Origin of the sequence: Nostoc sp. NZL (assembly GCF_015714705.1) — a bacterium.
GTDB lineage: Bacteria > Cyanobacteriota > Cyanobacteriia > Cyanobacteriales > Nostocaceae > Nostoc > Nostoc foliaceum_A.
On record NZ_WBKL01000083.1, the window covers coordinates 1 to 57,671 of the forward strand.

At 42.3% G+C, this 57,671-nt stretch carries 42 protein-coding genes, 2 pseudogenes and 1 CRISPR repeat array (1 of these 45 running past the window's edge); of the genes and pseudogenes, 22 read left to right on the top strand and 22 right to left on the bottom strand.

The window, feature by feature from the left end; all coding sequences use genetic code 11:
* Positions 1 to 975 (top strand): ATP-binding response regulator (locus tag F8R90_RS12260; protein ID WP_196510963.1); only part of this gene is annotated, 975 nt, incomplete at its 5' end.
* 184 nt (positions 976 to 1,159) lie between these two features.
* On the opposite strand, the gene F8R90_RS12265 is transcribed toward F8R90_RS12260, so the two are convergent.
* The 3 genes from F8R90_RS12265 to F8R90_RS12275 all read right to left on the bottom strand — a co-directional run bounded on the left by F8R90_RS12265 (position 1,160) and on the right by F8R90_RS12275 (position 2,961).
* The gene (locus F8R90_RS12265; RefSeq protein ID WP_196510964.1) at positions 1,160 to 1,642 is read right to left on the bottom strand and encodes a hypothetical protein; all 483 of its coding nucleotides are present in this window, start codon (positions 1,640 to 1,642) and stop codon (positions 1,160 to 1,162) included.
* 176 nt (positions 1,643 to 1,818) lie between these two features.
* Positions 1,819 to 2,346: a hypothetical protein gene (locus F8R90_RS12270; protein ID WP_230966276.1), complete on the bottom strand. Its 528-nt coding sequence runs from the start codon at positions 2,344 to 2,346 to the stop codon at positions 1,819 to 1,821.
* 162 nt (positions 2,347 to 2,508) lie between these two features.
* Positions 2,509 to 2,961 carry a cupin domain-containing protein gene (locus F8R90_RS12275; RefSeq protein WP_196510966.1) on the bottom strand — a complete coding sequence of 151 codons (453 nt, stop codon included), beginning with the start codon at positions 2,959 to 2,961 and terminating at the stop codon, positions 2,509 to 2,511.
* Between the two features lie 205 nt (positions 2,962 to 3,166).
* Here F8R90_RS12275 and F8R90_RS12280 point away from each other — a divergent pair, with 205 nt between their 5' ends.
* From F8R90_RS12280 to F8R90_RS12295, 4 genes and pseudogenes are all read left to right on the top strand, one after another.
* A complete protein-coding gene (locus tag F8R90_RS12280) occupies positions 3,167 to 4,720 on the top strand; it encodes an ATP-binding response regulator (protein WP_196510967.1) in 1,554 nt (517 codons plus the stop codon).
* 109 nt (positions 4,721 to 4,829) lie between these two features.
* Positions 4,830 to 5,201: a response regulator gene (locus tag F8R90_RS12285; RefSeq protein ID WP_196510968.1), complete on the top strand. Its 372-nt coding sequence runs from the start codon at positions 4,830 to 4,832 to the stop codon at positions 5,199 to 5,201.
* A gap of 316 nt (positions 5,202 to 5,517) precedes the next feature.
* A pseudogene (locus F8R90_RS12290) lies at positions 5,518 to 5,757 on the top strand (IS1 family transposase); the annotation flags it as partial.
* A gap of 430 nt (positions 5,758 to 6,187) precedes the next feature.
* Positions 6,188 to 7,807: an ArnT family glycosyltransferase gene (locus F8R90_RS12295; protein WP_196510969.1), complete on the top strand. Its 1,620-nt coding sequence runs from the start codon at positions 6,188 to 6,190 to the stop codon at positions 7,805 to 7,807.
* 1,231 nt (positions 7,808 to 9,038) lie between these two features.
* Here F8R90_RS12295 and F8R90_RS12300 read toward each other — a convergent pair.
* Positions 9,039 to 9,251: a hypothetical protein gene (locus tag F8R90_RS12300; protein ID WP_196510970.1), complete on the bottom strand. Its 213-nt coding sequence runs from the start codon at positions 9,249 to 9,251 to the stop codon at positions 9,039 to 9,041.
* A gap of 226 nt (positions 9,252 to 9,477) precedes the next feature.
* Between F8R90_RS12300 and nifH the strand changes: the two genes are divergently transcribed.
* A complete protein-coding gene (gene nifH / locus F8R90_RS12305; protein WP_069074423.1) occupies positions 9,478 to 10,368 on the top strand; it encodes a nitrogenase iron protein in 891 nt (296 codons plus the stop codon).
* 524 nt (positions 10,369 to 10,892) lie between these two features.
* Positions 10,893 to 12,145: a CRISPR direct-repeat array (repeat unit 37 nt; unit sequence GTTTCAATCCCTAATAGGGATTTTGATGAATTGCAAT).
* A 268-nt stretch (positions 12,146 to 12,413) separates the two neighbouring features.
* Here the strand turns inward: nifH and cas2 are convergent.
* The 9 genes from cas2 to F8R90_RS12350 form a co-directional block, all read right to left on the bottom strand.
* A complete protein-coding gene (gene cas2, locus F8R90_RS12310) occupies positions 12,414 to 12,701 on the bottom strand; it encodes a CRISPR-associated endonuclease Cas2 (RefSeq protein ID WP_196510971.1) in 288 nt (95 codons plus the stop codon).
* 31 nt (positions 12,702 to 12,732) lie between these two features.
* Positions 12,733 to 13,737 carry a type I-D CRISPR-associated endonuclease Cas1d gene (cas1d, locus tag F8R90_RS12315; RefSeq protein WP_196510972.1) on the bottom strand — a complete coding sequence of 335 codons (1,005 nt, stop codon included), beginning with the start codon at positions 13,735 to 13,737 and terminating at the stop codon, positions 12,733 to 12,735.
* A 169-nt stretch (positions 13,738 to 13,906) separates the two neighbouring features.
* Positions 13,907 to 14,500, bottom strand: a complete 594-nt coding sequence (gene cas4, locus F8R90_RS12320; protein WP_196510973.1) for a CRISPR-associated protein Cas4 — start codon at positions 14,498 to 14,500, stop codon at positions 13,907 to 13,909.
* A 31-nt stretch (positions 14,501 to 14,531) separates the two neighbouring features.
* Positions 14,532 to 15,368, bottom strand: coding sequence for a CRISPR-associated endoribonuclease Cas6 (gene cas6 / locus F8R90_RS12325; RefSeq protein ID WP_196510974.1), 837 nt, complete (start codon positions 15,366 to 15,368; stop codon positions 14,532 to 14,534).
* Positions 15,358 to 15,978 (bottom strand): 2OG-Fe(II) oxygenase, encoded by a 621-nt coding sequence (locus F8R90_RS12330; protein ID WP_196511006.1) that lies wholly within the window; start codon positions 15,976 to 15,978, stop codon positions 15,358 to 15,360. The genes cas6 and F8R90_RS12330 overlap by 11 nt, the downstream gene beginning before the upstream one ends.
* Positions 15,979 to 16,055: 77 nt before the next feature.
* Positions 16,056 to 18,338, bottom strand: coding sequence for a type I-D CRISPR-associated helicase Cas3' (gene cas3 / locus F8R90_RS12335; RefSeq protein WP_196510975.1), 2,283 nt, complete (start codon positions 18,336 to 18,338; stop codon positions 16,056 to 16,058).
* Positions 18,331 to 19,089, bottom strand: coding sequence for a type I-D CRISPR-associated protein Cas5/Csc1 (gene cas5d / locus F8R90_RS12340; RefSeq protein WP_196510976.1), 759 nt, complete (start codon positions 19,087 to 19,089; stop codon positions 18,331 to 18,333). The genes cas3 and cas5d overlap by 8 nt, the downstream gene beginning before the upstream one ends.
* A 3-nt stretch (positions 19,090 to 19,092) precedes the next feature.
* A complete protein-coding gene (gene cas7d / locus F8R90_RS12345) occupies positions 19,093 to 20,130 on the bottom strand; it encodes a type I-D CRISPR-associated protein Cas7/Csc2 (protein ID WP_196510977.1) in 1,038 nt (345 codons plus the stop codon).
* A 17-nt stretch (positions 20,131 to 20,147) separates the two neighbouring features.
* Positions 20,148 to 22,841 carry a CRISPR-associated protein Csc3 gene (locus F8R90_RS12350; RefSeq protein WP_196510978.1) on the bottom strand — a complete coding sequence of 898 codons (2,694 nt, stop codon included), beginning with the start codon at positions 22,839 to 22,841 and terminating at the stop codon, positions 20,148 to 20,150.
* A gap of 182 nt (positions 22,842 to 23,023) precedes the next feature.
* Between F8R90_RS12350 and F8R90_RS12355 the strand changes: the two genes are divergently transcribed.
* The 3 genes from F8R90_RS12355 (at position 23,024) to F8R90_RS12365 (ending at position 27,066) form a co-directional block, all read left to right on the top strand.
* On the top strand, positions 23,024 to 23,887 hold the full coding sequence (locus F8R90_RS12355) for a WYL domain-containing protein (protein WP_196510979.1): 864 nt from the start codon (positions 23,024 to 23,026) through the stop codon (positions 23,885 to 23,887).
* A 694-nt stretch (positions 23,888 to 24,581) separates the two neighbouring features.
* Entirely contained in the window at positions 24,582 to 25,823 is a 1,242-nt protein-coding gene (locus tag F8R90_RS12360; protein WP_196510980.1) for a phosphotransferase family protein, read from the top strand.
* Positions 25,824 to 25,977: 154 nt separating this feature from the next.
* Complete coding sequence (locus tag F8R90_RS12365; RefSeq protein WP_196510981.1) at positions 25,978 to 27,066, top strand: T3SS effector HopA1 family protein; 1,089 nt, start codon at positions 25,978 to 25,980, stop codon at positions 27,064 to 27,066.
* 40 nt (positions 27,067 to 27,106) lie between these two features.
* On the opposite strand, the gene xth is transcribed toward F8R90_RS12365, so the two are convergent.
* Positions 27,107 to 27,889 carry an exodeoxyribonuclease III gene (gene xth / locus F8R90_RS12370; RefSeq protein WP_196510982.1) on the bottom strand — a complete coding sequence of 261 codons (783 nt, stop codon included), beginning with the start codon at positions 27,887 to 27,889 and terminating at the stop codon, positions 27,107 to 27,109.
* A 455-nt stretch (positions 27,890 to 28,344) separates the two neighbouring features.
* Here xth and F8R90_RS12375 point away from each other — a divergent pair, with 455 nt between their 5' ends.
* From F8R90_RS12375 to F8R90_RS12385, 3 genes are all read left to right on the top strand, one after another.
* The gene (locus F8R90_RS12375) at positions 28,345 to 29,415 is read left to right on the top strand and encodes a glycosyltransferase family 4 protein (RefSeq protein WP_196510983.1); all 1,071 of its coding nucleotides are present in this window, start codon (positions 28,345 to 28,347) and stop codon (positions 29,413 to 29,415) included.
* Positions 29,416 to 29,470: 55 nt separating this feature from the next.
* Positions 29,471 to 29,656, top strand: coding sequence for a hypothetical protein (locus tag F8R90_RS12380; protein ID WP_196510984.1), 186 nt, complete (start codon positions 29,471 to 29,473; stop codon positions 29,654 to 29,656).
* A gap of 120 nt (positions 29,657 to 29,776) precedes the next feature.
* Positions 29,777 to 30,799 carry a zinc-dependent alcohol dehydrogenase gene (locus F8R90_RS12385; protein WP_196511007.1) on the top strand — a complete coding sequence of 341 codons (1,023 nt, stop codon included), beginning with the start codon at positions 29,777 to 29,779 and terminating at the stop codon, positions 30,797 to 30,799.
* A gap of 32 nt (positions 30,800 to 30,831) precedes the next feature.
* Here the strand turns inward: F8R90_RS12385 and F8R90_RS12390 are convergent, their stop codons facing one another.
* The 3 genes from F8R90_RS12390 to F8R90_RS12400 all read right to left on the bottom strand — a co-directional run bounded on the left by F8R90_RS12390 (position 30,832) and on the right by F8R90_RS12400 (position 33,546).
* Positions 30,832 to 31,218 (bottom strand): signal peptidase I, encoded by a 387-nt coding sequence (locus F8R90_RS12390; RefSeq protein ID WP_196510985.1) that lies wholly within the window; start codon positions 31,216 to 31,218, stop codon positions 30,832 to 30,834.
* Positions 31,208 to 32,290: a galactokinase gene (galK, locus tag F8R90_RS12395; RefSeq protein WP_196510986.1), complete on the bottom strand. Its 1,083-nt coding sequence runs from the start codon at positions 32,288 to 32,290 to the stop codon at positions 31,208 to 31,210. Before galK ends, F8R90_RS12390 begins: the two co-directional genes overlap by 11 nt.
* Before the next feature lie 167 nt (positions 32,291 to 32,457).
* Positions 32,458 to 33,546 (bottom strand): M24 family metallopeptidase, encoded by a 1,089-nt coding sequence (locus F8R90_RS12400; RefSeq protein ID WP_196510987.1) that lies wholly within the window; start codon positions 33,544 to 33,546, stop codon positions 32,458 to 32,460.
* A gap of 284 nt (positions 33,547 to 33,830) precedes the next feature.
* Between F8R90_RS12400 and F8R90_RS12405 the strand changes: the two genes are divergently transcribed.
* Both F8R90_RS12405 and psaB read left to right on the top strand, forming a co-directional pair.
* A complete protein-coding gene (locus F8R90_RS12405; protein WP_196510988.1) occupies positions 33,831 to 34,073 on the top strand; it encodes a hypothetical protein in 243 nt (80 codons plus the stop codon).
* A gap of 479 nt (positions 34,074 to 34,552) precedes the next feature.
* The gene (gene psaB / locus F8R90_RS12410; RefSeq protein ID WP_196510989.1) at positions 34,553 to 36,781 is read left to right on the top strand and encodes a photosystem I core protein PsaB; all 2,229 of its coding nucleotides are present in this window, start codon (positions 34,553 to 34,555) and stop codon (positions 36,779 to 36,781) included.
* Positions 36,782 to 37,077: 296 nt separating this feature from the next.
* On the opposite strand, the gene F8R90_RS12415 is transcribed toward psaB, so the two are convergent.
* The 3 genes from F8R90_RS12415 to F8R90_RS12425 form a co-directional block, all read right to left on the bottom strand.
* Complete coding sequence (locus F8R90_RS12415) at positions 37,078 to 37,290, bottom strand: hypothetical protein (protein ID WP_190894294.1); 213 nt, start codon at positions 37,288 to 37,290, stop codon at positions 37,078 to 37,080.
* Between the two features lie 288 nt (positions 37,291 to 37,578).
* Positions 37,579 to 38,679, bottom strand: coding sequence for a galactose-1-phosphate uridylyltransferase (gene galT, locus F8R90_RS12420; RefSeq protein ID WP_196510990.1), 1,101 nt, complete (start codon positions 38,677 to 38,679; stop codon positions 37,579 to 37,581).
* Complete coding sequence (locus tag F8R90_RS12425; protein ID WP_196510991.1) at positions 38,658 to 40,517, bottom strand: glycoside hydrolase family 2 protein; 1,860 nt, start codon at positions 40,515 to 40,517, stop codon at positions 38,658 to 38,660. Before F8R90_RS12425 ends, galT begins: the two co-directional genes overlap by 22 nt.
* A 969-nt stretch (positions 40,518 to 41,486) precedes the next feature.
* On the opposite strand from F8R90_RS12425, the gene F8R90_RS12430 reads away from it, so the two are divergent.
* The 5 genes from F8R90_RS12430 (at position 41,487) to galE (ending at position 50,620) form a co-directional block, all read left to right on the top strand.
* On the top strand, positions 41,487 to 42,296 hold the full coding sequence (locus F8R90_RS12430; RefSeq protein ID WP_196510992.1) for a phytanoyl-CoA dioxygenase family protein: 810 nt from the start codon (positions 41,487 to 41,489) through the stop codon (positions 42,294 to 42,296).
* A gap of 387 nt (positions 42,297 to 42,683) precedes the next feature.
* Positions 42,684 to 43,691: a glycoside hydrolase family 43 protein gene (locus tag F8R90_RS12435; protein ID WP_196510993.1), complete on the top strand. Its 1,008-nt coding sequence runs from the start codon at positions 42,684 to 42,686 to the stop codon at positions 43,689 to 43,691.
* Between the two features lie 690 nt (positions 43,692 to 44,381).
* The gene (glf, locus tag F8R90_RS12440) at positions 44,382 to 46,862 is read left to right on the top strand and encodes a UDP-galactopyranose mutase (RefSeq protein WP_196510994.1); all 2,481 of its coding nucleotides are present in this window, start codon (positions 44,382 to 44,384) and stop codon (positions 46,860 to 46,862) included.
* 424 nt (positions 46,863 to 47,286) lie between these two features.
* Positions 47,287 to 49,485 (top strand): family 1 glycosylhydrolase, encoded by a 2,199-nt coding sequence (locus F8R90_RS12445; protein WP_196510995.1) that lies wholly within the window; start codon positions 47,287 to 47,289, stop codon positions 49,483 to 49,485.
* A 148-nt stretch (positions 49,486 to 49,633) separates the two neighbouring features.
* Entirely contained in the window at positions 49,634 to 50,620 is a 987-nt protein-coding gene (gene galE / locus F8R90_RS12450) for a UDP-glucose 4-epimerase GalE (protein WP_196511008.1), read from the top strand.
* Positions 50,621 to 50,886: 266 nt separating this feature from the next.
* On the opposite strand, the pseudogene F8R90_RS12455 reads toward galE, so the two are convergent.
* Positions 50,887 to 52,198, bottom strand: a pseudogene (locus F8R90_RS12455) (chloride channel protein).
* 378 nt (positions 52,199 to 52,576) lie between these two features.
* Between F8R90_RS12455 and hflX the strand changes: the two are divergent.
* The 3 genes from hflX (at position 52,577) to F8R90_RS12470 (ending at position 56,608) form a co-directional block, all read left to right on the top strand.
* Complete coding sequence (gene hflX / locus F8R90_RS12460; RefSeq protein ID WP_196510996.1) at positions 52,577 to 54,265, top strand: GTPase HflX; 1,689 nt, start codon at positions 52,577 to 52,579, stop codon at positions 54,263 to 54,265.
* A 14-nt stretch (positions 54,266 to 54,279) separates the two neighbouring features.
* Positions 54,280 to 55,152, top strand: a complete 873-nt coding sequence (locus F8R90_RS12465; protein ID WP_196510997.1) for an isoaspartyl peptidase/L-asparaginase family protein — start codon at positions 54,280 to 54,282, stop codon at positions 55,150 to 55,152.
* 160 nt (positions 55,153 to 55,312) lie between these two features.
* Positions 55,313 to 56,608 (top strand): carbamoylphosphate synthase large subunit, encoded by a 1,296-nt coding sequence (locus tag F8R90_RS12470; protein WP_196510998.1) that lies wholly within the window; start codon positions 55,313 to 55,315, stop codon positions 56,606 to 56,608.
* A 342-nt stretch (positions 56,609 to 56,950) separates the two neighbouring features.
* On the opposite strand, the gene F8R90_RS12475 is transcribed toward F8R90_RS12470, so the two are convergent.
* Positions 56,951 to 57,671: the 3' portion of a glycosyltransferase family 4 protein gene (locus tag F8R90_RS12475; RefSeq protein ID WP_196510999.1), read on the bottom strand. Its footprint extends 365 nt past the window's final position; 721 of the gene's 1,086 nt are visible here — the last part of the coding sequence; its start codon lies off the right edge, out of view — the gene reads right to left on this strand; it ends in the stop codon at positions 56,951 to 56,953.

The following is a 57,671-nucleotide window of genomic DNA, read 5'->3' on the forward strand; positions in this document are numbered from 1 at the left end:
CCCTGCCCCTCTGCCTCTTCCCCATCCCTTCACTTTGAAGTCGAAGACACTGGACGGGGAATAGCACCAGAAGAAATGAATAACCTGTTTCAGCCTTTTGTCCAGACCACAAGCGGTATCCAAACCAAGGAGGGAACTGGACTAGGACTGACTATCAGCCGTCAATTTGTGCGGTTACTGGGGGGCGATATTCACTTGACGAGTAGCGTTAGGCAAGGATCTACTTTTAGTTTTGAAATCCAAGTGAATTTAGCCGCAGCTTTGAAAGCTGCACCAAAATTGAGTAAGGGACGTGTACTCAAGCTGGCAGCAGACCAACCATCTTACCGTGTTCTGGTAGTGGATGACCGCAAAGAAAACCGCGATTTAATTGTGCAACTTCTTGGTAGCATTGGCTTTGAGATTAAGGCTGCGAATAATGGACAAGAAGCGATCGCAATTTGGCAAAGCTGGCAACCTCACCTAATTTGGATGGATATGCGGATGCCTGTAATGAACGGTTACGATGCAACAAAAGAGATTAGAGCCACGGAAAGAAATACAAATGCAAATCACCGCACCGTAATTATTGCCCTAACCGCCAGTGCTTTTGAAGAACAACAGGCAAGCATCTTAGCCGCAGGTTGCAACGACTTGGTTCGTAAGCCATTCCGGGAGCAGGTGATTTTTGAAAAGATAGCTGAATATTTGCAGGTGCGTTATGTTTACGCAGAAGAAAGTCGTGAAGAAGCAACAGACAACAACCTAGAAAATATTCAATTTTCCATCTTGGATCTTCGCTCTGCAATTACCGTTATGCCTGCCCAATGGGTAACAGAACTTAATCAGGCAGCAGTTGAAGTCGATGCTGAAAGGATTTTCCAACTAATTGAGCAAATTCCACAAACACATTCTGCTTTGGCAGAAAAATTGGCAAATTTAGTCCGCAGCTTCTGCTTTGATGAAATTATCAGTCTAACGGAGGATAACTTGTAATTCGTAATTCGTAATGACGCTCGAATACTCGCTAACGCTACGCTAACGTAATTCGTAATTCATCAAGTGAGATTTAATTAGCGATCGCAATTTTTATGATAGAACTTTTTTAGCAAATATAGAGTAAAAATAAATATTTAATTTGTATGGACTGTAACCATGCAAGTTAAATGCTTAAAGTTTATTAATTTGTTGCTAAAGCTGGTTCTGCCAAAAAATATTTCAGATTTTCTTGCTGAGTGGCAAATTTCAAATACTGAGATGCCATTTCTGGTGTTAACAGTTCTATCATTAATCTATTTTCCACCCAGAACTCAATCACATCAAAGAAAGAGTCGCGGTTACAGCGCAATACACGCCAACCTTCACGGACACCGATGTTTTCAATTTCTTTCTGACTACTGGGTACAGAAATAGCTGCATGAATATCTGTATACATAGAGGTAATTGCAGTATGGACAAATACGCATTCTTCATCATTTTCACCAGGTTCAATTTGAGAGCCTAAAGGATAAAGTTCAATGGCTGTACCGTATTCATCAAAAGGTATAACCATATAGCTTCCTGGGTTAGGAGGAAATGGAACAGCTTGCGCTTTTAAGATTTCTGCCAGAACTTGGGCAACATGACTAGGGTTTCTAACAGCAATTGAAATATGGTGAATCATGGGATAACCTCAGTTCGATATTTTGTAGATTAAAAAACAATCGGGGAGAACTAGGGGAGGCAGGGGCAATACGGTTTGGGAAAAGGGGAAAGGATAAAGGTTTTGTATTTAACCCTTCCCCCTTTTCCCACTAGAGTGCAAAAAGCACTTTTGCAAGAGGTTTAATACTTATTAGCTTATTGAGGTCGCCCGTAATGACTTCGCCCCTTACCATCGGCAGTCTCAAGTACTAGAACTTGCTGCCCGTATTCATTTGTCTCTATCGACCACTGATAAGTCTCAGCCTTTGCTGTATTGCGGCTGGAGTAGGTGCGCCCGCTATTGCAGATTTGCCCTTTGGATATGCTGTCACTGGGTTGGAAAGTCAGGCGTTGAGCCTCAATCTTAACTTTGCCTTTTTCCTCTATGAAGAGGTTAGACGCACAGTTGTAGGTATTAATCTGAAGCAGCCTATTTCGCTTGTAGTTTCCGTTAGATGCGAGTTGAAATTGATCGCTAGAACCGTTCGGGGCTGCTGACTGCCCTGTGTAACTATCTTGATATTGGATGGACGAGATTCGACCATATCGCCACTCACCCTGGAGTTCAGCAGGGACTCCAGTGTCGTTTTTACCCGCCTGACTCGCGCTTGGGTAAAAAACAAGGCTAGCGGTGAGGCCCAAACTCAGGGAACTAGTAGCGAAAAGGCGGACAGCTTTTGGCATGGAATAGATTTGGTTGTTTGTTATTGAGTACATAGGACTTTTGTAGAAATTAATTAATTTATTTATCAACAAAGATGATTCAGAATGCGAAGTCTGCGTGTTTATATATAGCCAGTCTCAGTAGGGGCGTACAGATGTGCGCCCTGCATCCAAATGAAAAGCTCACGCAAGAAACTGCAATCCATATTTGTTCAAAACAGGCTGTACTTTTTCCATGTTTAGCGATGAGCTATCTGCTACTTGACCCATTTCTTCATAAAAGTTCTTCGCGCCCTTAGGTGAAATTAAAACCAGAAATTTAGCAGTAGCAGAACGAATTTTGAAGGCATGTGGTGCATTGTGGGGAATGTTAACGAAAAAGCCTGGTGATGCCAAAATTGTTTCTGTACCAACTTGGATTTCTAGTTCTCCTTCTAGAACATAAAATGCTTCTTCCCAAGGGTGAGTATGCAGTGGCGGCCCATTTTCCTCTGTATCTGTAATTTCGTAAACTGACCAAGCTTGATTTGTCTCTTCACCGATCGCTTTTGTTGTGAACCGTGAACCAAGGATTGAGAATTGATTACCTTTTCCTGGTGCAAGAATAGTTGGTTTACGTATAGTTGAACTTTGCATACAAGTTACTCCTTGTTCTGTAATTTGGTAAGTTTGATTTACAAACTTGATTTGATGTTTTTAAGATTAAAAATTAATCGGGGAGAACTAGGGGAGATCAATGGGTGATTGGTATTTTTTTTGTAACTGATTATTAAGACATTGAACTAAGGTTAAAATCTCTAAGAATAATTAGTAGCCTATTCTGGCTAAAGTCGATATTGCCATGCCTAAAGAGCCATTCAACTTGCCCAAAGCAGACATACTAGTGATTGATGACACGCCAGAAAACCTGAACCTCCTATCTGCCATGCTGACGGAACAGGGGTATAAAGTTCGCAGCGTAACTAAAGGTTCTACGGGGTTACGGGGAGCAAATGCAGTTCCTCCCGACCTGATTTTGTTGGATGTGAATATGCCTGAGATGAATGGCTATGAAGTCTGTCAACACCTGAAGGCAAACGATCGCACCCGCGAAATTCCAGTAATTTTTATCAGCGCTTTGGGTGATGTACTGGATAAAGTGAAAGCGTTTGCAGTTGGTGGGGTAGACTATATCACTAAGCCTTTTCAACTAGAAGAGGTTTTAGCACGAATTGAAAATCACTTGACGATTTGGAAACTGCAACAACAACTCCAAGCTCAAAATGAGCGGTTGCAGCAGGAAATTCATGATCGCGCCAAAGCAGAAGAGAAGTTCACTAAAGTTTTTCGCTCTAGTCCCAATCCGATCGCGATCGCCACCATTTCGGAAGCACGCTTTATTGATGTCAATCCTAGTTTCTTGAAGATGAGCGGCTATTGTCTAGAGGAAGTGATTGGTGATACGCTTGCTGAACTTAATTTAGGTAAGGATGCAGTAGCGATCGCTCAGACCATCCAACTTTTATCTGATACTGGGTCACTCTATAATCAGGAATTTGAATTTTCTACCAAGTCTGGAGAGGTCAAGACTATACTGCTATCTATCGAATTGATTGACTTGGGTGGGGTACAATGCGCTTTATTGATCGCCAACGATATCACCGAACGGAAACGCTTGGAAAACGAGTTTATCTCTCTAGTTAGTCACGAATTACGTACACCTTTAACCTCTACAATGGGAGCGTTAGATTTATTGGGTGCAGGACAATTAGGAACTCTAACTGAACAGGGACAAAAAGTTCTGAGCATTGCTACCACTAATACTGAACGGCTGATCCGATTGATAAATGATATTCTCGATTTAGAGCGGATGAAATCAGTCAAAATCTTCATGCAGAAGGTGAAGTGCAACGCTGCTGACCTGCTGATTATGGCAACAGAGACAATGCAGGCAATGGCAGATAAATTGCAAGTTAAACTGATTGTCCATCCTCTAGCAATTGATCTTTGGGCAGACCCCGATCGCCTACTGCAAACTCTGACCAACTTAATAAGTAACGCTATTAAGTTTTCTGAACCAGGTGATACCGTGTGGGTAAGTGCCACACTCGCAGAACACAAGGGTGTTGGGTTTGAAGAAAATGAGCATTCTTCAACACAAGGCACTCCATTACCAAGTTTCCTGCTAATTACCATTCGAGATGAAGGGCGAGGAATTCCTGAAGATAAATTACAACTAATTTTCGAGCGCTTTCAGCAGGTAGATGCATCCGACTCCCGCAAAAAAGGAGGAACAGGTTTAGGACTGGCTATTTGCCGAAATATTGTCCAGCAACATAACGGTAAAATCTGGGTTGAGAGCACTTTGGGCGAAGGTAGCACGTTTTATGTACTGTTACCTTTACCAGCTTTCTAATAATTGGCTTATAACTGCTTAATTATCCCCTGCTTTTCCCCGATTTAGCTTTAGAATATCTCAAGAGCGATCAAGCAAATCAGCACTTACATTGTGCAAGAGTGTCATTATGAACAGAAATATCTTGATTGTTGATGATGAAGAAGATGTGCGGGCGATCGCAAAGTTGGGATTAGAAATGGGTGCGGGCTGGAATGTTTTGACGGCTAGTTCTGGTCAAGAAGCCTTAAACGTCGCTGTTAACCATAAATTAGATGTCATCTTACTAGATATGATGATGCCTGATATGGATGGGCGTGCAACTCTACAACAACTGAAAGCTAACCCCGCAACTAAAAAAATTCCAGTAATTTTATTAACAGCCAAATTTCAGCAATCGGATCGAGAGAGATTTACTGATTTGGATGTTGCTGCTATTTTTGCCAAGCCTTTCCGTCCATTGAAACTGGCAGAGCAAATCAGTGAAATACTGGGCAGTTAGGCTGACTTTGATGAACGGCAAAGAAGGCGCTGCATAAATGCAGAATCATTTAATTCAATACGGATATTTCCCAATACTTCATGTAGAGCCACAGATTATTTGACCGTAACGACAAATTACGAGTCAAGTTCTTCTTGCTTGTAATTCGTCGCTCTACAATCAGTCACTTCGCAACAAGCGGGTGATGGGCTGCTGCAAACTCATCGGCAACAAGTGCCGATAACGTCGAGAGGTCTAGCGCGCGAACCCGCAGATGATTTCGGCAAGACGAGGGGACTTCCCAGTGCGGCGTTGCTTGTGGGAAATTGCTAAATAGTGGAAAAGCTATTTTTATGTGACAGACGGCTGGAAATTTTACCCAAGTTTTATTCCAGATGGAGACCAAATTGTTAGTAAAACATATATGACAAGAGTTGAAAATGAAAACACAAGGCTTAGACATTATCTGGCACGTCTTCACCGAAAAACTTTATGCTATTCCAAGACAGAAGAAATGCTGGGATTCTCAGTTAAATTGATACTTCATTGTTTGAAGTATCAAACTGTACCTACATAAATCGATTCATCCCTTCATTCAGCAACGCCATACTATTCAAAAGTGTTATAGGTAATTTATTTAAGTGTTCAGCACATCATTGAAGTAGTGTAGCAATTCCTCACTCAACTTCTGAATTTAACCAGATAAAAACTAAGTAGAAAAATTTAAACTAAGCGTCACATTCAAAATAAAATACAAGTTTATTTACGGACTATATAACAGGTAATAAATAATTTATTGGATGTATTATTTTTATCATTTATTAGCTGAAATGTTATTTAAATAACCAATATAAATTTTTCAAAAAATAGCGCTAATTATAGAAAGTTGAGTTAATCTTGGAAACTAGCAATTGTTAATAACATACGTTGTTACTGGGTGACAACATTGGAGATTCACTTTGGTCTCTATGTAATCAAACCAGCAAGTAAAATGATTACCATAGAATATGCAAGAAGGAAGCTTTATTTGGAGTCATCTAGAAAAACAGCACCGCACGGTTGGCAAATGGATTGATTGGGTATGGCTAATCGTGTTGCTGTTTGCAGCAGTGTTACTGTTTAGCATCAATCTGGGAGGATTGCCGCTGCGAGATTGGGATGAAGGGACTGTGGCACAGGTAGCTCGTGAAATTTGGCACGCTCCAGCAGGTTCTATGCGGTGGCTTTACCCAACGCTAGGAGGCGAACCATATCATAACAAGCCGCCTTTGATGCATTTGCTAATTGCTTGGGCTTATTCTCTTGGAGGCGAAAATGAGTTGACAACGCGCCTGCCTGGAGCAATTTTAACAGCAACATCTGTACCTTTACTGTATTGCATTGCTCGAGAGATATTTCGCCAACGTTGGGCTGCTATTTATAGCGCCTTGATTTATCTAACAATGCTACCTGTAGTGCGTCATGGGCGGCTGGCAATGTTGGATGGGGCGATGGTAAGTTTTTTGATGGTAATGATGTTGTGCGTGTTGCGATCGCGCCGGGATTTACGTTATTGCCTTGGTGTTGGTATTAGTTTTGGATTTATTTGCCTGACTCAAGGATTACTAGGTGTATTACTAGGTGCGATTGCGATCGCGTTTCTGTTTTGGGATACGCCACGACTGCTCACCTGTTACTATCTGTGGATAGCAATCTTAATTGGCATTTTGCCTGTAGCTGCTTGGTATGGTGCCCAACTAATTCACTATGGTTACATTTTCGCCCAAATTGGGATTGTAAACCCATCACTCGGCCAAATTGGCTCATTTGTGGAGGGAAATTCTGAACCACCTTGGTACTATGTTATTGAACTTTTCAAATACACATGGCCGTGGCTATTATTCTTACCACAAACTGTCCGCTTAACCTGGGAAAACCGCAACCTTAGCTGGGCAAAACTAGTAATGGCGTGGAGTGGTGTTTATCTGCTGGTAATTTCCTTCATGATTACCAAAGTTCCCTGGTATTTATTCCCTATTTACCCAAGTTTAGCTTTAGCTTTTGGTATCCAGTTATCAGATACAGAAAATTCGCCTTTACTCTCATCCTATCCCCGTGCTTGGGTCGCTGGTTTAGCGATACTTGCTGTAGCCGCTTCTGCTGGTAGTATTTATTTCAGTTGGGGTACAACACCAAAAACAGATTTACAACTGATTTTTGCAGCAGTAGCTTTAACTATGACCTTAGCAGCTATTTTGGCAGAACGAGGCGACGCGCAATTTCTGAAGATTTTGTTTTGGGGAAGTTATATTTCGCTGCTACTGTTAATGAAATCTAACTACTGGGTTTGGGAATTATCTGAAGCCTATCCAGTTAAACCAGTCGCCGCCATGATCGCGCGGGCAAATCCAGCTACGAGGAAGATTTACACATCTTTTCCCTACCATCGTCCCTCGTTGGATTATTATAGCGATCGCACCATCATTCCCGCTTCTGTTGGCGAACTGGAATATTATTGGCACTACAACGGGCAACCCTACTTTCTACTTCATGCATCTGCTTTTAACAATCTCCAACTAGAGTCGATGAAGCTAATTGACCAAGCTGAAGGCTGGAAGTTAGTTACAAAAGATACTAATCGTCTATAAATGTAAGGGATAAGGCACAAGAGGCAGAGAAGCAGGAGAGAGAATTAAAATTACCTCTTTCCCCTCTGCTTCCTAAATCTGTCTTATAGCAGTTCCCACTCAGATGCGGTACAACATTATATCGCCAAGTGTAGGGGCACGGCACTGCCGTGCTGTACCTCACGTAAACGAGAACCGCTGTAATAAGGAGAGAGATTGTCTGTCAGGACTCTTTGAGGTTTTAAAGACTTTTAGATAATTAGATGATTTGTGTACACCACCATAGCGACCTCCTTAAAAAGGGGGTCGCTATAGGGGGATCTTATCCGAACTATATTGATATCTGTCTTGCGAAAGATTTATCGTTAAAACCGTATAGGAGAGAGAGTTTTGAATTATGGGTAATTAAGCGAACTTGATATTCCCAGGTAAAATTTTGTGAGTTATTTAATAAATAAAATTTTGATTCCAAAAATAATTAACTATGTTTTCGTTAGAAAACATTAGTTTTAAATACCTTTATAAAATGCCCAAAAGTATCTAACTGCACAAATTGGTTATGATAAATAATTTCATTAGCTATTAATCTATAAGCGCGTAAGTTATGACTATTAAAGGTTCCAAGGATAATGTTCTATTAAATAGATAAATATTTTGAGATTCGCCAAATAAATTAGTGAGATGTATGTTATGGTTTTTATAGGAATCAAACAAGTTAAAAGCACAAAAAGACTTCAAGACAAGTTTGAGGCAAGCTCAAGAAAGTTTTTTTGCTCTGGTAAGTCCACTTCAATTAGCTACATCTTTTTTTGACGAAAATCTAAAACTAGATTGAGTAGGATAGTAGCCTTTGTAACAACTTGAAGTCAATCGAAATTTATCTGGGTATGAGCCAATAAGAGTTGGCTAACCTAGCTAGAGCATTACCCGCCAAAGGCAATTACTCTTGGAGTCTGGGAAGAAAGACTCTTAGTACAGCCTGACAATTCAATAGGAATACAGAATATTTACTAACTTCGTCTTGCGGAAGTAAACGTTTTCAACCGCAAACTAAGTTGAAGCAGTTGCTGACTTTTGGAACGAAAACTTCAAGCAGAATGGTGTAGTTCCACAATTTATAGGAATTTAACCATACTGTCAAAAGTCACAAAGATATTATCTCAGCAAGAGTCTCAGATGTTGCCTGTGCAAATATTATATTACTGCACTGGTAGCTATCACTTTTAGGCTGGAATTTATTTTGCTGCATCAATCACGAAACGAGAAGCGTTATGGATGTTCTTGGCGACTTGACATCAGCAAAATCAGAAAAGTTGTAGCGACCATTTAAGAGTGGATTGCAATTTGGTTGGTTGTGTGGTTCAGGGAACAAATCTGCGTTCATTTGAATTCCTGCTGCAACCACTCTTGAGGCTTGAGCAACCATTTGGGATTCTGTTACAACAACTAACAATGCTGAAGTCAAAGTTTTAAAGGCTTTGTTATTAGGAAATAGAGATTTCTCTATCCCTTAAGCCATCGCTTCGTGGGTAAATATGTTCTGATTTTAACTGTTTTTGCCAGGATGCGATGTCTAGCGACAAGTTGCTATGCATATACGCCAACAGGCTCTACTTCCCTACGACGCCAAGGGTGAAGATTTCACATCAAGCTTACGACCCATCAACTAAATCATTGTAGGAAACACAACCATGACTGAGCAAAAGATTAGACAAATAGCTTTCTATGGTAAAGGCGGTATTGGTAAATCTACCACTTCTCAAAACACCCTTGCAGCAATGGCTGAAATGGGTCAACGCATTCTGATTGTCGGTTGCGACCCTAAAGCTGACTCTACTCGTTTGATGCTACACAGTAAAGCTCAAACAAGTGTTCTTCAATTAGCTGCTGAACGTGGCGCTGTAGAAGATATTGAACTCGAAGAAGTAATGCTGACCGGTTTCCGCGATGTACGTTGTGTGGAGTCTGGTGGCCCTGAGCCTGGTGTGGGTTGCGCTGGTCGTGGTATTATCACCGCTATCAACTTCTTAGAAGAAAACGGTGCTTACAAAGATGTTGATTTTGTAAGTTACGACGTTTTGGGTGACGTTGTGTGCGGTGGTTTCGCTATGCCTATCCGTGAAGGTAAGGCACAAGAAATCTACATCGTTACCTCTGGTGAAATGATGGCGATGTATGCAGCTAACAACATTGCTCGTGGTGTTCTCAAATATGCTCACACTGGCGGTGTGCGTTTGGGTGGTCTGATTTGTAACAGCCGTAACGTTGACCGGGAAATCGATTTAATCGAAACCTTGGCAAAACGTTTGAATACCCAAATGATTCACTACGTACCTCGTGACAATATTGTTCAACACGCAGAATTGCGTCGGATGACTGTTAACGAGTACGCTCCTGACAGCAATCAAAGTAACGAATATCGGACACTGGCTACCAAGATTATCGACAACAAAAACCTCACTGTCCCTACCCCAATTGAGATGGAAGAGTTAGAAGAGTTGTTGATTGAATTCGGTATCCTGGAAAGCGACGAAAATACCGCAATGCTTGTTGGTAAGTCTGCTACTGAAGCACCTGTTTAAACTATTGCTAAGTAAATAATGGTTTAGGGTGGGCAGCAGCTCACCCTTTCATTTTTGCATTTTTTTGTTTGAAAGGAATATACCGCGATCGCTCGTTTGTATGCAATACACTTCGACCTCAATACGGTTCGGTTAAGGCAAGAGACGCGATAAATCGCCGTCTCTACAAAGGACTGATTATTGTAAAGACGGCGATTTAAGTAAGTCGGCGTAAATAATTATTGTTGCAATAAGGCAGGGAGCAGGGAGAGAAAGAGTTTGAGCTTTATTTACTTTTATTTACATAGTTTGGTTTTATTGCACCGACTTACTTATCGCATCTTTGCGATTGGCGGCGTGTCATCAAAAAACCTTATCCGAACTGTATTGATTTTGACCTCTCTCCAAACCCGTAAGCGATCGCTTACAGCACTTACGGCAGCTATGAGGTACATCCCCAAATCTGAAAACTTTGATAGGAGAGGGCAAGGAGAAAAACTGTATTGCATAATAGCCGGAAGCGCTGTATCGCGCATCCTTGCTCAGTTTCAATCCCTAATAGGGATTTTGATGAATTGCAATAAGAGTAGAAGCAAGTAGTATGACATCTTATTACGTTTCAATCCCTAATAGGGATTTTGATGAATTGCAATGATATAGGTAATATCGCCTGAAGGTGTTTTTGTAGCGTTTCAATCCCTAATAGGGATTTTGATGAATTGCAATTTTATCCAGTATCTTATATGTAGATGTAGATGAGTTTCAATCCCTAATAGGGATTTTGATGAATTGCAATTAAGTCTGTGCGGGCCGAGCAATTAACATCTCTAGTTTCAATCCCTAATAGGGATTTTGATGAATTGCAATTCTTTAATAATTTTCATATCAACTTGAGTAGTTTGTTTCAATCCCTAATAGGGATTTTGATGAATTGCAATCAAAACTACATAATACAAGCTTTATCTTATGGAGGTTTCAATCCCTAATAGGGATTTTGATGAATTGCAATTGTTCATAGCACTCGCACTGAGTCAAATAATTATGTTTCAATCCCTAATAGGGATTTTGATGAATTGCAATAGAGTACAGCACGCTCTGTTATCAGAAAGGTTCTCGTTTCAATCCCTAATAGGGATTTTGATGAATTGCAATCTAACGTAGCTCTGGATGCTTATCAAGGTTTTGCTCGTTTCAATCCCTAATAGGGATTTTGATGAATTGCAATTTGACAGTGAAAGTAGTAAAGAGCTAGATAGTGCGTTTCAATCCCTAATAGGGATTTTGATGAATTGCAATTGTGAGGCCTATCGTACTTAGGTACACGGTTTTTAGTTTCAATCCCTAATAGGGATTTTGATGAATTGCAATGTTACCCTCTTCATATGCTCCAATCATTAAGAGGTTTCAATCCCTAATAGGGATTTTGATGAATTGCAATTCGGGTGCAACTAGCGGCATTGTAGGATTAAGAATTGTTTCAATCCCTAATAGGGATTTTGATGAATTGCAATTTTAATCGATGCCCGTTTTCAATCTTATAAATTTGTTTCAATCCCTAATAGGGATTTTGATGAATTGCAATGAGCAAATAGACACTATCTCAAATACATCTATATATGTTTCAATCCCTAATAGGGATTTTGATGAATTGCAATCAAAGGATAGCACACTACCCTATAAAAAAAAGATGTTTCAATCCCTAATAGGGATTTTGATGAATTGCAATTCAGGATTGCCAAATAATGTTTGTTTCAATGACTCGTTTCAATCCCTAATAGGGATTTTGATGAATTGCAATGGCGGGAGCCTCAAACCCAAGCTGTATTTAGTTTTCAAGGTGCGGTTGCGCGATTCAAGGGCAATCATAGCATTAGAGAATTCGTTTGGAAAGAGCGTCAGGAAAATTTCAAGGCTGAAATCGAGTTTTGATAAGCATTTCAGAGATTGCGCGGATGACGAGTAGGAGAACAATGGGTTGAAAGCTTTACTGTAGCTGCAATAGGGGCACTTTTTTGGGGCTGTCGAATTTGTACACCTACCCCTCCGCGCATTTGAAATACAGAAATCTAGCTAGAAGTGGACTCAGCAAAGAAAATTGTTTCGTCCCGTGGCTGTTCTCCGCCAATACGTTCGACTTTTCGCTCACAACAGCCACAGAGAAAATAAAAGCGCACGCTATCAGTGTCAGGTTTTATTAATTTCGCTAAACGCGATCGCAGTTTAGCATACTGAGTGAGAGTGATATCGCACTCAAACACACTCAGTTGCATCCATTGTCCGTAAGACTTGAGAACCGAATGGATTTTAGTCCGACGTTTATCTTCTGGAATGTCGTAGCTGACAACAATATACATAGCAAAGTACGGGAGAGGAACAAATGACAAGTTATTTAAGAACTAGGGGAGGATATTTATCGATTTCGTTCATGAGGTACTTACTTAATAACCTCGCCTGAATTTCAAAAGATTCTTGGTAAGTGCATTTGTTTCCCATGACTGGATGTTTGAAATTCGATAGTTTCTTTTGTTGGTAGGCGCGAAGAAATGTACGCAGTCCCTCTTTGGTTAAAGACACAGCACCACTGAGCGGTTCGGTGGTAAAGTCAGTTAGGGTTAGCGATCGCTTGTTAATCAGCGACAAAACTACAGCATCCACTATTAAAGGACGAAATTCTTCCATCAAATCCAAGGCTAGGGAAGGTCTACCATAACGTTCAACATGTAAGTATCCTAAATAGGGATCGAAGCCAACAATATTTAAAGCACTTTGCACATCATGACGTAGCAATGAATACCCAAAACTCAGTAGGGCATTAACTGGATCGGTTGGTGGGCGGCGGCGTCTGGCTTCAAATTGAAATTCTGAGGTTTTGATTAGCTGTTGAAAACAACCAAAATAAGCTGCACTACCAGCACCTTCTAAGCCTCTGAGGGAATCAATACTGCTAGTTTTTTCGATTGGTGCGATCGCGTTTTCCAATCGAGTGATGTTATTATTCAGGTCAGTATCAGGATGTTCTCGCTGAGTACGAAGTAATGTATGGCGGTAATTTTTCAATTTACCCCGTACAAATCCTCTGACTAAATGTATTGCTGGTTGTGATTCTCCCACAGCTTGCCATTGAGCTTTACGAACAAAGATATTTTTGGTAACTTCAGGTTCTAAACGCCCTAAATATCGTCCGTTTTGTGTGAGAAATGTTAAGCAAATGTGACGTTCTAAAAGTTCACTGACGACGGCGGGAGAAATAGTAGCCCGTCCTAGTACTACAATTCCCTCTATTTTAATTAAAGGGATATCCAAGATTGTTTTTTGTTCGGCTTTGACGGTAAGACGTTCGTCAACTTTGCCGATAAAAGCATCAGCTTGTGTTACGTAAAGTGTTCCCATTTGTGATGATTCCTAGTAATAGTTTGGGTTTGGGTAAATAGAATTATTAGGTATAATTCAATACGAACTTAGGGGTTGTTGGTGTAGATAATTAGTCTTTCAAGACGCGATAAATCGCGTCTCTACATGATGGTTTTATTGCTCATTCTGAACTGTATTGGGGTATGATTTAATGTACTTCTTGATAAATTTTGACTTTATCGGTTGCTTTGGGCAAACATTGCGAATAAAGACTGCATCCTTGGCAGCGTTTGCTGTAAACTGGTTTTGGCATTGCTCCTGTTTCTAGGAGATTTGTGACAGATTCAATAGTAGCGATCGCACTTTGTCGTAACTCTGCATTAATCTCTACTAATTGCCGTTGATGGGAGTGGGCATAATAGATATATCCAGTAGTAACAGGTTGTCCTGTCATCTCTTCTAAACATAAGGCTTGGGCACAAACTTGCAACTCATCGTTATCCCATTCGCCTTTACGTCCCCGTTTGTATTCCACTGGATAAACTTGACCTGATTCTGCTTCAATCAAATCAGATTTGCCGATGAGTTTATATTGCTCAGACTTCAGCCAAATTGCTCGAACTTGCCAAGTTTCTCCTCGCTGTATATCGCTTGTGGTGTGGACGCGATCGTGTAAAGTTGTGCCTTCAATTGTGTATTGATTATCGATAAATTCACCCGCACAAAACATCCGCCAACAGCGATGCGGACAATAGGCATATTGATTCAATGCCGCAATTGAAATATATTCAGTTTGATTCATAACTTAGATGGTTTTTAAATGATGATTGAAATTAGGGAGAATACACCCGCCGCGTCATCCCCATACCCATTGTTGTTTTGCGACCAATTCCTGCATACAAAGCAAAGTCAGCTAAAGCGTTAATTTGCTTAATTTGTATTGGTTCAACTGCCCCTAAAATTTTGTAGTTAACTTCGCCAATAATGCCAATAAATTTGCTGCGAGAATCAGCTAATATTTCTGTGTGAATATTGACAAAAGAAGGAAATATTGACTCGATTGCAATCTGAGTAAATTCTCTGCCGCTATACTTATTCCACCGCGAAAGTAGGGAATTAAAGACAGATTCTCTGGTAGGAAGGGTCGTATCATACTGTCCTTGACGGAAAGCGGTGGGTGTGGAAAAGGTAAGATTAATGGAAGAATTGCGCTCGCTAGCTTCTTCGTATAATTGAGCATAAGTACTGGCATTTGCCCAAGGTTGAATAGATTGGGGTGTGCCTTGAATGCTGGTAATATACAAGTCAGCCGGGCCAAGATGCCAAGGGCGATTGGGATTAAGATTTAGCCAGAGTTGGGTAAGTTTGCCAAATAAAGTGTCATCTAATAAAGAGATACGCCACCAACAAGGAGTTCCGGCGGGAATGGGTTGTTGATGTGAATATTGCAATTTAGATCCCCCCTTACCCCCCTTCAAAAGGGGGGAATTAATTTGTAAGGGAGAGAGGGTGAAAGCTTTATCTGCGGTGGAATCGTGCAAGCGATCGCCCAATGTGGTATCTACAGAACTAACGAGGGTGAGAAATAGGGCGTGGAGATGTCTACCTGTAAGATATTGTGGTGGAATGGGCGATTGAGGTAGCAAATTCAACACTAAACTATGAGGCATACTTTCTCTTTTTGGTTGTAGACTGAGTGCTTCTTGACTCTACAGTAAACTCAGGGATTTCCTGGAGTTCAGTATCACTCAAACTATACTGCTCACAAACGAGACTTAGGCGATTTCCCGGTGTTTTGACAGCGTTAACCGAATGGGTTAAATCACCTTGAAAATAAACTAAAGTATTGAATTGGGGCTTAATTTGCCCAAGTTGGCGTTTGTGCGATCGCAATACCAGTTCTCCCCCTTCCATATCCGCAGGTACGCGCACATAGAGAACACTGACAACCGCAGGCGGTTCAATGGTTTTGGAGTAGGAACGTAAGGAGCGATCGATATGCGGATCGACACGGGAGCCTTCTTTGAGTTGTAAAGGATTGAGGTAAAAAGCATTACAATTCGGCTGGAGAGCTAAATCGAGGTAAGGCTTAAAGTAGGGAAACTGCTGTTCTACCTTTGCTAATCCAGAACGCTGAAATACTACAGAAAATCCTTTAGTGGCGACAAAATCGCGGTTGAGGTTGTTGATAGCAAAGTAAGGACAAGCTTGGATTTCTCCCCACAAGTTGTTTAGGTAGTCACTAGGGAAGGCGTTGGTTTGTTGTTGATAGTTTTTCACGGAGGGATGTGAGAGAAATATGCTTATAAATTGATGTTCTACAAATTCTCGCACCATTGGTGCGAGAATTTAATTATTTATCCCGCAATAAAAACTTCATCATCTGGAAGGCGTAATTGTTTTAACTTCATTGCCATCGTTAAAATTCCTGACAAGCCTGAAAAGAATCTATATTCTTTCTCCATATCATTGCAAACAATGGTTATTGGATAAGAAGTAATTCCTTGCTTGTTTAATTGGAAAATAACAGCAGCATTTGTTCTTGGGCAAATAATTACTCCTGGTAAAAAATGTCTATTCAAAGCTTGTATTAGAGGTGTAGGTCGTATTGCTCCTCCAGCACTGCGGATAATTTGACAATTTTTAAAAGCTGTTAGCTTGTTCAGTTCTGTACTGATAAATTCTTGCCAGTTATCAGTGTAGCGTAATTCAAAACTCAATTGATAAGTTTCAGTAGCGCGACTGGTGACTTCAATATAATCACCATTTTGGACAAATTCGTAATAGCGTAATAGGTGAAAAGGATCTAGTCTTGTTTCCTCAGATTCATCTAGAATAAAACCATGAGGGTCACGAATAGAAAGACTTTCAAACAGACTAGAGCGAAAACTAAATAACGGTGCATAGCTTGTACTAAAAACTTCAGCAAATTCTTTTAACTCAGCTAGCGCCTCTTCATCTTTGTTAAATAAATCTACGTATTCGTCTAAAGTTGTACGTCCAGCTTGTAAGTCATCCCAATCTTCAAGAAATTTAGCTTTGATAAAAGTTCTAACAAAAGCCTGACCACCTTTGATATACTTCCAATCTTTTTTGATTTCTTTGGGCGTTTTTTTTGCAATAGTTTCAGCGCCTCGTAAAAGTTTCATTCTATAGCGATAATCATCCCAAGTTCTATTTCCTTCAAAAATAGATTTTAGAGTATTGAATAACTCCAAAATCAATTTTTCCTCAGCTAAACCTTCAAGCATTTCTTCCAATTCCAACAAGGGACGGGCAATTTCTAGAAATGCTTCTGAACGCCAGTAGGCTTTTAAAAAAGGCTTATCTAAACAGGGAAGTGTTTCAAGTAAGTCTTTTAGGGCTGTACGTCCCTTAGTAGTATCTAGAGACGTTAAGCCTTCTTCCCAAGCGTTAACGGGTAAATAAGCAATGGCTTCTGAATCAATATTAGTTTCAGATTTACCCAAAACACGCCCTACTCTACCAATTCTCTGCCAAAAGGCGGCGCGATCGCGTGCTGAAAAAATCAACCAATCTAAATTTTGCCGTTTCGGTTCAGGATATCTTTCAAAGTTAAATCCTACATCTACAGTGCTAGTGGCCAAAATGATTTGACATTGCATAGCCCTTTGTCTGTCTTTTTTTGGCGCAGGGCCTGTAATGCGTCCGATATCATCACCAAGTCCTTGTTGTCGAAGTAAATCTGAGAGACGATTAATATTATCAAGAGAGTCAAGAATTACAGCACCATTTTCATCAGGTCTTTCTCGAAAACGTTGCACAACTTCTGCTGCTAACTCTGATAACCACTCTTCCTTACTATCTGGTTTTGGTCTTAATTCCAGATTAACTGCTGTTTGTGACGGTAAAAGATTAGTATTACCTGCTTCTCCATCAATTCTTGCTATCTTCACACCAGCCTGTTTTAAATTCTGCAATGCTAATTCACAAGCTGGTTCTGGTGTCGCTGTTAGCAAAACTATTTTACGTCCGTCCTGAAAAAAGCGGAAAACTTGAGAATAAGCGAGATAAAACAACATTCCTACTAGCTGTTTAGCATCGTAGAGGTGAAACTCATCAAAAATGACTGTCGAAAATCTGGTGTAAAAACTACTGGCGATGTTACCTCTATCTAGATTGTTATATGCAAAGAAAGTTGCATAGTAAAAGATATCAGGATTTGTGACTAAAATAATGGGCGTATTAACCCCAACATCAGGAAAAACTGTAGCTGGATTTCGTAATACGTTATACAGCTTTTCTCCTGAACGACTGCCAACTTTATCGTTAGACCAGCTTTTAATATCTTTAGCAGAAGCTGATTTGACTACATGAGGTAAGTTAGCCTCTCTAACAAACTTTTTTCCTGCTTCTGTTTGCTGTTCAATTAAAGCATTAGTTGGAGCAATGTAAACAGCACTTTTATTTGGCTGATTTTTTAATACAGTTAGTCCTGCATTGGTTTTACCTGTGCCAGTTGGTGCTAAATCAAGGATAATATCTGCATTCTTAGATTGTTCAAATACATCAACTTGATGCTGAAGTGCATTCCCCATAAAAGATAGTTCATCTGGCAAAGATGCACAAGCTGAAATACTGCGCGGTTCTAATCTGATAACTAATCTTCGATTACTCATTGTTACTTTCTCTACCGCAAAAATGTAACCCTGCTGGTACAATCATTTCTCCAACTTGCCAAGCAGCACCCCGAAAACGAAGATTTTTAATGATGGGTGCAGGAGGAATAGAAATTAAATCGAATGCTAAAGCCTCTATTTGTTGTGGTAAATCAGCAGCATTTAGATAATGTTGACTTTGATATTCACCTTCTGGTAGTAAAGTCACAGGAAATTCATTCAGCACATTCACCTTGACTTTACTCATGAATTTACCAAGGCGAATATAATTTGGTAATTGATAATTTCCAAATACCAAAGTTTGAAATTTGTTTCTGCGTTCAATCATCCGCAGTCTTCCAGTTTGCGGAAAGTTACTTGGTCTAAATGAACTTGGTTTTTTCCCTTGACGTTGTAATGGTAAATCTTCCCGCGCCGTAGCAACACGATTATTAGTCATTGCATACCAGTAAGAATCAGAAAGAGCATTGAAACGTTCAAATCTGAATGTCACTCTGCCTATGGGTGAAGCTGGTAAGATATAAAAATCTTGTGCGATTGGTTGTAAATCTTCTTTGTAGGTTGGTCGTCCGGTAGCCTGACCTTGGAGGCGATAGGGGGAATTTACTCTACCTAAAGCATAGGTAAGAGCATAATTCCCAATTACCCCCTCAGTGTAATAGGTATCAGACAACTCCCTAGAGGCAAAAAAGACTGGTTCAAGACAGTATAATTCAACAAGTTTTGCCTGCTGAAAAGGAATTGTTGACATAACCTAAATCTCTACTTCAACTGGTGTATTCTTGCCTTTCGCCTTAGCCTTTTTCTTTTCAGGTGCAACCTGACGGAAGGATTCATAGGATTGCGTTAAACGCTTAAGAAAATTATCACGTTCAGCTTCTGACCAATTAGTTTCTACATCAGTAACTAAATTTGCTAATTCTTCTTCAGATAGTTGCACAGAAACCCCTCTCTTATTTTTCCAATTAGCAATTACTTGTTTGCTTGCTGCAATTAATTTATTAATATTCAAAGGATGTTCTAAAGGCTTACCTAAGACATCATAAGTAGCTTGTACAAGTTCCAGAGAACTAGGAAGTTCGGTAATACTACCAAATACACCTAATATTTCGTTTTCCATGCGTCCAACACGACTGGAAACCGCACCATAACGGCTTGTGAAAAGAATATTACCTATGATATAGCGCAGTTCATCCGCAGTTACATCTTTTAGGGTGACAACATCCAAAAAATGCACGCCTGGTTTGATGTATTCGCTGGTATTTAAAGCTGTTGAGGCTTTCGTATCTTCATCTTTCTTTAACCGCATTGTGCCATTTTCGTAGATGGCGTTTATGGTGCGATCGCCTACAACATCACTAGCAGGTAAAATACTAAAAGCATCTTCAGTCCAAATGCGACTTTTTTGAGCGCCACCCCCACCAGCCGCGAAGCCGTAGAGGAAACAATCTACACACATTTCACAAGGTGCATTAGTATTTAAAGAACAAAGAGAGCCATCTTTAGGGTTGGTGTATAAAAGTTCATGCGCTCTTAAATGTTCTCGTCCGTAGCGTCTTTCTGGTGCTATTTGTTTACGCTTAGTCATTAACAAGCGTTGAATTATAGTTTTTTGATTTTCACCCTCTAAACCAGCCTGGACAAATTCGCTACACATTGGCTCCCCTGAACCTTCTGTGCGAAAGATAGTTTCAGAATGGGTTGTTCTTAAAACAACTAAAGTAATAAAACGTCCTTTGGGGAAATTCTCATAACTTGTTGCTAGTACCGAGGAAAGCTTTGAAATGGACATGACAAACTCCTAATTATTTAAACAGTTGTAGTTGTTTCGACAGAATCATCTTCAGATTGGCTTTTAAGTTGTTTACGTGCTTCTTCAAGGAAAAATAAATAAGCAGCTTCTAAAGTTTTTTGGTCAGATAAAAACTTTTCAGGACGTGCTGAATAAACCTCCTCATATAGTTTTCGTAATAGCTCGTAATAACGCTTGACCTGTTCATACTTTGTTGCACCTACGCCATGCTCACGGATACGGTCTAAGCGAGTATGATATTGCTGTACTAAAGCAGCAAAAATTACATCTAAACCCAAATAAGGCTTTTGAGAACGAATAGCAGCAATAAAGGCTGTAAACGGTTCTGCTTGAGCAGTTCGTTTAAAAGAACTTCCCCAAATTTTTCCCTCTGCTGCAACTTGAGCAGCTTCTTTAAGATATTTAGTTAAGAGTAAGTTTTCATCAGGCATAAAGCTCTCCAGTAAAGTATTTAACGGCTCACAAATGCGACTCCAAATGACGCTCAAATTTGGTTCGTCTTGTTCTCGCAGAGTCCAACGTAACAAGACATAATAAAGTTCAATTGGTCTGACACAAGCACGAGCCAAATCATACAAACAATCATCAGCTTTCTGAATACTTGCAACAGATGTTGCTAGTTTGCCAATGCAACGTAGTCGCTCAAGAATTTTTTCTGCATCTTGGCGTTGCTGATATTGTCCATTTCCCAATAAAGTTTGCAGTGCAGAAGGAATTCCCTCTATTCGTCCGTAAACCTCACTAGATAACTCCACTTCTAGATTGCTACTCAAGGTAAAAGGAAAGCCAATATCTAAAGACAAGGAAATTTCTAAAGCAAGTCTCAGTGATTTTAGTAAAGCTAAAGAATTATTAACATCTCCCCAAAGTAAAGGAATAATAACAGATGTATGAACAAAATTAGGACGTTTTGGTAATGCTAAACCGACTACTTTGTTAGATTTAAATTCAAGCTGATTATCTTTATATAATTTCAATTCATCAATAGTGACAGTACCACCTTCAGCATTTGTCGCTGCAAGTTGTTTTAAAAGTCCACGCCAAATTCTCAACAGTTCTGGAGCAGAACCTTTAGGTAATGCTAAGTGCAAATAAAGCGGGTCTTGTTTTTTAACAGCAGGAAAGTTCGCCCCGACTGCCATTAATTGGTAAGCTAAAGCTGCAATTGAATCTGCTTGTCTTTTCGGTTCAGCACTGATACCACCCGGTAAGCGATTAGAAAAAGCCTGTACCTTAGTACCAGGAGGCATATTATCTGAAATTAGCTCATCTATATCAGTGGAAGTAGAACCTAAAGAGCATCTTTGTCTGGGATTTGCTTCTACATAAGCATTTAAATCATTAGCTCCATTTAACCGAATAGCAAAAGGTAAATTTACCATTCGGCTAACGGCTGCAATCATCTCTTCAGATACTTCTGTTTCTTCAGATATTTGTGTACTTTCCTTTCTTAGTTGGAAAGATTCTTGTAGAGCTTCTTTAATACCCTCAATTCCTTTAACAGCAGCCTTAGCAGCAAATAAAGGTCGCCCATATTGACCATTAAATGGCTCAATTGCAGTACGCTGAAGTTCGGATATACCCGTATGATGGGCGATTTTATCCCAAACTTCTTTAGGGCTTAATCCGGCTTCTCTATAACTAAGATAAGCTGCCTTCAAACCTTCAGATATAGCAAATTCTTCTGCATTACTTACAGGTAATAACTGAAGTTCAGCCGCTTTTATTAGTGCATCTGCACCAGCCGCTTCACCCCACTTAGTTACATCTTTAGAAATCTTGTCTGATTTGTATCCAGCTTTTTTCCTTTCTAAAAGAGCCTCAACATTTACCAAAACTTCCTCAATATTTTGTTGGATAGCTTGATAAGTAAATTTAATGCCATCCTTCGTAGGTCTAACAAGTCTTTCAATATTATTCCCAAAAACTTGGTCAATTTTACTTTGCCAAATGGCAGCTATTTCTTTTGTAAAATCTACATTTGCTAAAGCTTCCCCTTCAAAAAGTTCGCCATTAGGGAAAATTGCTAAAGGATTTAACCCATACTTTTGCAGAATCTCTTCGCAAGCACCCAGCAATAGGGCTGTAATATAGCCTTTGTCTTCAGAAATGCTGATTCTAAAGAGATTACAGCTTCGCCCAAAAGCAACGGTTAATTCTTTTTCCAGTTTGCGAAAACGTTGTGCATCTGTAATTCCTAAATCAAATAAGTCCGCAGCTGTAAGCATCGCCGCCCAACGTTCAATATTTGGGTCTTCTGGTAAAAATCTTGCTCCATCGCTGACGTTATGACCTGAATGGCGCTCAATTAGCTTTCTGACTAGCTCCAAATCATCTTCGGAGACAACAAATCTAAGTACACAAGCCTTTTCTAGTTGTTCTCGTAAAAATTCCTGATTTCTAGCCAGGGTTTTAACATTACGCCCTTGGGTATCTAATTTATTCAGGTCATGTACAGCAGTTGCAGCTAGTAGCAAAGGTCTTTTATCTTCTGGAACTTCTGCGATTCGGCTAACTGTCAAAATGAACTGACACGCAGAATCAAGGTGTTCTGCAAGGGTCGTACCCTTTCTTACGCCGTACTGATGATGATGTGCATGATTTTCGTAAAGCTGGGGGCGAATTTCACTGAAATAACGCTCCTCCAAAGTCTTTGGAGGATTATTCAAAAGCCTATTGCGCTTGGACATATAAAGATACTCCAATCCAAAATCGAGTCTAGGTTGCAAAGTCAACTTTTGAGATGAGTACTTATACTGAGATAACCTGACAAACTCAAGTTATGTCACTGCACTTTTTTGCAACTAGACTATTTATAATTACATCTATGAATATGGCACAAGTAAATCAAAAGTGCAAGTACATTTTGTAAATGCCCAGAAAAAAAGAAACGATTACACTGTCAATTCCGCCAGGAACTAAGGAACAACTAGAAGCGATCGCTCGCCGTCTCAATATTACTTGGGGCAAAGAACCCAGTATTTCGGGGTTAATAGTAGCGATCGCACAACAATCTGTAGAGGTCGGAAAGCCCTTTACGCTTGACTCTAACCAAGTTCATGCCTTACAGCAAGCGATTAAAGCTTTGAACGATGCAGGCAACATTGGAGAAGCGCAAACTGTACTTGCACTTTTGCTAGAACGTGGCAATCTTGAAGCACCTCTTCGTCAATTGCTGATGAAACAACTTAGTCAACCTATCCAAGAATGGCGAAATACGATAGAAGAACTAAGTAAAGCTAAACAGCCTTTCTACATTCTCTATTCCAACTCTCAAGGTCAGGAATTAGATTACAAAGTTCGTCACGCTGAGGTGCGCTTCTTTGAGAAACGCTTCTATCTCATGATTTGGTGCGAAGAGACAGCAGACGTAGAAAACGATATTCCAGAATTACCCGAACTTTGGCACAATCGTTGCTTAAGCTTTGAGCGAATTAAGTCTGTTGTCCCGACAAGTGGTGATTGGCGGGGTGAACTTGACTATGTAAAAGTGCAATTACACTTTCGGGGTTGGCTAGCCAAAGCCTATCAACCCAAAGAAGATGATATTGAGGATGACATGATTAATAATGTGCGTCAGGTTGTGCGGCGAGTAGCTAACCCTTTCTGGCTGATTCGAGAAGTATCGCCCTATTGGGAAGATTGCGTGATTGTATCACCTGAGAGTCTGCGCGATCGCTTCAAACAAAAACTCCTCACCCTCTGCAATTTATACGATATCGAAACCAAGTCTTAACTCTTTCCCTCTCCGAGTCGGAGAGGGACGGTTTTACGTAGTAAAACCAGGGAGAGGTCTTTTCATACTTGACAAAAGTACACTTCCATAAGATGCACTCATGTAGCCGTTATTTGCGATCGCCTATAGTCATCTACAATACGTAAGTAAGACAAATGACGTAATAACTAGGTTTCCAGACATCAATTCTGAAAATTAAAGAAAAAAATAATTACTAATTGCCTAAAAAGTCCGGTTTTTTTGGCTTTGTGATGATAAATAAAAATAATAGCGTTGAATGTCATGCTTCCTTCCACGAAGGATTACCGAAATTCTTCGCTGCTTTCAGGATGACTACTGAACATTAAACAACATCTGCCGCCAATCAGTTTTGTGCTAGGGATGTTTCTGCGCCACAAACCTGGAGATGCAGCTACATCAATGGGCTTCTACCACAAAACTTGCTCTAGATGTATCTAAGTAACTATGCTGATAAAGTGTAAAGATATCATGGTATCTGGGAGCAAATTTTAAAGCAATTGTAAAGGACTTGGTGCCATTTTGGCAGGTTTTTATCGGCAAGATGGGATATTAGTAGATTGTACAAATCTTTATTCTTATTCCCACACTAGTTACTATCTACCGATAACTGCTAAGTACAAGCACATACCGACACAGATAAGTTTAAGTAATTTAATGAAGTAGGAAATAATACATGGTATTATCACTGTCTTCTCATAACGTTATCCAGTATCTGCAAGACGCGGGGCTGTGTAGCTCAGAAGATGACGCATCAGATAAATCTGAGTTGCCAGGAAGTAGTAAGAACAATTTCGATTTACTAGTGACTTTAGCAGATAATCGTAAACTGCTCATTAAACAAGAACGTAACGTTAAAAACAATGACGCAGCGCCTCATGAATTGTTTCAGGAGTGGCTATTTCATCAGTTGCTCCAGCAGTTTCCAGTTCTTGGCAATATTTCTGCGATCGCACCATTAGTAGTGCATTTTGACGAAGAAAATTCTATCCTCGTCCGCAACTACTTAAGTGAATATCATGAGCTTGCGACATTATACCACAATAATGATCTTTTTCCACAAGAAATTGCCACTGCGATCGGCACGACTTTGGCAGGACTGCATCGCGCAACCTACAACCGCCGAGAATATAAGGATTTTATGGCAACTGCTCCGCAAGGAGAGTTTCGCTATGGCTTTTACAATCCGGCGCAAGGGTTAAGGTCAATTGGGCCAGAGATTTTTGGAACGGTTCCCACAGATGCGCTGAAATTCTATTTACTCTACCAGCAATCGGAGAGTTTGGAATCTGCGATCGCTGATTTGGCATATGACTGGAATCCTTGCTGCTTGACTCACAACGACCTGAAATTGAACAACATTTTGGTTCATTCCAGGTGGGAGAAACTAGACAATTGCCTAGTAAAGCTAATTAATTGGGAAGCTTGTTCTTGGGGAGATCCAGCCTTTGATTTAGGAACTTTACTAGCAAGCTATTTAGGAATTTGGCTCAAGAGCCTCGTTGTAGACCCCACCATTGAATTACAAGAATCTCTAAATCTAGCATTGACACCGTTGGAGAGTTTACAACCTTCAATTCTTGCCCTAATTAGGGCTTATCTAAATGCTTTCCCCATGATTTTGGAATACCGCAGTGACTTTATTGTGCGCGTTATCCAGTTTGCAGGGCTGGCACTAATTCATCAAATTCAAGATATGATTACCTGCCAAAAATATTTTAATAATGCTGACATTTGTATGCTCCAAGTGGCTAAAAGTTTACTCACTATGCCGCAGCAAGCTGTACTGACTATTTTCGGGATATCAGAATCAGAAATTCTGAATCCTGTAGCAAAAATCCATAAGCTTCCTCAACCTGTCAAAGAGCAGCAGTTACTCCGTATTTATTACGAAAAGACTCAGCTTCGCGGTTGTTAATGGCAGGGAGCAGAACAATTTAAAAGCCAGATTTTAACTGCAATTAGACATTTTGAATTGTTCTGCGTATTCTCCTATCATAATTTTCTGAGGATTTTTGCCCCAGAGGGGTTTCATAATTTTGGATTTTAAAGTTTGAATTCTAAATGGATTAATGCTAAATTACTCTACCAATCAACCGCTAACTTCTCTATCCGATATTGCTAAGAATATCCAAATTGAGTCAAATTTTTGTATTTATCATCCTAATTATCAACCCTTTGCTCTGCCGACTAAAGTAGCCGACAGATTTCAGCAAAACTCGGCAGATTTACAACAGAAGTATCTCACCTTATTACTACGCAACTTTCTTTATGGGATCTATTACAATGGCTCCCTACAAAGTACTTTAGCAGTCAATAGTGATAGTAGTAATTGCCCGCCAAAGCAGAATTTAACAGATAATTCCATCTTAGAAATTGATTGGGAATTTTACGAGCAATTGCACGCCAGTAATCACGGCATAGGTTACTTTGACCCTCGATGGCAGGTGTTGCGGAAAGAACCTGATGGGACTATGGCGGTGACTAAAGGCGGTTTAACACTTTATGTTGAGCCAGACTGCCATCTAGAATCCGGTAAGAAATCTACCAAAGTGGGTGAGATGGTAGCTATCTGGATGCCCAAAAATAGAATGCAAAATGGCTGTTACTTGGCAGTTAGTAATGTCGGACAGGAACGGCAAAGTAACCCCGATGCTGATTTGGGAGCAGGGCGAATTTACTTTAACTTTACGCCATCTGGTGCGATCGCTCTCATGGAAAGCTTGACACTGCAATTGAATGCAGCCTCGATTCCCTTTTGCTTTCAGGTTCTCCACAATCCCAGTGCATACGGACGCTATGATTCGGGGCTACTCTACTTTGAACTCCCCGACTATCCAGCAATCCGCGCAATCCTTCAGGCTATTTATCCAGAAAATCAATCCTATTTCCAGCCCGAAATTCCCTTGTTTACCAAATTTTTAGCACCAGGATTAGGTTTAGCCGAGGAACCAACCCAAAAATTTGCGGCGCAAGAAAGTTTCGGGATGAACCGTTGCCAAATTGTCGCTAATGCTTTGTTGGAAGCTTGGCAAAAAGGTAAAAATGCAATGGAGGAACGGATGAGGACAATTGACCAACACTTTGCGCGACACCTAATAGATTTACAGCGTCCTTATCTTAATCCCAGTTCTAAAGACATATATAAGCCGTTAAATTGATGACGAGTGGGTAGTGGGGCAATACTGCCCCACTACCCATTCAAAATTCCACAATTACCGGCGTATGGTCGCTGGGTTGGGTTAATTTCCTGGGCGCGACATCGATAATGCAACTCGTAGCACGCTCATAGAGGATAGGTGTGAGATAGTGATGGTCAATCCGCCAACCTAAGTTGCGACGGAAGGCGGCGGCGCGATAATCCCACCAGCTATAATTTCCGCCTTCTGTATTGAATTTGCGAAAAGCATCAGCAAATCCCAGTTTCAGAATATCGCGTAAGGCTTGGCGCTCTGTTTCTGTTGCCATAATGTGATTTTCTGTACTCACTTGCTCGTGAATATCCTTATCTTCCAGGGCGATATTGAAGTCTCCGCACACACAAATTGCAGATTCTGACAGTACCAACAATCGCAAATACTCGTGTAACGCTGTCAACCAGCGCAGTTTGTATTCGTATTTTTCAGTTCCTACCGCTGCACCATTGGGAACATATAAGTTAACAATCCGAACACCATCAATTACACCTGTAATTACCCGCTTTTGCTCATCCCATTCATGGTGTAAATCTGGCAAAATCGCCCTAAACCCGCTACTTACGTCTACGAGTGGCTGGCGGCTAATCAGGGCTACGCCGTTATAAGATTTTTGTCCTGACATATAAAGGTTATAGCCTAACTGCTCAAAAGGCGATCGCGGAAACTCAGCATCCATAACCTTGGTTTCTTGCAAGCAGAGAACATCAACAGGATTGGTAGTTAACCAATCGGTAACCTGTTCTAGACGAGTGCGAATTGAGTTGACGTTCCAAGTAGCGATTTTCATTAGTTATCAGAATTTTTTGAAAATTAATAATTACAAATTATGTAATTATTGTACAATTACTTAATATTTATAATTTCTTTTCTATTTACCAATTACGTTTAAACGAAGCTTTAATGACTTGATCCCATTCAATATTTTAGTATTTTCAGCTACAAAATATTCAAATTTGTAAGTTACGCTACAAAATATTCTACTTTATTATGATCCCCAAGACAGATGCAACAAGTAATAGATTTGTTATAGGTTAGAAGTCTAGCTTGGGGTTGACTTTTACCGATAGTCCGTTAGATTTGTCGGTAGAAAATTTCCGGTCTGGTTAACCTTTATTGCGCTTTTAGTAGCCTGTTAGGTTAATTTAAATGTCAAAAGAGTAAGTACAAATGCTCTTTACTCATAAAATAATGATGCAACTCATTATATTGAGGACAATTTCATAGACTGAACCAATAAAACTTATGAAAATCGCTCAAGTTGCCCCCTTATGGGAAAGGGTTCCACCTCCTAATTATGGAGGAATAGAACTGGTAGTGAGTCGCTTGACTGATGAACTTGTTCGTCGCGGTCATGAGGTAACCTTATTTGCCTCTGGCGATTCTCAAACTTTGGCTCATTTAGAAGCAGTTTATCCACGTGCATTGCGCTTAGATCCAAATGTCAAAGAGTATGCAGTGTACGAAATGCTAGAACTGAGTCAAGTGTACCAACGTACTGCCCAATTCGATATTATCCATTCTCATGTAGGGATTTCGGCACTACCTTTAGCGAGTTTGATAACAGCAACTTCTACAGTCCACACGCTGCACAATAATTTTACAACGGATAACCGTCACGCATTTAGCTATCACCAAAAGCAACCATACGTCAGCATTAGTAACTCGCAGCGTCAAATCGATCTCAATTATATTGACACGGTTTATAACGGAATTGAGCTAGCAGATTATCCATTCGTAGCCCAACCGTCAGAACCTCCATATTTGGCTTTTTTAGGTCGTTTTTCGCCAGAGAAAGGGCCACAACATGCGATAGCTATTGCTAAACAGATCGGTTGGCGCTTGAAGATGGCAGGAAAGGTTGATGTTCAAGACTCTAAGTTTTTTGAACAAGAGATTGCCCCTCTGATAGATGGTCAGCAAATTGAATATCTAGGCGAAATCAACCACGCCGAAAAGACTGAACTTCTGGGCAATGCTGCCATAACTCTTTTTCCCATTAGCTGGCAAGAACCTTTTGGGTTAGTAATGACTGAATCAATGGCAACTGGTACACCAGTGATTGCCATGAATTTCGGCTCCGTACCTGAAGTGATTGCCCACGGTAAAACAGGTTTTATCTGCAAAAGCTATGCAGAAATGGCAGCAATGATTCCACTAGCTTTGGAACTCAATCGTCAAACCTGTCGAAAACATGTAGAAAACAATTTTAGTGTTAGCCAAATGGTTAACGGATATGAAGCTGTTTACAGACAAATTATTAAAGACCGCATAGAATCAAATGGCCGCATTCATGCAGCTAACATCGAGTTTTAATCAACTGCTTTTTTTTACTTAGTTTAAACAATAATTTTTTAAGGAGGACATTGGTATGAGTACGAGAGCCAACACCTGCCCATGCTGCGGTGGTTCCCTCCTGCGTCATGCCCGACATGGTGAACTATATTGGTTTTGCCTGTCGTGCCGGCTAGAAGTACCGCTATTAACTGTTACTCGCTTGCCTAATGCGGAAACCCGGAACACCGGAGTGGTTCCCCAGCCAGCGGTGAATACCTAGTTTTACAGCATTTTAGATTAATAAAAGCCTACTAGATACAAATCAAGACTGATTTTTTTAAACCTATCAACTAGCTTCAACTGGTAAAATCGGATGGAGCTAATTGATAGGTTTAAAGCTTTGTTAGCAGCGTTACTTTATGGTCAAGAAGATTTACGCCTAGAGAAAGTTGCTGACCCCACTCCGGCGACTGGCGAAGTTGTGATCCAAGTGAGGGCAGCAACAACTTGTGGTACAGATTTGAAAGTCTGGCGGCGTGGTGGTCATGCCAAAATGCTGATCCCACCGACACTGTTTGGTCATGAAGGTGCTGGACGAGTTGTTGCCTTGGGTGCAGGCGTTACAAATTGGCAAGTAGGCGATCGCATCGTCGCTAATAATTCCGCACCATGTATGAAGTGCTTTTTTTGTCAACGCCAAGAGTATTCATTATGTCCAAATTTGACCTGGAATAACGGGACTTTTGCGGAATACCTAAAAATTCCTGCACCGATAGTAGAGCATAATTTGTTGCAGATTCCCGATGAGTTGCCGTGGGAATTGGCAGCCATGACGGAACCCTTAGCTTGTGTGTTACATGGTATAGCGCGTTCTAATATTAAGCCCAAAGATAAAGTCGTCGTTTTGGGAGATGGGGCAATTGGGTTGATGTTTGTGGCGGCATTGAGTGGGAAAGCTGAGGTATTGCTGTGGGGAGGTAATAACCATAGGCTAGAAATTGGTCAGAAATTGGGTGCAGCCCAAACCTTTAATTATCATCAAATCCCAGATATTCCCAGTGTGGTGAAAGAACTCACCCAAGGATGGGGCGCAGATGTGGTGATTGAAGCAACTGGTGTACCAAGTGTATGGGAAACTGCGATCGCCTGCGCCCGTCCTGGTGCAACAGTCAACTTATTCGGTGGATGTCCACGGGATACCAGTATTACCGTCAATACAGAACAGCTACACTATAGCGAACTTACCCTCAAAGGAGTGTTTCATAATACACCAGAGTATGTGCGGAAGGCGCTGGCACTGATCGCTAGTCGCAAAATCCCCTTTGAGTTACTTATTAGCGAACACCGACCATTAAAAGATTTAGAACAGGTGTTTTGTGAGATGAAGGCGCGTCAAGTAATAAAGGTAGCGATGATTCCTTAGTTTTGTGCGGGGTACAGCAGGTACATAGCAAACTAACTCTTTGACATTCCAGCCAAGGCAACACTATCGCCTGGCTTTGAAGGCCATCTGACAGTAAGGATAGTGCAGTCGGACTCAGCAACCCACCAATGAGGCACACCTGCACACCAAAGAACATAATCACCTTCACGAGATAATAAAATTTCTCTATCTTCAAATTGCAGGCGAAATTGTCCATGAATGAGAATTGAAAGAGTAGCGGCTTGATTATTAACTGCCCAATCAGTTCTACTGTCACCTGCTTTGTGGATAGCCCATTTTACTTCTAGCATTTCCGTGGAACGCGGATCGTCTTCAGGGGTGATAAAGTGACCCATGAACCATCCCCAACGATTTTCACCTTCAACGACAGCGTTTCCATAAACAACTTTAGGCTGCATCACTTAATCCCAAAGAAGGAACCAAAATTTTTCCGTTGTAACCCGCTTGGTTGTATTGTTCCAGGACATGAGTTGCAATACGTTTGCTCTCACCTGATGTAACCAAAGCAACACTTGCCCCCCCAAAGCCTGCACCCGTGAGTCTTGCACCAAACACTCCTTCTGTTTTCTGCAAAATCTCTACCAATGTATCTAAGGCTGGTACTGAAACTTCGTAATCATCTCGCAAGCTGGCGTGGGAAGCGTTCATCAATTCGCCAAAGCGCTCAGATGTCACTCCCTGCAATACTTCTAAGACGCGGTTATTTTCTGTAACTACATGACGGGCACGACGGCGTAGTGGTTCTGGTAGTTTTTCTGTTACTTCAGCATCAATGATATCTCGTAGTGCCTTCACTCCGAGCGATCGCGCCGCTTCCTCACATTCTGCCCGGCGCTGGTTATAACCGCTACTTGCAAGTGTGCGAGGTACACCACTATCAATAACCAAAATCTCCGCTTTCTCAGGCAAAGGCATCACCCGGCGTTCTAAAGTCCGAGTATCTAAAAATAAGATATGCTCAGTATCAGCCAAGCTAGAAGCCATCTGATCCATGATGCCGCATTGCACACCAGCATAGTGAATTTCGGCTTGCTGGGCGAATTGGGCAATTTCAACATCATCAATGGGAAGGTTGAATAGTTGGCGTAATGCCCGCAGCATCGCTACTTCCAAAGCTGCGCTACTAGACAAACCCGAACCCATAGGAACCGACGATTTGACGTACACACAAAGCGGGGGTATTGTGTAGCCTGCTTTTTGCAAAACCTCAATACAGCCAAAAATATAACTGGCGAATCCAGACGGGGTATGATTGATATCTAAAATGGTCACTTGCTCGTTGAGATTTTCCGAGTAAAAGTGATGCTGGCTATCGCTACTAAAACCTAGCTGTATCGTCGTACATTGAGGAATCGCAGTTGGAAGAACGAAGCCATCGTTATAGTCGGTATGTTCGCCTAGTAAATTTACTCTTCCTGGCGCACTAGCTTTAGTTTCAGGTGGTTTACCGAATACTTGTTGAAAATCCATAATTTTTAACCAATTATGTGGGTTTAAGTCCCCCGCTTCTAACAAGCGGCAAGTTTTGTAGCGAGGTATAAATCCCCATCAAAAAACTTAATTACGAATTACGTTAGCGCAGCGTTAGCGACGCAGGAGCGTCATTACGAATTACGAATTACAAATTACGAATTGTTTTAATTGTATAAAGGTACAGGGCGTAACCTTCCTTCTACCTCAACACTAGGGAAATTTGGATCAAAAGTCAGATTTTCCAACTTTCCATCCTTGAGAATTACAAAAGTGTCTTCAACCTTTGCCCCTGCTAAACTGGGATTCCAAGCAACAGCAATACCTTCTGTCAAAGTATCAGTAGTAGTTGGATTTGCGACGATTTCTCGCGCTAAATATCCAGTGGTTCCTCCTTGGTGATGTTCGCGGATGGCATTAGGAAATCCATGCTGCTCATAAGCCTGAGCTAGCGCGTGATAAACTTTGTCGAGAGTGGTTCCGGGTTGGCACAAATTCAAAACTACAGCTTCTATTTCGCGCACATGGGAATGCAATTCGGCCCGTTCGTCTGAAAGCTTACCAAAACAAACAAATCGAGTCAGATTTGCATACAAACCGTAACCTCTAGCGCAAAACACCAGCATTGCTTGCCGTCCAATCTGTTCTCCTGTGGGTGTCGCATGACGGTATAGCGGTAAACGCCTCTCACCCGCTACCAGTGTCAGCGCTGGATGCAACCCTTTCGCCCATAATGCCTCTGCACCCGCACCCGCTAACTGATATTCTGTCCAAGTTGGCTTGGCGGCTTTGAGTACTTCTGTCATGGCAACGCTCGCTTTTTGCCCGACTTGGCGATATCGCTCTAATTCACTTGACATAATTACCCGTTTATGTGATTGCAGAGATGCGGGTAACGGCTTTTCTAAATTGGAGATGGGGCGATCACTAAGTAGTTTCCCTCCGGCAGTTGCATCACGAGCAAAAGACTCACGGGCAGCAGCATCAGCCCAAGGGTTGACATGCACCTTAAAATTAGCTGGTAGTTCTTCATCAATCAGACGCTGCGCTTCTATTTCATCGGTCAATACCCAAGCATCTTCAGTAGTTACTAATACTTCTGCTACGCCAGTTTCAGCGGTAAGCAGCACGGTGTTAGAAGCGCCAGCTGTCGCCCAAGCAAACCAGTCTGTTCCGCGCAAACGCACGCCTTGCACTTCGTTTTCACGCAAGGTTTGCCTGATTAACTCTAGTTTTTTGGAGACTTCTTCGTTCATACAAAATTAGTAACCACAGATGAATACAGACAATTATCAGATTCATCTGTGTTTATATGCGTATGTCTATGGTTTGAAAAAAACGTGGGTACGGTATTATATTGAGTTTGGCATTCAATATTTACTTAGAAGGCTGTATTCGGAATTACAAATTCACTTCACATCGATTAACCCCTCTAGGTGAACTGCGCATCGAACCAAGGTAGTTCTCAAGAATGATGTAGTCATTAGTAAATATTTGAAATTATGAAAGTGCAGGAGTTACAAAGACATGAAAAAAGCTTATGAAATCCCAAGAGACTCAAAACACAACAACAGAGAATAATCTCACCGTGGCAGAGGATACGCCTAACTATATCAATCCCAAAGAATCTGGAAAATCTGAGCCTATGACTCAGGTACAAAGTGATAATGTAATCACCAATCAAGACTTACCTGATCCACGAGTTCGCTATGGTTTTACCCTGATCATCTTGGCGGCTTTTTTATTTGTTGTCGCCATTTATTATGGAATTATTAACCCCTAAGCAATTCCCCTAATTCAGCCTCACAAGAAGTAAAAACTGTTGGTATCACAGCTTACTAAGTTCTTTGTAAACTTGAGCTTAATATTTTGTTATGTATTGACCAGAGAATCAATATTTTTATGCTACGCTTTTGCGAAATTTAAGCTCATTTTCACGAAAAGTTTGGCAACTTTTGCGGCTTTGGGACTGTATTTAAGACTACAAGTTCATTTAATAAAAATATCCTCCAATAGTTAGATGGAATTGATAGTCATTAATTAGTTTATTACTTTTATAGAAATGAATTGCATCATACCGCCTAAGGATGTAAGTCCAAGAATTAAGCCTGTTTTACCCTCAATACTCACCAGCTTTTGCTATTTAGATTAGATTAACCTCCAATTTAAGGCTGAAAGGGTGCTGATTCAATTGCAAAAAGTTGCTGGCTCACTAGAACTAGCAACTTGGGATTAGCGTTTAAGGAGATGTAATTAAATTGCATGGCCACAAAATATCCTAAATTTAACCAGGATCTCGCACAAGACCCGACTACACGTCGGATCTGGTACGCGATCGCTACGGGAAATGATTTTGAAAGCCATGATGGCATGACCGAGGAAAATCTTTACCAAAAGATTTTCGCTACTCACTTCGGTCACGTGGCAATCATTTTCCTGTGGGCATCTAGTCTATTGTTCCACGTAGCCTGGCAAGGTAACTTTGAACAGTGGATTAAAGATCCGCTGCATATCCGCCCAATCGCCCACGCGATTTGGGATCCTCATTTTGGTAAACCAGCAATAGAAGCCTTTACCCAAGGGGGCGCTCCCTATCCTGTTAACATTGCTTACTCTGGTGTCTACCACTGGTGGTACACCATTGGGATGCGGACGAACAATGATCTCTACCAGGGTTCAGTGTTCTTGTTGCTGTTAGCAGCATTGTTCTTGTTTGCTGGTTGGCTGCACTTGCAACCTAATTATCGTCCCAGCTTGGCTTGGTTCAAGAGTGCTGAACCTCGTCTGAATCACCACTTGGCAGGATTGTTTGGTGTTAGCTCTCTGGCTTGGGCCGGACACCTTGTTCACGTTGCCATTCCCGAATCTCGCGGTGTTCATGTTGGTTGGAACAATTTTCTGACTACCTTACCGCACCCAGCAGGTTTAGCACCCTTCTGGAGGGGTGATTGGGGTGTCTATGCCCAGAATCCTGAAACGCCAGGGCATGTGTTTGGCACATCTCAAGGCGCAGGAACGGCAATTCTGACTTTTTTGGGTGGTTTTCATCCCCAAACTGAATCGCTATGGCTGACCGATATGGCTCATCACCATTTAGCGATCGCAGTTATCTTTATTGTCGCCGGTCACATGTACCGGACTAACTTCGGAATTGGTCACAGCATCAAAGAGATGCTCAACGCCAGAAATTTCTTTGGCATCAAAACTGAAGGTCAATTCAACTTACCGCACCAAGGGCTGTACGACACTTACAACAACTCTCTGCACTTCCAGTTGTCCATACACCTGGCAGCGTTAGGTACTGCATTATCATTGGTGGCGCAGCACATGTATTCGATGCCTCCTTACGCCTTTATCGGTAAGGACTACACAACACAGGCGGCGCTGTACACTCATCACCAGTACATTGCTGGCTTCCTGATGATTGGTGCATTCGCCCATGCCGGCATCTTCTGGGTTCGGGATTACGACCCAGAACAGAACAAAGGTAACGTCCTGGAGCGTGTACTTCAGCACAAAGAAGCGATTATTTCTCACTTGAGTTGGGTGTCGCTATTCTTAGGCTTCCACACCCTCGGATTGTACGTCCACAACGACGTTGTAGTTGCCTTTGGCACTCCTGAAAAGCAAATTCTGATTGAACCAGTATTTGCTCAATTCATCCAATCTGCTCATGGGAAACTGTTGTATGGGATGAATACTTTATTATCTAACCCAGATAGTATCGCCTACACAGCTTGGCCCAACTACGGTAACGTCTGGCTACCAGGCTGGACAGAAGCGATCAACTCCGGCACTAACTCACTGTTCTTGACGATTGGCCCTGGTGATTTCCTAGTTCACCACGCGATCGCTTTAGGTTTGCACACCACCACATTAATTTGTGTCAAGGGCGCATTGGATGCTCGTGGTACCAAATTGATGCCTGATAAAAAGGATTTCGGCTTTACCTTCCCCTGCGATGGGCCTGGCCGGGGCGGTACTTGCCAAACTTCATCCTGGGAACAGTCTTTCTATCTTGCTATCTTCTGGATGCTGAATCTCCTTGGTTGGGTAACTTTCTATTGGCACTGGAAGCATCTAGGTGTTTGGCAAGGTAATGTCGCTCAGTTCAATGAGAACTCTACATACCTCATGGGTTGGTTCCGTGATTACCTCTGGGCTAATTCCGCTCAGTTAATTAACGGTTACAATCCCTACGGCACAAATAATTTGTCTGTCTGGGCTTGGATGTTCCTCTTTGGACACTTGGTTTGGGCAACAGGTTTCATGTTCTTGATTAGCTGGCGTGGATACTGGCAAGAGTTAATTGAAACTCTTGTCTGGGCACATGAACGCACTCCGTTGGCTAACTTAGCTCGCTGGAAAGATAAACCTGTTGCTCTGTCTATTGTCCAAGGTTGGTTGGTGGGTCTAGCTCACTTCACAGTTGGTTACATCCTTACCTATGCAGCATTTCTTATAGCTTCAACCGCCGGGAAATTCGGTTGAGGTTTTTGATAGATATCCTCTGACTTAGCCATCTCCCCCTCTATACCATTAGGTGAGAGGGGGATTTTTGTATATCAAAAGCACTTGATACTGCAAACCTGAGATCATTCTGACTATCTACTCATTTGCTGGTTGTTGAAAAAACCTAAATATTATATTGTGGCGTGGCAAGAATAAATTTATTTTAGCTGTGCCACGCCACTATGGGTATTTCAAAAATCAAATATGAGTCCTATAGTTACCATGAGCCACCGAATGCCCCTCCCTCAACGAAGTAAGGTGGGGAGGATGTCAATTCAGGTATTAGTATTTGATTTTTCACCTGGGCGTTCGGTAGCAGGAGGATACTTAACACTTTCTTCGACTCTATGGATCTCTGTGTTGGTTTGTTCTTCAGACAAGAGATCGTCGGGGTTTAATGTTTTATCAGCAGCATCATCAATTACTCCATTGGCATTGACATTGGGTTTATCAGAAGTGCCTTTATGGCTAGCATGTCCACTAGGCATAACTATTACCTCTCATTTTTATAACTAAACACTCCCAGCCTAAACTCTTTTGTTTGGAGAAATACACTATCAGAAGGCTTATAGCAGAACTATCAGAATCCAGTCTGGAGTTATATAAATTTCTCGTAAGGACTCAGGATTGCTGTGCCCCTACCAACGTATTTGTATCATTATTATTAAAGTGAAACAGTATTACAAAAAAGTTAAAAACCGTCCCCGATTAGAAAGAACGGTTAAAACAGTTTGCTGTTCAAGCAGTGGACAAACAGGAATAAATAGGTAAGTTTGTCACGCCGAAATTGGTTCTTCAATATTTACCACGACGGCTTGTAGCTCTTTCGCTTTCTCTTCTGGTAAAGCATCATTGGCAAACATCCCCGCTGCGAGTTCAGTTCCCGCTAGGTACTTCAGCCTTTCGCTTGTCCGGTATGGTGGAAAAAACTCGGCGTGTAAATGCGCTTCTGGATGGGCTAAACCGTCAGTTGGTGCTTGGAACCAAGCCATCAAGTAAGGAAACGGGCGATTCCACAAGCCGTCATACTTGAGAGTGACAGTTTTTAACGCTTTAGCAAGTCCCCAACGTTGCTGTGGGGTAAGCTCCATAAAAGTACCAACTGGTTCTTTAGGAGCAATCCAAACCTCATAGGGGTAACGAGCGCATACTGGGACAAATGCGATCGCATACTCATCTTGATAAATAATCCGTTGATTGTCTACAATCTCCTTCTGAATCAAGTCTTGCAGTAAACCCCGCTGATGTTTTTCATAATACTCCTGCTGCATGGACAGCATCCTTGCTGGAACAGGCGGTATAAAAGGATAAGCATAAATTTGCCCGTGGGGATGGTGCAAAGTCACGCCCACCTCTACACCCTTATTTTCAAAGGGCAACACATACTGAATTTGGGGATTTTCTCCCAATACGCGGGTGCGATCGCCCCACACTTCTAAAAGCAAATCAAGGTGTTTCAGTTCCAGGGAACTAAGGGAAGCTTGGGCGTTTTGAGTAAAAACCACCACTTCACACGCCCCATTAGCGGGCAATGTTTCCACAATACACTCTGGGGGGTCGTGTGCCGCTTGAGCCATTGAGGGAAAGCGGTTATCAAACACCGCCACATCATACTTACCTTGTGGTAGTTCTGTAGGGAACTCAGGTTTAGTAGTAGGTGCGAGGGGATTATACTCCGGGGGTGGCATGAAAGTCCGCCCTTGACGGTGAGAAGCGTAAGCAACCCATTCACCGCGTAAAGGATGCCAGCGCAGGTGGGGATTTGCCTGCACTGGTTCATTACTAGGGCTAGTGGCGATGATATTCTCGGCAATCGGGTATCGACTGTATAAGGTCAGTGGGCGACCATCCGGCTTTAACAGCTTGTAGGAGTACATAATCCTTGTCCTGAAAGGGTCGCAGCGCGGATCGCCTCTAGGGGAAATTTCGGCGTGCGATCGGCGTATAATAAACCGTTAGCTTCTTGGAAGGTATCTGTAAATTGGGTGTAGCAAAATCCGCTAAATAGCTCGATATCATTAATCGTTTCGAGCAGAGCAGCGTATTTTATTTCTAACTCGGAAATATTGGAGCAACGCTCATATCCCCAAGCTTTATCTGCATCGGGGGTATCAACAGGAGCATAGGCAATGCCACCAAACTCAGTCAGCATCACTGGCTGTCCCTGATGCGGAAAGTTGTCCAGAGTGAGGATGCGCCCTCCAGGACGCTTCCGGTCAAACAAATCTGATAGCTTCACTTCTGGGCCATAACGATGAGCCAATCGCTGTGCCTGGGTATCGTAGTCATGAATAGCCAGAATATCTGTATCTGTACTTTCCCAACCATCGTTACCAATCACTGGGCGGCTAGGATCGAGAGTTTTAGTTAAGTGATACATTGCCAAAACATAGTTTCGGTGAGCCGCAGTCTCAACCAGATTTGGAACTCCCCAGGATTCATTAAATGTTACCCAAGCTACTATACAGGGGTGGCTGATATCCCGCTTAATGACCTCAGTCCACTCTCGCGTTGTGCGTTCCACTGCTTTAGGTGTGAAACGATATGCACTAGGCATCTCCTCCCATACTAACAACCCCAGCACATCTGCCCAATATAAAAATCGCGGGTCTTCAATTTTCTGGTGCTTACGGACTCCGTTAAAACCCATTGCTTTGGTAAGTTCCACATCACGCCGTAATGCTCCATCGTTGGGTGCTGTCATTAGTGAATCGGGCCAGTAGCCTTGATCCAGAACTAAGCGCAAATAATAAGGACGACCATTGAGCATAAAGCGATCGCGCTGTATCCCCACAGTCCGCATTGCTGTATAGGATTTAACTTCATCCAATAGCTGATTTTTATACCAAAGTTCAATGTGGGCATCCATTAGGGTGGGTTTTTCTGGACTCCACAGCAATTCGTTGCGGTAGTCGTCGATACCTGGGTCGGAAAGGGAGATGCGGCGGCCAACCTCTCCGTTAAACACTTCATAGGTATCGTTTGCTAGCACGGTATTGCCAATGCTCAGTTTTACCTTGATTTGGATACCAGCAGGCACATCACCTGCGATCGCAGCATAACAACCAACTTCCCAGCGCTCGAAATCGGGACTCCACCGAATATGATCAATGTAAGTTCTACCCACACGCTCAATCCAGACTGTCTGCCAAATCCCACTGGTGCGAGGATACCAAATACTGTGCGGTTCCAACTGCCAATCTTGCTTTCCTCTAGGCTTGGCGAGATCACAAGGATCATCTTGGGCCCAGACTGTTACTTTGGTTATGCCACTGTCATTCAAAGCTGCGGTAATATCCAGCGTGAAAGCAGTATGTCCCCCTTCATGTTCTGCTATGTATTGACCATTGACCCACACACGGGCGCGATAGTCCACAGCCCCAAAGTGCAGTAGTAATCTACCATCACCTTCAGGCGTTTCAAATTCCCGCTCATACCAGCAGTTTGTATGAAAACCTGTGTCACCAATACCACTTTTGGTAGATTCGGGAGCAAAGGGAACTTGTATATCATGTGTCCAATCAGAGATATCGCCTGGTTGAATGCATCGCCCTTCATCGTCAAATGCGAACTTCCACAGCCCGTTTAAATTTAGCCAGTGCGATCGCTGTAACTGTGGACGTGGATACCCAGCTACCGGGAGGCTACAAATCCTTTGGTTATCCGTATTGGAGGGTAATTCAACTTTATGATTTTGTATATCCAACAATTTCATTAAAACCTCTTTATGTAACTGCAATAGAACAAATTTTTTTGTGCCTTCGGTTTAGACTAAACTAGGCGTGTTTTGAGACATTTTAGGAGTTTTTTTCTCCTTCCTCTGTAAGCAATATAACTTTATACCTGTACTTACATTGCACTATTTATCGCTTAATAGTAAACATAAAATACATCAACTGCCCGACTATTGGGGCCATAAAATTCGGTTTAGACTGTTGACTCGTGACATTATGGCATACATATAGTGAATATTTGCCAAGTCGGCAGGAAAAAATTAGGTAAGCTGTTCCACATTTAAATTGCATATACTGGGCAGGCAAGATGCCTACGCCACAAGAGTTATGTTGAATTCGGTTATGGAAATTAACTGGATTGCCCTATAACCCTTGGAAGTTTTTTTTAACTAGTTCTGCTGGTTTAAGTCAATATCAACTAATAAACGGCAAATTTTGTAACAGGGTCTAAGAGTACAAAATCCACATCGAAGGAAACCTCTGCCCCGGTTTGGCACTAAATTTCCGTTACAAGATTTACTTACGAATTATTTTAATTCCTAGATCACAGAGTTATAGCTAATTTTCAGCAGCCGTGGTATGACTGTCCGGCGAAAACTCCTATCTTGGTGGCAAAGGCAACACTCTTAGCTTTCAGTAGTTTTATCACCTCTTACTACATTTATAGTATCACAGTTTGGGCAGTGAACTGGCTTAAGAACCATTGCTGTATTTCTGATTCAGCACCTTACCTCACAACCGGAAAACCCTAGAAACTAATCAACAGGTTTGCGCTATCAACTACAAAATAAAGCCGTATCTGCAAAGAGATTCCGATAACCTAAGTCTACAAAAACTGACAAGCCAATTCCAGAAATGGTGCGCTATTATCGACGAACAATTGCAAAAAGCTACAGTTGAGAGTCCAATTTATATTCGACTCTAAACCATGAATTGGCGAGGATAAGAAAATGGTTCAAAGTATAGGCGGCGTAGCTAAGTATACAGCTACCGACCTAAACCGATTTGCCGAAGAACTGAATCGAGATGGCATTTGTGTGATTCCCGGCCTTTTTGATAAAAAATTAATTGGCGAGTGGGCAAAAGCTTTTGAAAATTTATTTCGAGAGCGCCAAAATCAACCAGGTGGGCTGGCTCCTCGTGAAATTGCCCGCTACTATTTAACGTTGCCTTGGGTTTCCCCCTTTGCCAACGTGGAAGTTTTCGCCAATCCAGTGATTATGGGTGTTCTTGAGCGAGTATTTTTTCAGGAATATGTGATGGTTCAGTTGGGAGTTGATCTCCCAGTCCAAGGTTCCGATTATCAAGAAATTCACCGGGACTATCGCCCTTTGTTTTCCGACCAAATAGTAACGCCACTCTACGCCCTTGCGGTTAACTTCCCACTTGTGAAAGTAACAGCAGAAAACGGGCCATTCCAGATGGCGCGTGGTACGCATATCTTGCCGCGTGAAGAGGGACTAAGGAAAATTGCCACTGATGAAATACCAATGGAATCTTTCTATATGGAGCCAGGGGATGCGATGATTCGGACACCGTTGGCGCTGCACCGGGGTTCACCAAATAGAACTAACCAGCCAAGACCAATGGTAGTTATGGGCTATGCTATGCATTGGTTGCACACGCCGAAGGTAGATTTGACTCTCCAACGAGACTATTATGAGAGCCTACCAGAGAAGTTAAGGCAGATGATTCGGTGTCAGGTGGTGGAACAGTTGCCAAAGGAGAAGATTGAAACTTACGTGAATTTCAAGTATTAATCAGCTATTCCACATTTACAGCTATTTTCAGGTAAATAGACCACGCCCTACGGGCACAGCATTGCTGTGCCCCTACGACACATATGGTTTTTCAAATCATCTATATTTGGTCTTTCTTGTCAATGCGTAAATCTTAGAGTTTTCGTATTTTTGTCGAGGAGTTTGGAATCATTCATACTCAAACAGGACTTCCGCAAAAACCCTCTACAACTCTTATTACTTGGCGCACTTGGCGTACTTGGCGGTTCGTTTTTTCATGATTTTGCGTAAGTCCTATCAAATTCAGTAATGCCAGAAAATTCAAGAGCGCAAACCCGCATAAAGATAGTTGTTTTTACGATCGCACTTCCTGAAAAATTGAGTTAACACGCTATAGCGATCACCGAGATGTTAAGTTATACCAATCCAGTCTACAAAGGCTATTTTGCCGATCCTTTTGTTTGGGAATTTGAAGATGTATACTATGCGATCGGCACTGGTGCAGCCGAAGCGGAAGGAATGGTAGACGAAATAGCGGATTCTACTAACAAACTATGTGTCTTTCCTCTATTACGCTCCTTTGATTTCCTAAATTGGGATTTTGTTGGTAACGCACTGCTACGGCCAGACCCCTCCCTTGGCGATAATTTTTGGGCCCCCGAAGTTGCTTATGATAGCGGCAAGTTCTACCTCTACTACTCTGTAGGACACGAGGACAAGAATCATCAGTTGCGCGTTGCCACCAGCGATACTCCCTTAGGCCCCTATAAAGATGTTGGTGAGCCGCTTTTAGACCCGAAGTCTTGCTCCTTCGCCATCGACCCCCACCCATTCCGCGATGACGATGGGCAATGGTATCTATTTTTCGCTCGTGATTTTTTAGACACTGAGGGCGGCGTGCGTGCTGGTACTGCCCTCTTTGTAGACCGACTCCAAGATATGACGAAACTCTGCGGTATTGGGAAAGTCGTCTTGCGGGCGCGTTCGGATTGGCAACGATTTTTAGCGAACCGATTGATGTATGGTGAACTTTTTGATTGGCATACCTTAGAAGGCCCCTGTGTCCGTAAACATGAAGGTCGATATTATTGCTTTTATAGTGGTGGGCGCTGGGAAACTGAAGACTACGGTGTAGATTATGGAGTAGCTGATAGTGTGATGGGGCCTTACTCTGATTTCGGTAACGAAATGGGGCCACGCGTGCTGCGATCGCTTCCTGATCGTGTCAAAGGACCTGGACACAACTCAATCGTTGTTGGCCCCGATGGTCAAACTGAGTACATTGTCTACCATGCCTGGGCAGCGAACATGGATGCGCGGCGGATGTGCTTGGATAAACTCATTTGGACACCAGATGGGCCATGTTGCGAAGGCCCTACCTGGACACCACAAGCGATCGCCTGCAAATCAATTTGATTTCTTTAATACCAATTCACGAAAACCCTGATTAATAAGCTTGCAGCGATCGCCCTGTAGCTGAGACAGTCGCGCCAGCGCTGCTTGAAATTTTGGTGCAGGAGCGGTGGGAGGAGTTATATCATGTCCGGTAAAAGACTTATCATTAAGACCGCAGGGGGCAGGGAGCAGGGGGCAGGGGGAAAGAGAGTTTTAAGATTTTTGCATAGATGCCCTGAATAATAACTAATTAAGCGGACATGATATTACACCCAATCGTGAACCATATTGATTAGGGAATAAATCTAGTTAAAGCCTTGACTCAAGTGCTTTGATTTCAGAATTATATTGATAATTTTTTGGCTAGATATCATCAGATATTTATAAACAGTAACTATAAAAAACCTGTAGTAAATACTTTAAAAAATTCAGTTCTTTATTATACATTTTTATAATTATATTAAAAACAATTTATCAATGTAACGTAAAAATCAACCTTTTTGCGTATATCTAATTATAGATTGAGCTAAATTTGGCATTTAATCCAGTGTTATTAACCTTACTATTTTAATACTTAAGAATAGTGCAGTAATTTTTGATAACTATATTTAGATAGATGAATATTGAATTAAAAAAAGCAAATATTATTATTAATTACTAAGAGAAAGATAACTTGTTAGTCTCACATTCTGCAAGTTGAGTTAATTATCTATGTCAAGCAATAAAGTGCAAGTACAAAACAACGGTGTCAATCATATTGTGTCACCAACGCTAAATGAAGCAAAATCATCAGAGGCAGCTAAATCGCAATCGTTAACTACATCATCAGTCAATTTATCCTCATTCAACAAAAACTCTCGGACAAAAAAAGCTTTTACCGATACACCCGACATAGTTTGCTTATCTCATTTGCGTTGGAATTTTGTCTATCAAAGACCGCAACATCTTCTCAGCCGTTGTGCTGAAAAAAAGCGAGTGTTCTTTATTGAAGAGCCAATTTTTAGCCCGGAACCATTGGGGCGATTGGACGTTAGTGAAGACAAAAGTGGAGTGGTAGTTGTTGTTCCATATTTACCAGAAGGTCTAAGTGAAGAAGCCGTAAACGCAGATATAAAAGTGCTGCTCAATAGTTTATTTGCAGAACATAACATCTGCAAGTACATTTGTTGGTATTACACACCAATGGCGATCGCATGGGCAAGCCACTTAGAACCTGAAGCTGTTATCTACGATTGCATGGACGAATTGTCTGCTTTTAAAGGAGCATCACCTACTTTAAAGAACTACGAAGCAGAACTATTTCGTCGGGCAAACCTAGTATTTACAGGAGGGCAAAGCCTTTACGAAAGCAAGGTAAATCAGCACCCAAACGTCTATGCATTTCCTAGTAGCGTAGATGTAGCTCACTTTGGACAAGGAAGAACCCTTAAGGAAGAACCAGCAGATCAAGCAAATATTCCTCATCCCCGCCTTGGCTTCTTTGGTGTAATTGATGAGCGGATGGATATTGAATTACTCGCTGGGATTGCCGAGGCTCGTCCTGATTGGCATTTAGTGATAATTGGGCCAGTTGTGAAAATTGACCCAGCAACTTTGCCACAGCATGAAAATATTCATTATCTCGGTGGTAAAGACTATAAAGACTTACCTGCATATCTGGCGGGTTGGGACTTAGCAATGTTGCCTTTTGCGCGAAACGAGTCAACACGTTTTATTAGCCCGACTAAGACACCAGAGTATTTAGCCGCAGGTAAACCTGTAGTCTCAACCTCGATTCGAGATGTGGTGCGCCCTTATGGAGACTTGAAGCTGGTACGAATTGCAGACACGGCTGAAGAGTTCGTCGCCGCCGTAGAACAGGCATTGCAAGAAGATACCCCAGCATCAGGATGGTTGAGTCGGGTAGATGCTTTCTTAGAGCAGATTTCTTGGGATCGGACTTGGGGATCGATGATGCAGTTGATAGATTCTGCGTTGGCGCAGCCGCTCTTTAAGAGCTTCGCAACCACACCAGATACCACAACTAATGGTAAAAATGGGAAATCTCCTATCTCAACAGATATCCCAGAAGCACCAAGCATCATTACCAGAGATTTTATATTTGATTACTTAGTTGTTGGTGCAGGTTTCTCTGGTAGCGTTATCGCTGAACGCTTGGCGAGACATTCGGGTAAAAAAGTATTAGTTGTAGACAAGCGCAACCACATCGGCGGCAATGCTTACGACCATTACGACGACCACGGTATTCTTGTACATAAATACGGCCCCCATATTTTTCACACCAACTCCCGCGAAGTATTTGACTACCTCTCACAGTTCACTCCCTGGCGTTCTTACGAGCATCACGTTCTAGCCAGCGTAGATGGGCAACTCGTTCCTATTCCCATTAACCTTGATACCATCAACAAACTCTATGGAATGAACCTCAATTCATTCCAGGCGGAAGAGTTTTTTGAGTCGGTTGCAGAACCTAGAGAACACATCCGTACCTCTGAAGATGTAGTAATTAGTAAAGTTGGTCAGGTACTTTACGAAAAGTTCTTCAAAAACTACACTCGCAAACAATGGGGACTCGATCCTTCAGAACTGGACAAAACAGTAATTGCCCGAATTCCCACCCGTACCAACCGCGACAGCCGATATTTCACAGATAGTTATCAGGCAATGCCACTGCACGGCTTTACCCGGATGTTTGAGAATATGCTAAATCACCCAAACATCAAGGTAATGCTCAACACTGATTACCGCGAAATCGAGAAGGCCATACCTTGCCGCGAGATGGTTTACACTGGCCCAGTGGATGAGTTTTTTGATTGTCGTTACGGCAAACTACCCTATCGTTCACTAGATTTCAAGCATGAGACGCATCACACCCCTGTGTTTCAGTCAGCGCCAGTGATTAACTATCCCAACGAACAACTGTATACTCGGATTACCGAATTTAAGTACCTGACTGGACAGGAACACTCTAAAACTAGTATTGTTTACGAGTTTCCCAAGGCAGAGGGCGACCCTTATTATCCCGTACCGCGTCCTGAAAATCAGGAAATTTACAAACAATACAGAGCTTTGGCTGAGTCAACATCAGGTGTACATTTTGTGGGGCGGCTAGCTACATACAAGTATCTCAACATGGATCATTGTGTGGCACAGGCTTTGGCAACATACAAACAAATAGCGGTTAAGGCTTAAGTTTGTTGATGTTGATCATGGGCAGTACCTGCCCAGCCGACAATTTTTTAAAGACGCGATTAATCGCATCTGTACAGAAGTCAGTTTGGGAATTCTATCTGTCTGGCAGATGAATAAGTGGATTTAAAATCCTCACTAAATCATAGATTTGGTGGTTAATAGGAAAGCGTCGGGTCTTCCTTCTTCCACTAATTGATTCTGAGTACTGTATTCTTCTTTGTGCATTTTTTGTTATATGGCGGTTCCCATTCAGATGCGGTACATTTCACGAGGTGTAGGGGCACGGCAGTGCCGTGCCCCTACGGGTGTACCTCACGTAAACGAGAACCGCTATATCTGCGCTAACAGAACGCGGAAATTCAAAGGAATAAAAGCTTTAGTTGTGTAAATTATGTCTTTTGTCTTTAACTCAAGTAAAGACGCAATGAATAACGTCTTGAGAGAGAATAATTCACAACTCCCCTTGGAAGTGTGGGCTGGTGTAGAGTGTACAGTTAATCGCGTGGGTGAAGAGTATTTTGACCAGTTGGAACGCAACGGTCATGCAACCCGCCTGGATGACTTAGATTTGTTTGCAGAACTAGGGATAAAAGCTATCCGCTACCCTGTGCTGTGGGAGAGGATAGCACCTGATGGGTTAGAAAATGCTGATTGGTCATGGGCAGATGAGCGACTGGGGCGCTTGCGCGAACTCGGCATTCGTCCGATTGTGGGATTAGTGCATCATGGCAGTGGCCCACGCGATACAAGTTTGGTAGACCCAGAATTTCCAGAAAAACTAGCGGTGTTTGCCCGTGCGGTAGCCGAACGCTATCCTTGGATAACCTATTACACTCCCATAAATGAACCACTGACAACGGCGCGATTCAGTGGAATGTACGGTCATTGGTATCCTCACGGACGGGATGATTTAACTTTCGCCCGTGCTTTGTTGGGAGAGTGTCGAGCGATCGCGCTTTCGATGCAAGCAATCCGGGAAGTCACTCCCAGCGCCCAACTAGTGCAAACCGAGGATTTGGGTAAGACTTACAGCACACCTAAACTAGAATATCAAGCAGAATTTGAGAACGAGCGCCGTTGGTTGAGCTTTGATTTATTGTGCGGTCGAATCAACCGAACTCATCCCATGTGGCGTTACTTGTGCGACTGTGGTATCAGTGAGGTTGAACTTGAGGGATTTTTGCAAAATACCTGTCCCCCTAACATCATCGGCATTAACCATTATTTAACCAGCGAACGCTTTTTGGATGAACACACAGAAAACTATCCAGCTTGGACGCATGGTGGTAATGGACGAGATAAGTATGCGGATGTAGAGGCGGTGAGAGTTTGTGCTGAGGGTTTGGCAGGCCCGCATACATTGCTACTAGAGGCATGGGAACGCTATCACCTGCCCCTTGCTGTCACCGAAGCTCATATCAGCTGCACCCGTGAGGAGCAGCTACGCTGGTTTTATGAGGTATGGAATGCGGCGCAAGAATTACAAGCTGAGGGTGTGGATATCCGCGCTGTCACTGCTTGGGCACTCCTTGGCAGCTACGATTGGAATAGTTTAGTCACAAAAGCTCACGGCTACTACGAGCCAGGGGTATTTGATTTGCGTTCGCCACATCCTCGACCAACAGCGATCGCTAAAATGGTGCAAAATCTAGCAAATGGGCATCAACTAAATCACCCGCTACTTGAGTCCCCAGGCTGGTGGCATCGCCAAGAGCGCCTGTTATACCCGGCACTAAGTTGCACTGGGGAAATAGGGAGAGCCAGGAAAATTCAAGCAACATCCCCATCAGATCCTTTGGCGATCGTTGGTGCCAGAGGAACTCTCGGAAAAGCTTTTGCTCGGTTGTGCGAAGTGCGCGGAATTTCATATCACCTGCTAACACGTCAAGAGATGGATATTACCGATCCTGACTCCGTGGATGCGGTGCTTGCGCAGTTGAAACCGTGGGCGGTTGTGAATGCTGCCGGATATGTGCGGGTGGACGATGCTGAACGTGAACCCCATGTTTGCCTGCAAGTCAACGCCGAAGGCCCAGCGATTCTAGCTGCTGCTTGCGCTCAACATAACGTACCGTTATTAACTTTCTCGTCAGATTTGGTATTTGACGGTGCTGTGTCTAATCCTTATGTCGAAACTGATACTGTTGCCCCCCTTAATGTATATGGATGCAGCAAAGTTTTGGCAGAAAAGCTGGTATTGCAGGCTTATCCCGCATCGCTGGTGATTCGCACTAGTGCATTTTTTGGCCCGTGGGATGATTACAACTTTGTCACGATCGCTCTGCGTCAGCTTAGTGCTGGTAATAGTTTCGTTGCCGCTGAGGATGGAATTGTTTCACCTACCTATGTACCAGATTTGGTTCATGCTAGCCTAGATTTATTAATTGATGGGGAGTGTGGGCTGTGGCATTTGGCGAATAAGAGTGCGATCGCCTGGGCTGATTTAGCACGGTTAGCGGCTAAACAAGCTGGAGTTAGTGTCAGCAATCTCATTTGTTTGCCTACAGAACAACTTGGTTTCACTGCTCTCCGCCCAACTTACAGCGTTCTTGGTAGCAGCCGAGGTGAATTAATGCCGTCCCTTGACAGTGCAATTTCTCGCTACTTGGAAGAAAGAATTTAGTAGCTTATGTCATTAATGGTTTGTAGTGAGGACTTTAGTGCTTCTTTGAAAACTAAAGTCCTCACTACAACCATCTATGTCTCGCAAAAAATCCAATGAAGCACTGGTAAATAGTAACTTAATCTCTCTTTACCCCCAATCCCCAATTATGTCAACCATTTTAGTAACAGGAGGAGCCGGATATATTGGCTCCCATGCAGTATTAGCTTTAAAAAATGCAGGTTATGAAGTAATTGTTCTCGATAACCTGTCGAACGGGCACCGTGAACTTGTAGAAGAAGTTTTACAGGTAAAGTTGATCGTTGGCGACATGAGCGATCGCGCCCTGCTTGATAACATCTTCTCAACTCACAATATAGCGGCAGTAATGCATTTTGCTGCTTATATTGCTGTGGGTGAATCTGTCACCGACCCAGCTAAATATTACCAAAATAATGTTGCAGGCACTCTCACACTTTTAGAGGCAATGCTTGCTGCGTCAGTGAACAAATTTATCTTTTCTTCTACCTGCGCTCTTTATGGTGTACCAAAGTTTGTTCCCCTTACCGAAGAACATCCGCAAGATCCCATTAGTCCCTACGCTACTAGCAAGTGGATGGTAGAAAGAATTTTATCTGATTTTGATACAGCCTATAATTTAAAGTCTGTACGTTTCCGTTACTTTAACGCTGCCGGTGCTGACCCCGATGGATTTCTAGGTGAAGACCATGAACCTGAAACTCACCTCATACCATTGGTACTACTAGCTGCTTTGGGTAAACGCAAATCTATTTTTATTTTCGGCACTGATTACCCTACCCCAGATGGTACTTGCATCCGGGATTATATTCATGTGACTGATTTGGCGCAAGCTCATATTTTGGGTTTGGAATATCTGCTTAAAGATGGAGAAAGCGAAGTCTTTAATCTGGGAAATGGCAGTGGTTTTTCCGTCAGAGAAGTGATAGAAACTACTAAGAAAGTAACAGGCAAAGAAATCAAAATTGAAGAACGCGATCGCAGACCAGGTGACCCCCCTATTTTAGTTGGCAGTAGCGACAAAGCAACTAAAGTTTTGGGTTGGCATCCCCAGTATCCAAAGGTGAACGAAATCCTCACCCATGCTTGGCAATGGCATCAGCGACGACATAGATAGAGACACTGAAGGGCATGGCAATGCCTTACAGCGCTTGCATAATGCCCTCTCTTTTTGTTAGCAGAATAAAATTCAGCTTTATTTTAAAAGAGTTTTTGCTTTGGGACTGGCTGGGTTAGCTGTCCGATCAGGGGCACACAGCACCATAGTTAGGGACTTCCAAATAAAAAAATATACCATCGCTATAGGGGCAGGGAGCAGGGAGCAGGGAGAGGGATAGTCGTAGTGAAGTCCAGAAATTGGATAATTTAATTTCTGGAAGTCCCTTAACTACCCTTTAATTCAGTAGCTTCTCTCTGTAACTTCAATTGAGATGCAATCAGGGGAACTTTGGGCGCGAGAAAAAATCCAATTAAACTAGCAAAAAGGATTGGTGTAAAAGGACTTAAGTTAGCCAGTTTTGACAGTAGCAAAGTCGTACTGATAGGTGTGCGCGTTACGGCTGCATTGACAGCCGCCATTGTACAAATCATCGCCAGGGCAGGATTAAGCCCCGGAATTAAGACTGCTACTGCTTTACCAATACAAGCACCAGTGAAAAACAGGGGGATAATGAATCCACCCCGCCACCCACCAGTTACCGTAAGACTAATGGCAGCCATTTTACCAAAAGCAAGAGTTAAGAGAAAAACAGCACCAAAGCTAGTAGTGAGAACTGACTCTAATTCTTCATGTCCAAAATAATGGGTTAGGGGTAATAAAACTGCTAAAGTACCAAGCCCAAATCCTGCTAATGTTGTACGTACATAAATGGGGCCGGAAATTCGAGCAAACAAGTAATCACAGCCCCGAAAAATGCCCATAAAAATCCATCCCGCCACCGCCCCAATGATTCCGAATATGATAGCGATCGCAAAATCATCAATCTTGTCTAGGTGGTACTGAGGAAAATGCCAAGTGGGTGCAATTCCCAAATGTGTAATTGCTGCAAATACCAGATAACTAGCGCAACTTGAAACAATGGCTGGCATCAAGGCTTGGTAGTATTCCACAATATGCTCATGGTGTAAAATCTCCAGGGCGAACATTGCACCGCCAAGAGGTGCGCCAAACAAGGCAGTGAAGCCAGCCGCCATCGCCGCTAAACTGATAGTTCTGAGGTCTTCACCTTGGAGGTTTAGGCGATCGGCAACCCAAGTACCAAAAGAACCTGTTACTTGTACTAGCGGTGCTTCTGGGCCAGCACTACCGCCTGCCGATATGCTGATTAGAGAAGCAAGAATCATTGAGGGATTTTTGCGAGCATCTAAGCGTCCGCCGCGAAAATGGATATTATCAACAATCACGGCAATTTCACCGGGATTTCCCAGGAAATGAATCACCAGCCCGATAACTAAACCCGCTAGTGGCATCACTATCAGGAGGCTAAAACCTTCAAATCGTTGCAGATGGTGAGTTAAAAGTTCTAAAACATTCCAGTACAACGCAGCAAATAGACCACCAGCAGTGCCCACAGCTACCCAGAGGATTACCCACTGCGAAATCAATCATCAAGGGATTACGTTTTACCTGTCCAAAAAGTTGAGCAAATGTCCAGCGTTGAGTTTGATTGGTAGCGGTAGGCTTTTTTGGTAACACTGCTTATTTCCTATTTGTGAAACGAAGAATATGGAATATTACGTTTTTTATCGTAAAGGCTATTTAGTTCACTGAATCATCTTTGCTCTATAAAGCAATACAGTTCAGTTAAGCAATTTTTATTTTTTCCTTCTCTCTGCGTTCTCTGCGCCTCTGCGGTAGCCTATGGCTTGCCGCTTTGTGCCACACGGTGGAACTTACACGTTTACAGTTTCATGGTTGATACTTCATGGGACTATAAATAATTTTATAAAAGCTTCCTTTTGAGGGAATGATCTAGCTAAGTTGCTTATTTCTCTTGGGAGATTAAATCACAATTAAAAAAGACCAAAATAACAATATACATAGCTGAAAACTAAACTGTAAATTGTTAGTTTTATGCAAAAGATTTATGGCAATGTTCAGGGCATCAGAGCTAGTCAGGTCAAGCAACTGCAACAGCTTTATGAGCAAAATCAGCCAGCAGATAGATTAATTACGCCAGAATTTGCCCACGCCTTAGCTGCAATCAGTCAACAAATTCATCACCCGATTTGTTGTTATATCAATCGGCGTGGGCAAGTCATCCGAATTGCTGTAGGAACACCAAATCAAACTCAAATTCTGCCTGAAGAATTACCCCGTCGCAGTGCAGAACGCTTGAGCGGAATTCGTTGTGTTGCTACTCAATTTAAATCAGCAGCCCCTGATGAAACAGCGTTGATTGCAATGATCCGTCAGCGTTTAGATGCTCTTGTAGTGTTAACCGTTATTGATAGCCAAGTAAAAGAGGCTTTCCTAACTTACCTTTTCCCTGATCCAGAAAGTCCTTGGGTAATTTCACCTCCTTTAAGTTTGGATGACCTAACCGAACAAGAATTTGATGTCTTAGTTCAAGAATGGGAGACAGAAATTACAGAAGCAGGGCATGGAATATTCCTATCTCAAGAGATTGTCTCTGACCAAGACAGGGTGCTGCTGGTAGGAGTGCAGACAGAAGATGTTTCTGTCCAACGATTTGAAGATGGACTTGCAGAACTAGTGCGTTTGGTTGAAAGTGCTGGAGGTATTGTACTCGATACAATGCGGCAAAAGCGCGAGCGTCCCCATCCCCAAACAGTGGTCGGTAAGGGAAAAATTGAAGAAATCACCCTTTTGGCTCAAAAACTAAGAGCTAATCTCATCGTTTTTGACCGAGATATTTCTGCATCTCAAGCCCGCAACTTAGAACAAGAGATTGGCATCCGAGTTGTAGACCGCACAGAAGTAATTCTAGATATTTTCGCTCAACGCGCTCGCACTCAAGAAGGTAAATTACAAGTAGAACTGGCGCAACTCGAATATATGTTACCTCGGCTGCGCGGTCGTGGTCAGGAAATGTCTCGATTAGGTGCGGGGATTGGTACGCGAGGCCCTGGTGAAACAAAACTGGAGACGGAACGGCGAACAATTCAGCGGCGAATTGGTCAACTACAGGAAGAAGTAAACCAATTACAAGCACATCGCGCCCGCATTAGACAACAACGACAACAGCAAGAAATTCCGGTTCTGGCATTAGTTGGCTATACCAATGCTGGTAAATCTACTTTATTAAATGTGTTAACTAATGCAGAAGTTTACACCGCAGACCAACTATTTGCTACCCTCGACCCAACAACCCGCAAGGTAGTAATTACAGAACCAGAAACACAACAACGCAGGTCGATTCTGCTCACAGATACTGTAGGGTTTATTCACGAACTCCCGCCACCACTGGTGGATGCGTTTCGCGCCACATTGGAGGAAGTAGTTGAGGCTGATGCCATGATTCATGTTGTGGATTTGTCCCATCCAGCTTGGGAAAGTCATATTGCAAGTGTGCTGGAAATACTCCAAGAAATGCCTGAGATTCCAGAAAAAAGTTTGATTGCTTTTAACAAGGTTGACCAAGTAGATAGCGAAACCTTGGCTAGAGTTCAACAAGATTATCCCGAAGCTGTGTTTATATCAGCAACCCAGCGCTTGGGTTTAGAGACTTTAAAAATGCGATCGCTGCAACTAATTGATGAACCAATGAAGGCGATCGCAGTCCCACAAAATTCATACTAACTAGAAGGAATTATATGATACCGACTATCATTGTTCACGGTGGAGCAAAAACCATCACAGACGACAAAGTTGCAGCCAACAATGCAGGCTGTACAGCAGCAGCAGAAGCTGGTTGGGCAGTGCTAATCAGTGGAGGTACAGCCGCAGAAGCTGTGGAAGCAGCTACCCGTGTTTTGGAAGCTGACCCGACATTTAACGCTGGTCTTGGTGCAACTCTCAACAGCGACGGAGAAGTGGAGTTAGATGCGGCGATTATGGAAGGCTCATTAAGTTGGGGAGCGATCGCAGCAGTTCAGGGCATACGTCATCCAATCTCAGTTGCACGAAAAATTATGGATGAAAAACCCAGGCTGCTAGTAGCACGGGGTGCAGAACGCTTCGCCATAGATTGTGGTGCCGAAATGTGTAAAAAAGAAGACTTAATAGCTGAGGAGCAATGGCAGCAGTGGAAGGAAGATCAGGAAGTTATTGATCGCCCCAACACCATAGGTTGTGTAGCTTTGGACTCTAGCGGCATTTTAGCTGCTGGCACTTCAACTGGCGGCACTACAAAGCAGCAACAAGGTCGCGTCGGTGACACTGCGATCGTTGGCAGTGGCTTGTACGCTGATAATAAATTCGGCGGTTGCTCAACAACAGGTGATGGCGAGTCGATTATTCCCGTGGTTTTGGCTAAAACTGCGATCGATTTCTTAACTGGAGATAGACACCCAGACGAAGCTGCACAGATGGCAATTGACGCTTTGGCTTCTAAGGTTAAAGGTGAAGCTGGGTGCATCCTTATAGATCGTCAAGGACGGGTTGGCTGGGCATATAACTCATCACACATGGCTTGTGCTTATATGACCGCAGGACAAGACAAGGTGGCTGCTTTTACCAAGAAATAACTCATACCAATTCGTAATTAATGGAGACAAATTACATCTGAGTTTTCAAGCTTAAATAAATAGCTTTGTTTTTTTAAGTTGGTGTTACTTGGAAATCCAGGATACTTGTTTTCTATAAACAACCGCATCCATAAAGGGATGCGGTTTCTCGGAGGAGTAGATGAATTCAAAATACGACTTTCATTATTTTCAAGGGAGTACTCTTTCTGATCTTTTTGCTCAAGACATTACAGATACATCTTATGGGTTTATTTTAAATTACCCTGCAACTGCCAGTTGGGCTGCTTATCCCAATCGTAAAAAATATTTTATTCAAGATGGCAGTAGTGAAGCCACCAAAACCTCCTTTGATAAGATTTGTCAGAAGGAACCTTGGAAAAATCTGGCTGTATTAGGCGATCGCATTTCAGGAATTGTGATTATTCCGCCCCCAAAGTCGCTGCTTGACTACTGGCAAGAGCATTTCGGATTTAAGCACTCCAATATTGAGATGATGGATTGCTCAACTTATTTGGATGACCTCAGCCACAGCGATGGCTGCCCTAACGCCTTTAGCGATCGCTTTGACAAACTCATCACTCTATTTCCCTTTGATCATCTAAAACCTGAAAAACACGCTGTTGCTCCCGATACTCATTACCGCTTACTCAGCAAAGTAACCCTAGCCGAACTAGGGGTGCAATGTCCGAAATACAAGAGCTACAATCTGCACCAAACCAATCTCGAAGACATTCAGTTACCAGAATTCCCCTATTTAATTAAAACCTCGCACGGACTCTCAGGAGAAGGTACTTATATCATCAAAAGCCTCAGCGATCTCAACTACTGCCTTGAAGAAATCAAGAAATATCTTGATATTAAGTTGCTCGATACGATTATTGTCTCGGAGTTCGTCAAGAATGAAGTACAGAATTACTGCGTGCAGTTCTATGTAAACAAGGCTGGAGAGATAACCCTCATCGGTACTACTGGCCAACTCGTAACTCCAGAAGGCAACTATTTAGGCGGACTAATTGACTACCGCAACACTGACATGAGCAAGTTCTTTGAGATGATTGCCAACCTTGGTCAGTATGCTCACAAACAAGGTTATTTCGGCGTGATTGGCTTTGATGTACTGGAAGACCAAGACGGACAATTTTATGCGATCGATGCTAATTTCCGAGTCAATGGATCGACTCCGTTGTGCTTGCAGCGTAATACCCTATTAGGACTAGGAAAAGGAGTAGCTAAATATTCCAGCGACTACCGCATGGAAGGAACGCTAGATTCAATTTTAGTGACCTTAAAACCAGAACTAGATTGCAAGGACTTGATCATCCTGTCAGCTTTAGAGAAAGCCAAATACGGAAAAATCTCCACTGAAATTTATGCGATCGTTACTGGAGAAACCATCCAGGAAATGCAGCATATTGAGCAGAAATTACAGAATAAGGGATTACAATGGCTCCCTTAAACAGCACTACTGTTGATCTTTGGCGTTAACAAGTCTTATTTATCGTAAAAGCTGCTGTTCTTTGCTGAAGTTATAAATTGATTAACTTCGTTTTATAAAATTGAGGAAAAAATACGTGAGGTACACCCGTAGGGGCGCAAGGACTTGCGCCCCTAAGATGGGATATTTTTTTAACTGGAAGTCCCTAAGGAATTTATAGGAAATCCAGATCGCAAGCAATCTCTCAAATCTCTGCCTAAACTGGTTTTGACGTTAAGTTGATACCAATGACAGATGTTGCGTCCCTATGATGGTTTGTATTCTACTTAGTTAAAAACATGTAAGATTACACAAATGCGATATTTAAATGTGATCGCTAGCTAAACTAATCAAACTGCGTAAACGCCCATTCTGAGAAAATCGCTTTGCTAGGATTTGTTGATAAACCGACTCATAGCCATCAGTCATGTGCTCAATGCTAAAAAGATTTTCGACATGCTGGCGACAGGCATAGCGGTCTAACTCTACTACCCGATCAACGGCACTGATGCACTCTTGAATATCATTGCAGAGGAAACCTGTTTTGCCGTGGGAAATTACCTCTTCAGTAGACCCCAATTTCATCGCAATCACGGGCGTACCCGAAGCCATTGACTCTACCATCACCAACCCAAAGGGTTCTCGCCAAGTGATGGGGAACAGAGTTGCTACTGCACCTCCCATCAGAGCATTTTTTTGAGCATGGTTGGCTTCACCTAGATACTCAATTTGCTTCCCATCAATCAGTGGTTTGATTTCTTTCTCAAAGTATTCCACATCAACGACATCAACCTTACCTGCCATTTTCAAGTGCCAACCAGTAAGTTTTGCAATTTCTATTGCTAAGTGCGCTCCCTTCTCAGGAGATATCCGACCCAAAAATGCTAGGTAGGGCGGATCTTCTGGTTGAGAGTGAAACTGATAACTGCTGATATCAATTCCGTTGTAGACCGTTGCTATACAGTTCAACCCTAGCCTTGGTTCTCGTTGTGCATCGGAAATACTGACGTAGGGTTCTTTTTTCCCAAAACTAAACATCTTTTCG

Bases quoted from the DNA above. Each gene is read 5' to 3' on its own strand.
- F8R90_RS12265 (WP_196510964.1), bottom strand. From the start codon at position 1,642: ATGATTCACCATATTTCAATTGCTGTTAGAAACCCTAGTCATGTTGCC.
- F8R90_RS12270 (WP_230966276.1), bottom strand. From the start codon at position 2,346: ATGCCAAAAGCTGTCCGCCTTTTCGCTACTAGTTCCCTGAGTTTGGGC.
- F8R90_RS12275 (WP_196510966.1), bottom strand. From the start codon at position 2,961: ATGCAAAGTTCAACTATACGTAAACCAACTATTCTTGCACCAGGAAAA.
- F8R90_RS12280 (WP_196510967.1), top strand. From the start codon at position 3,167: ATGCCTAAAGAGCCATTCAACTTGCCCAAAGCAGACATACTAGTGATT.
- F8R90_RS12285 (WP_196510968.1), top strand. From the start codon at position 4,830: ATGAACAGAAATATCTTGATTGTTGATGATGAAGAAGATGTGCGGGCG.
- F8R90_RS12295 (WP_196510969.1), top strand. From the start codon at position 6,188: ATGCAAGAAGGAAGCTTTATTTGGAGTCATCTAGAAAAACAGCACCGC.
- nifH (WP_069074423.1), top strand. From the start codon at position 9,478: ATGACTGAGCAAAAGATTAGACAAATAGCTTTCTATGGTAAAGGCGGT.
- cas2 (WP_196510971.1), bottom strand. From the start codon at position 12,701: ATGTATATTGTTGTCAGCTACGACATTCCAGAAGATAAACGTCGGACT.
- cas1d (WP_196510972.1), bottom strand. From the start codon at position 13,737: ATGGGAACACTTTACGTAACACAAGCTGATGCTTTTATCGGCAAAGTT.
- cas4 (WP_196510973.1), bottom strand. From the start codon at position 14,500: ATGAATCAAACTGAATATATTTCAATTGCGGCATTGAATCAATATGCC.
- cas6 (WP_196510974.1), bottom strand. From the start codon at position 15,368: ATGCCTCATAGTTTAGTGTTGAATTTGCTACCTCAATCGCCCATTCCA.
- cas3 (WP_196510975.1), bottom strand. From the start codon at position 18,338: ATGAGTAATCGAAGATTAGTTATCAGATTAGAACCGCGCAGTATTTCA.
- cas5d (WP_196510976.1), bottom strand. From the start codon at position 19,089: ATGTCAACAATTCCTTTTCAGCAGGCAAAACTTGTTGAATTATACTGT.
- cas7d (WP_196510977.1), bottom strand. From the start codon at position 20,130: ATGTCCATTTCAAAGCTTTCCTCGGTACTAGCAACAAGTTATGAGAAT.
- F8R90_RS12350 (WP_196510978.1), bottom strand. From the start codon at position 22,841: ATGTCCAAGCGCAATAGGCTTTTGAATAATCCTCCAAAGACTTTGGAG.
- F8R90_RS12355 (WP_196510979.1), top strand. From the start codon at position 23,024: ATGCCCAGAAAAAAAGAAACGATTACACTGTCAATTCCGCCAGGAACT.
- F8R90_RS12360 (WP_196510980.1), top strand. From the start codon at position 24,582: ATGGTATTATCACTGTCTTCTCATAACGTTATCCAGTATCTGCAAGAC.
- F8R90_RS12365 (WP_196510981.1), top strand. From the start codon at position 25,978: ATGCTAAATTACTCTACCAATCAACCGCTAACTTCTCTATCCGATATT.
- xth (WP_196510982.1), bottom strand. From the start codon at position 27,889: ATGAAAATCGCTACTTGGAACGTCAACTCAATTCGCACTCGTCTAGAA.
- F8R90_RS12375 (WP_196510983.1), top strand. From the start codon at position 28,345: ATGAAAATCGCTCAAGTTGCCCCCTTATGGGAAAGGGTTCCACCTCCT.
- F8R90_RS12380 (WP_196510984.1), top strand. From the start codon at position 29,471: ATGAGTACGAGAGCCAACACCTGCCCATGCTGCGGTGGTTCCCTCCTG.
- F8R90_RS12390 (WP_196510985.1), bottom strand. From the start codon at position 31,218: ATGCAGCCTAAAGTTGTTTATGGAAACGCTGTCGTTGAAGGTGAAAAT.
- galK (WP_196510986.1), bottom strand. From the start codon at position 32,290: ATGGATTTTCAACAAGTATTCGGTAAACCACCTGAAACTAAAGCTAGT.
- F8R90_RS12400 (WP_196510987.1), bottom strand. From the start codon at position 33,546: ATGAACGAAGAAGTCTCCAAAAAACTAGAGTTAATCAGGCAAACCTTG.
- F8R90_RS12405 (WP_196510988.1), top strand. From the start codon at position 33,831: ATGAAATCCCAAGAGACTCAAAACACAACAACAGAGAATAATCTCACC.
- psaB (WP_196510989.1), top strand. From the start codon at position 34,553: ATGGCCACAAAATATCCTAAATTTAACCAGGATCTCGCACAAGACCCG.
- F8R90_RS12415 (WP_190894294.1), bottom strand. From the start codon at position 37,290: ATGCCTAGTGGACATGCTAGCCATAAAGGCACTTCTGATAAACCCAAT.
- galT (WP_196510990.1), bottom strand. From the start codon at position 38,679: ATGTACTCCTACAAGCTGTTAAAGCCGGATGGTCGCCCACTGACCTTA.
- F8R90_RS12425 (WP_196510991.1), bottom strand. From the start codon at position 40,517: ATGAAATTGTTGGATATACAAAATCATAAAGTTGAATTACCCTCCAAT.
- F8R90_RS12430 (WP_196510992.1), top strand. From the start codon at position 41,487: ATGGTTCAAAGTATAGGCGGCGTAGCTAAGTATACAGCTACCGACCTA.
- F8R90_RS12435 (WP_196510993.1), top strand. From the start codon at position 42,684: ATGTTAAGTTATACCAATCCAGTCTACAAAGGCTATTTTGCCGATCCT.
- glf (WP_196510994.1), top strand. From the start codon at position 44,382: ATGTCAAGCAATAAAGTGCAAGTACAAAACAACGGTGTCAATCATATT.
- F8R90_RS12445 (WP_196510995.1), top strand. From the start codon at position 47,287: ATGAATAACGTCTTGAGAGAGAATAATTCACAACTCCCCTTGGAAGTG.
- galE (WP_196511008.1), top strand. From the start codon at position 49,634: ATGTCAACCATTTTAGTAACAGGAGGAGCCGGATATATTGGCTCCCAT.
- hflX (WP_196510996.1), top strand. From the start codon at position 52,577: ATGCAAAAGATTTATGGCAATGTTCAGGGCATCAGAGCTAGTCAGGTC.
- F8R90_RS12465 (WP_196510997.1), top strand. From the start codon at position 54,280: ATGATACCGACTATCATTGTTCACGGTGGAGCAAAAACCATCACAGAC.
- F8R90_RS12470 (WP_196510998.1), top strand. From the start codon at position 55,313: ATGAATTCAAAATACGACTTTCATTATTTTCAAGGGAGTACTCTTTCT.